The sequence below is a fragment of the Nodularia harveyana UHCC-0300 genome, assembly GCF_034931085.1.
Lineage (GTDB): Bacteria > Cyanobacteriota > Cyanobacteriia > Cyanobacteriales > Nostocaceae > Nodularia > Nodularia harveyana.
Genome location: NZ_JAYGHG010000020.1, coordinates 1 through 57,671, shown reverse-complemented (window position 1 = coordinate 57,671; position 57,671 = coordinate 1). Strand labels below are relative to the sequence as shown.

50 protein-coding genes, 1 rRNA gene, 1 pseudogene and 1 riboswitch (1 of these 53 running past the window's edge) are annotated in these 57,671 nt (G+C 40.6%); of the genes and pseudogenes, 27 read left to right on the top strand and 25 right to left on the bottom strand.

Annotation, left to right across the window (positions count from 1 at the left end; genetic code table 11):
- From VB620_RS12965 to VB620_RS12950, 4 genes are all read right to left on the bottom strand, one after another.
- Positions 1-32 carry the beginning of a ComEA family DNA-binding protein gene (locus VB620_RS12965; protein ID WP_323196571.1) on the bottom strand. Its footprint begins 499 nt before the window's first position, so 32 of the gene's 531 nt are visible here — the first part of the coding sequence; its start codon is at positions 30-32; its stop codon lies beyond the left edge, outside the window.
- A 10-nt stretch (positions 33-42) separates the two neighbouring features.
- Positions 43-417, bottom strand: coding sequence for an NINE protein (locus VB620_RS12960; RefSeq protein WP_323196570.1), 375 nt, complete (start codon positions 415-417; stop codon positions 43-45).
- Between the two features lie 133 nt (positions 418-550).
- Positions 551-2,401: a bifunctional serine/threonine-protein kinase/formylglycine-generating enzyme family protein gene (locus VB620_RS12955; RefSeq protein ID WP_323196569.1), complete on the bottom strand. Its 1,851-nt coding sequence runs from the start codon at positions 2,399-2,401 to the stop codon at positions 551-553.
- A gap of 277 nt (positions 2,402-2,678) precedes the next feature.
- Positions 2,679-3,479, bottom strand: coding sequence for an ABC transporter permease (locus VB620_RS12950; RefSeq protein ID WP_323196568.1), 801 nt, complete (start codon positions 3,477-3,479; stop codon positions 2,679-2,681).
- 455 nt (positions 3,480-3,934) lie between these two features.
- On the opposite strand from VB620_RS12950, the gene VB620_RS12945 reads away from it, so the two are divergent.
- Entirely contained in the window at positions 3,935-5,023 is a 1,089-nt protein-coding gene (locus VB620_RS12945) for a glycosyltransferase family 4 protein (RefSeq protein ID WP_323196567.1), read from the top strand.
- 82 nt (positions 5,024-5,105) lie between these two features.
- Here VB620_RS12945 and VB620_RS12940 read toward each other — a convergent pair whose 3' ends face one another.
- The 5 genes from VB620_RS12940 to dnaK form a co-directional block, all read right to left on the bottom strand.
- Positions 5,106-5,372 (bottom strand): DUF3143 domain-containing protein, encoded by a 267-nt coding sequence (locus VB620_RS12940; protein WP_323196566.1) that lies wholly within the window; start codon positions 5,370-5,372, stop codon positions 5,106-5,108.
- Between the two features lie 40 nt (positions 5,373-5,412).
- Positions 5,413-5,919 carry a J domain-containing protein gene (locus VB620_RS12935; RefSeq protein ID WP_323196565.1) on the bottom strand — a complete coding sequence of 169 codons (507 nt, stop codon included), beginning with the start codon at positions 5,917-5,919 and terminating at the stop codon, positions 5,413-5,415.
- 210 nt (positions 5,920-6,129) lie between these two features.
- Positions 6,130-7,830 (bottom strand): iron uptake porin, encoded by a 1,701-nt coding sequence (locus VB620_RS12930; protein ID WP_323196564.1) that lies wholly within the window; start codon positions 7,828-7,830, stop codon positions 6,130-6,132.
- A 624-nt stretch (positions 7,831-8,454) separates the two neighbouring features.
- Positions 8,455-9,447, bottom strand: coding sequence for a J domain-containing protein (locus VB620_RS12925; protein WP_323196563.1), 993 nt, complete (start codon positions 9,445-9,447; stop codon positions 8,455-8,457).
- A 76-nt stretch (positions 9,448-9,523) separates the two neighbouring features.
- Positions 9,524-11,599 carry a molecular chaperone DnaK gene (gene dnaK / locus VB620_RS12920; protein WP_323196562.1) on the bottom strand — a complete coding sequence of 692 codons (2,076 nt, stop codon included), beginning with the start codon at positions 11,597-11,599 and terminating at the stop codon, positions 9,524-9,526.
- Positions 11,600-11,917: 318 nt separating this feature from the next.
- Here dnaK and VB620_RS12915 point away from each other — a divergent pair, with 318 nt between their 5' ends.
- Positions 11,918-12,766, top strand: coding sequence for a M20/M25/M40 family metallo-hydrolase (locus VB620_RS12915; RefSeq protein WP_323196561.1), 849 nt, complete (start codon positions 11,918-11,920; stop codon positions 12,764-12,766).
- A gap of 209 nt (positions 12,767-12,975) precedes the next feature.
- Here the strand turns inward: VB620_RS12915 and VB620_RS12910 are convergent, their stop codons facing one another.
- The 3 genes from VB620_RS12910 to VB620_RS12900 all read right to left on the bottom strand — a co-directional run bounded on the left by VB620_RS12910 (position 12,976) and on the right by VB620_RS12900 (position 15,438).
- The gene (locus VB620_RS12910) at positions 12,976-13,755 is read right to left on the bottom strand and encodes a hypothetical protein (RefSeq protein WP_323196560.1); all 780 of its coding nucleotides are present in this window, start codon (positions 13,753-13,755) and stop codon (positions 12,976-12,978) included.
- A gap of 17 nt (positions 13,756-13,772) precedes the next feature.
- Positions 13,773-14,183, bottom strand: a complete 411-nt coding sequence (locus VB620_RS12905) for a hypothetical protein (RefSeq protein WP_323196559.1) — start codon at positions 14,181-14,183, stop codon at positions 13,773-13,775.
- Between the two features lie 223 nt (positions 14,184-14,406).
- Positions 14,407-15,438, bottom strand: coding sequence for an NAD(P)/FAD-dependent oxidoreductase (locus VB620_RS12900; RefSeq protein WP_323196558.1), 1,032 nt, complete (start codon positions 15,436-15,438; stop codon positions 14,407-14,409).
- Positions 15,439-15,552: 114 nt separating this feature from the next.
- Between VB620_RS12900 and VB620_RS12895 the strand changes: the two genes are divergently transcribed.
- The 9 genes from VB620_RS12895 (at position 15,553) to arsJ (ending at position 25,059) form a co-directional block, all read left to right on the top strand.
- Positions 15,553-16,395, top strand: a complete 843-nt coding sequence (locus tag VB620_RS12895; RefSeq protein WP_323196557.1) for a YaaW family protein — start codon at positions 15,553-15,555, stop codon at positions 16,393-16,395.
- On the top strand, positions 16,392-17,687 hold the full coding sequence (locus tag VB620_RS12890; RefSeq protein ID WP_323196556.1) for an O-antigen ligase family protein: 1,296 nt from the start codon (positions 16,392-16,394) through the stop codon (positions 17,685-17,687). Before VB620_RS12895 ends, VB620_RS12890 begins: the two co-directional genes overlap by 4 nt.
- Positions 17,688-18,043: 356 nt before the next feature.
- On the top strand, positions 18,044-18,568 hold the full coding sequence (locus VB620_RS12885; protein ID WP_323196555.1) for a Ycf51 family protein: 525 nt from the start codon (positions 18,044-18,046) through the stop codon (positions 18,566-18,568).
- Between the two features lie 356 nt (positions 18,569-18,924).
- Positions 18,925-20,115 carry an iron-containing alcohol dehydrogenase family protein gene (locus VB620_RS12880; RefSeq protein ID WP_323196554.1) on the top strand — a complete coding sequence of 397 codons (1,191 nt, stop codon included), beginning with the start codon at positions 18,925-18,927 and terminating at the stop codon, positions 20,113-20,115.
- Positions 20,112-21,323, top strand: coding sequence for an aspartate aminotransferase (locus VB620_RS12875; protein ID WP_323196553.1), 1,212 nt, complete (start codon positions 20,112-20,114; stop codon positions 21,321-21,323). Before VB620_RS12880 ends, VB620_RS12875 begins: the two co-directional genes overlap by 4 nt.
- Before the next feature lie 131 nt (positions 21,324-21,454).
- Entirely contained in the window at positions 21,455-21,784 is a 330-nt protein-coding gene (locus VB620_RS12870) for an ArsR/SmtB family transcription factor (RefSeq protein WP_323196552.1), read from the top strand.
- A gap of 355 nt (positions 21,785-22,139) precedes the next feature.
- Positions 22,140-22,478, top strand: a complete 339-nt coding sequence (locus VB620_RS12865) for a hypothetical protein (protein ID WP_323196551.1) — start codon at positions 22,140-22,142, stop codon at positions 22,476-22,478.
- 156 nt (positions 22,479-22,634) lie between these two features.
- On the top strand, positions 22,635-23,645 hold the full coding sequence (locus VB620_RS12860; RefSeq protein WP_323196550.1) for an ArsJ-associated glyceraldehyde-3-phosphate dehydrogenase: 1,011 nt from the start codon (positions 22,635-22,637) through the stop codon (positions 23,643-23,645).
- 154 nt (positions 23,646-23,799) lie between these two features.
- Positions 23,800-25,059 (top strand): organoarsenical effux MFS transporter ArsJ, encoded by a 1,260-nt coding sequence (gene arsJ, locus VB620_RS12855; protein ID WP_323196549.1) that lies wholly within the window; start codon positions 23,800-23,802, stop codon positions 25,057-25,059.
- A 194-nt stretch (positions 25,060-25,253) separates the two neighbouring features.
- Here the strand turns inward: arsJ and rppA are convergent, their stop codons facing one another.
- Positions 25,254-25,946 (bottom strand): two-component system response regulator RppA, encoded by a 693-nt coding sequence (rppA, locus tag VB620_RS12850; RefSeq protein WP_323196548.1) that lies wholly within the window; start codon positions 25,944-25,946, stop codon positions 25,254-25,256.
- A gap of 56 nt (positions 25,947-26,002) precedes the next feature.
- On the opposite strand from rppA, the gene hisG reads away from it, so the two are divergent.
- Positions 26,003-26,650 (top strand): ATP phosphoribosyltransferase, encoded by a 648-nt coding sequence (gene hisG, locus VB620_RS12845; protein WP_323196547.1) that lies wholly within the window; start codon positions 26,003-26,005, stop codon positions 26,648-26,650.
- 69 nt (positions 26,651-26,719) lie between these two features.
- Here hisG and VB620_RS12840 read toward each other — a convergent pair whose 3' ends face one another.
- Positions 26,720-27,142 carry a Fur family transcriptional regulator gene (locus tag VB620_RS12840; RefSeq protein WP_323196546.1) on the bottom strand — a complete coding sequence of 141 codons (423 nt, stop codon included), beginning with the start codon at positions 27,140-27,142 and terminating at the stop codon, positions 26,720-26,722.
- 170 nt (positions 27,143-27,312) lie between these two features.
- On the opposite strand from VB620_RS12840, the gene VB620_RS12835 reads away from it, so the two are divergent.
- The 3 genes from VB620_RS12835 (at position 27,313) to VB620_RS12825 (ending at position 31,473) form a co-directional block, all read left to right on the top strand.
- A complete protein-coding gene (locus tag VB620_RS12835) occupies positions 27,313-27,843 on the top strand; it encodes a peroxiredoxin (RefSeq protein ID WP_323196545.1) in 531 nt (176 codons plus the stop codon).
- A 110-nt stretch (positions 27,844-27,953) separates the two neighbouring features.
- A complete protein-coding gene (gor, locus tag VB620_RS12830; protein WP_323196544.1) occupies positions 27,954-29,309 on the top strand; it encodes a glutathione-disulfide reductase in 1,356 nt (451 codons plus the stop codon).
- Positions 29,310-29,694: 385 nt separating this feature from the next.
- Complete coding sequence (locus tag VB620_RS12825) at positions 29,695-31,473, top strand: sensor histidine kinase (RefSeq protein WP_323196543.1); 1,779 nt, start codon at positions 29,695-29,697, stop codon at positions 31,471-31,473.
- A gap of 40 nt (positions 31,474-31,513) precedes the next feature.
- Here the strand turns inward: VB620_RS12825 and VB620_RS12820 are convergent, their stop codons facing one another.
- The 3 genes from VB620_RS12820 to VB620_RS12810 all read right to left on the bottom strand — a co-directional run bounded on the left by VB620_RS12820 (position 31,514) and on the right by VB620_RS12810 (position 35,831).
- Entirely contained in the window at positions 31,514-32,836 is a 1,323-nt protein-coding gene (locus VB620_RS12820) for an ATP-binding protein (protein WP_323196542.1), read from the bottom strand.
- Between the two features lie 238 nt (positions 32,837-33,074).
- Positions 33,075-34,349, bottom strand: coding sequence for a tellurite resistance TerB C-terminal domain-containing protein (locus VB620_RS12815; protein WP_323196541.1), 1,275 nt, complete (start codon positions 34,347-34,349; stop codon positions 33,075-33,077).
- 141 nt (positions 34,350-34,490) lie between these two features.
- Positions 34,491-35,831, bottom strand: a complete 1,341-nt coding sequence (locus tag VB620_RS12810; protein ID WP_323196540.1) for an ATP-binding protein — start codon at positions 35,829-35,831, stop codon at positions 34,491-34,493.
- A gap of 87 nt (positions 35,832-35,918) precedes the next feature.
- On the opposite strand from VB620_RS12810, the gene VB620_RS12805 reads away from it, so the two are divergent.
- The 4 genes from VB620_RS12805 to VB620_RS12790 all read left to right on the top strand — a co-directional run bounded on the left by VB620_RS12805 (position 35,919) and on the right by VB620_RS12790 (position 39,578).
- Positions 35,919-36,239, top strand: a complete 321-nt coding sequence (locus VB620_RS12805; RefSeq protein WP_323196539.1) for a TMEM14 family protein — start codon at positions 35,919-35,921, stop codon at positions 36,237-36,239.
- A gap of 449 nt (positions 36,240-36,688) precedes the next feature.
- A complete protein-coding gene (locus VB620_RS12800) occupies positions 36,689-37,927 on the top strand; it encodes an aminoglycoside phosphotransferase family protein (RefSeq protein WP_323196538.1) in 1,239 nt (412 codons plus the stop codon).
- A gap of 38 nt (positions 37,928-37,965) precedes the next feature.
- Positions 37,966-39,054 carry a T3SS effector HopA1 family protein gene (locus tag VB620_RS12795; RefSeq protein WP_323196537.1) on the top strand — a complete coding sequence of 363 codons (1,089 nt, stop codon included), beginning with the start codon at positions 37,966-37,968 and terminating at the stop codon, positions 39,052-39,054.
- A gap of 86 nt (positions 39,055-39,140) precedes the next feature.
- A complete protein-coding gene (locus tag VB620_RS12790; protein ID WP_323196536.1) occupies positions 39,141-39,578 on the top strand; it encodes an acyl-CoA thioesterase in 438 nt (145 codons plus the stop codon).
- Here VB620_RS12790 and VB620_RS12785 read toward each other — a convergent pair.
- The 6 genes from VB620_RS12785 to VB620_RS12760 all read right to left on the bottom strand — a co-directional run bounded on the left by VB620_RS12785 (position 39,561) and on the right by VB620_RS12760 (position 49,078).
- Positions 39,561-40,931: a 2-succinylbenzoate--CoA ligase gene (locus tag VB620_RS12785; RefSeq protein WP_407674212.1), complete on the bottom strand. Its 1,371-nt coding sequence runs from the start codon at positions 40,929-40,931 to the stop codon at positions 39,561-39,563. The two genes, VB620_RS12790 and VB620_RS12785, sit on opposite strands and share 18 nt — an antisense overlap.
- A gap of 131 nt (positions 40,932-41,062) precedes the next feature.
- On the bottom strand, positions 41,063-42,001 hold the full coding sequence (locus tag VB620_RS12780; RefSeq protein ID WP_323196534.1) for an o-succinylbenzoate synthase: 939 nt from the start codon (positions 41,999-42,001) through the stop codon (positions 41,063-41,065).
- A gap of 41 nt (positions 42,002-42,042) precedes the next feature.
- Positions 42,043-42,945: a 2-carboxy-1,4-naphthoquinone phytyltransferase gene (menA, locus tag VB620_RS12775; RefSeq protein ID WP_323196533.1), complete on the bottom strand. Its 903-nt coding sequence runs from the start codon at positions 42,943-42,945 to the stop codon at positions 42,043-42,045.
- Positions 42,946-43,085: 140 nt separating this feature from the next.
- Entirely contained in the window at positions 43,086-43,232 is a 147-nt protein-coding gene (locus tag VB620_RS12770; protein ID WP_323196532.1) for a hypothetical protein, read from the bottom strand.
- Between the two features lie 459 nt (positions 43,233-43,691).
- Entirely contained in the window at positions 43,692-46,613 is a 2,922-nt protein-coding gene (gene pgmB / locus VB620_RS12765) for a beta-phosphoglucomutase (RefSeq protein WP_323196531.1), read from the bottom strand.
- 35 nt (positions 46,614-46,648) lie between these two features.
- On the bottom strand, positions 46,649-49,078 hold the full coding sequence (locus tag VB620_RS12760; RefSeq protein ID WP_323196530.1) for a sucrose synthase: 2,430 nt from the start codon (positions 49,076-49,078) through the stop codon (positions 46,649-46,651).
- Between the two features lie 197 nt (positions 49,079-49,275).
- Between VB620_RS12760 and VB620_RS12755 the strand changes: the two genes are divergently transcribed.
- The gene (locus VB620_RS12755) at positions 49,276-49,842 is read left to right on the top strand and encodes a Uma2 family endonuclease (RefSeq protein ID WP_323196529.1); all 567 of its coding nucleotides are present in this window, start codon (positions 49,276-49,278) and stop codon (positions 49,840-49,842) included.
- A gap of 57 nt (positions 49,843-49,899) precedes the next feature.
- Here the strand turns inward: VB620_RS12755 and cbiE are convergent, their stop codons facing one another.
- Entirely contained in the window at positions 49,900-51,111 is a 1,212-nt protein-coding gene (gene cbiE, locus VB620_RS12750) for a precorrin-6y C5,15-methyltransferase (decarboxylating) subunit CbiE (protein ID WP_323196528.1), read from the bottom strand.
- Positions 51,112-51,328: 217 nt separating this feature from the next.
- Between cbiE and VB620_RS12745 the strand changes: the two genes are divergently transcribed.
- The 7 genes and pseudogenes from VB620_RS12745 to VB620_RS12715 all read left to right on the top strand — a co-directional run.
- The gene (locus VB620_RS12745; RefSeq protein ID WP_323196527.1) at positions 51,329-51,538 is read left to right on the top strand and encodes a hypothetical protein; all 210 of its coding nucleotides are present in this window, start codon (positions 51,329-51,331) and stop codon (positions 51,536-51,538) included.
- Positions 51,539-51,680: 142 nt separating this feature from the next.
- Positions 51,681-51,824: riboswitch (cobalamin riboswitch) on the top strand.
- Between the two features lie 49 nt (positions 51,825-51,873).
- Positions 51,874-53,340, top strand: a complete 1,467-nt coding sequence (cobG, locus tag VB620_RS12740; protein ID WP_323196526.1) for a precorrin-3B synthase — start codon at positions 51,874-51,876, stop codon at positions 53,338-53,340.
- Positions 53,341-53,385: 45 nt separating this feature from the next.
- Positions 53,386-54,012, top strand: a complete 627-nt coding sequence (locus VB620_RS12735; protein WP_323196525.1) for a precorrin-8X methylmutase — start codon at positions 53,386-53,388, stop codon at positions 54,010-54,012.
- A gap of 2 nt (positions 54,013-54,014) precedes the next feature.
- Positions 54,015-54,719 (top strand): precorrin-2 C(20)-methyltransferase, encoded by a 705-nt coding sequence (locus tag VB620_RS12730; RefSeq protein WP_323196524.1) that lies wholly within the window; start codon positions 54,015-54,017, stop codon positions 54,717-54,719.
- Between the two features lie 146 nt (positions 54,720-54,865).
- Positions 54,866-56,629, top strand: coding sequence for a precorrin-3B C(17)-methyltransferase (cobJ, locus tag VB620_RS12725; protein ID WP_323196523.1), 1,764 nt, complete (start codon positions 54,866-54,868; stop codon positions 56,627-56,629).
- Positions 56,626-57,051 carry a hypothetical protein gene (locus VB620_RS12720; protein WP_323196522.1) on the top strand — a complete coding sequence of 142 codons (426 nt, stop codon included), beginning with the start codon at positions 56,626-56,628 and terminating at the stop codon, positions 57,049-57,051. The genes cobJ and VB620_RS12720 overlap by 4 nt, the downstream gene beginning before the upstream one ends.
- Before the next feature lie 126 nt (positions 57,052-57,177).
- A pseudogene (locus VB620_RS12715) lies at positions 57,178-57,468 on the top strand (IS4 family transposase); the annotation flags it as partial.
- Between the two features lie 85 nt (positions 57,469-57,553).
- Here VB620_RS12715 and rrf read toward each other — a convergent pair.
- Positions 57,554-57,671, bottom strand: a 5S ribosomal RNA gene (gene rrf, locus VB620_RS12710).

The following is a 57,671-nucleotide window of genomic DNA, read 5'->3' as shown; positions in this document are numbered from 1 at the left end:
TGCAACTTCAAATTTAAAGGTAGCCAATTCATATTCCTGAAATCAAGAAATATCCTCTAGCAGCTGGCGGCGCTTTTGTTCAAATTCATACTCAGAAATCAAACCATCCTGACGCAGAGTATCCAACTCCCGCAAAGCCTTAGCCATCGCCTCCACATTATTCCCCATTTCTGGTGAACTTTTCCCAACTGACCTACCAAAATTAAAATGACGATCAAAAGCCGCCTCATCCTGTGCTAAATACCAAACCCCCTCAATCGCACTTGCGACCTTCGGGATAGGTGTCCACGACAGCAAAACATACAACACACCCCACAGAGGTTGTCCCAAATAAAACTTATGTAACCCCGAAATAGTCAGCGTCCCCGATAAAGCTAAAATTGCTGCAACACTGCGACTCTTGCGTTTAGTCAACATATTCCCCATCAACCTACAACTACCACAGTTTTCTTAAAGATATGATACACAGCCAACCTCAGAAAAACTAAAATCTTTGGGTACTTTATTCGGGAAAACTATCCCAACTAGTCAGTTTAAAACCTCTTCCCTGCTATAAATCAAAATCCCCCGAAAATACCACCCGCAAACCAGATATCCTCAAACCACCATCACACTCATTCCAGCTACGACTAGCACTGCGACAAAGTTCTGCACTAAAACTCCAGGAACCCCCACGTAATAGCCGGCGATGCAAATCACCCCCAACTTCCCAAGCACTACCATCAGCAGGTGCGCCATCATAATTATTGTGCCAAGTATCAGCACACCACTCCCAAACCTGCCCATGCATATCATATAAGCCAAAAGCATTAGCTACCCCAAAACTGCCCACATCAGTTGTTTCTTTGCGGTATTTGCTTTTCACATCCATCCCATAACTATCGCTACTACAATTCACCAAATCAGTAGTAACCATTTCGCCAAAGTGGAAAGATGTCGTAGTTCCAGCGCGACAAGCATATTCCCATTCCGACTCACTAGGTAAACGATATTCACGCCCAGTTTTTTCGGAAAGTCTAGCGCAAAATTCTACAGCTTCATACCAAGATACATTTTCTACAGGGCGATTGAGTCCTTTAAATTTTGAAGGATAAGGATTTAAATCTTGTTTAACTGGAGGTAAAGCCGCTACAGCTTTCCATTGTGCTTGAGTTATGGGAAACTTACCCATAAAAAATGGTTTGAGAATAACTTCGTGTTGCGGACGTTCATCAGCATCGCCTTCAAACTCCGGTGAACCCATCCAAAAACTACCACCAGAAATTAACACCATTTCCATTGTGACTGCGGGAGTCAATTTTTCCGCAAAGAATTTAGCCGTAGGGAAATCACGGTTAACTTCTCTACCTGCTGTATCTACAGTCACCACTTTAAAATTAAAGGTTTCTAAGGGGGGTAACGATGTAAGTTTATTTGGTGGTGGTAATTTAACTAATACAGGTACTGAAATATCCGCAATTGTTGGTTCTACAGCCAATTTCTTACTAGTCAGCAAATCTTTAATCACTTCTGTAGCTGCTTGATATCTTTCACTGGGTAAATGTTTTAATAATTTATTTAAAATTTCGCCTAATTCAGCGCCGATAATCATACCTTTTTTTTGTAATTCTTCTTGCCATAACCAATTACCATTCATGGCATCATAAAGAGGATCATTAATTTCCCCATAAGTATTTTGTGATGGTAAACACTGCGTTAACAAACGGACGCAAGTCACACCCAAAGCATATAAATCACTCCCATGACAAGGAAAACCCGCCATTTGTTCCGATGGCGCATAACCAATGGTATAAATAACCGTTGCTTGTCTAGCTAAAGTCGTTTGCGTTACCTGTTTAGCACCCCCGAAATCAATTAATACAGGTTTACCATCACTATCACGACGGATAATGTTTTCTGGTTTGATATCTCGGTGAATCACATTAGCAGCATGAACAAATTCCAGGACTGGTAATAAGTCCATTAAAAGCTGGTAAATTTCTGCCTCAGTAAAGGGTTTTTCTTGAACTTCTTGTAAAAGTGTTTTCCCTTCGATAAATTCCTGGACAAGATACAAACTAGAACCTTGTTCAAAATACGCCAATAATCTGGGAATTTGAGTGTGATTTTCTCCCAGTTCATACAGTCTAAAAGCCTCTTCTTTGAAAAATGCGGCGGCTTTGTTACGTTGAATTGTTCCTTGGACTTGAGGGAAGAATTGTTTGATTACACAAGGCGCATTCAGCCTATCAGCGTCTTCCGTTGCATAGGTTCTGCTAAATCCACCTTCACCTAAAAGCCTCAATACGCGATAGCGATTTCTCAGAAATTGACCAAAGTTGCTTTGTCCACAACTCATACAAAATCTATTTTCTTTAGGGTTGAATGGATTCGAGCAATTGGGATTTTGGCAAATTTGCATAATGAGGAGGAAATAGCATATTATCCAAAGTTCGCCCCAATAATATCAAATTCAGAATATACATCTAGACAAATAAACCTGAACAAAGCTACATCTGCATATATACTTGTATGGGGAAATACAAAGGCAGAACTTTTCTAGCTTTTATTAGTTCTCGATTTTATTTAAATAGAATTATTTCTGAAAATATATATTTTGATCACAATAGAAATACTATTGTGAAACTATTGATTTTGTCAAGGGTGTTTTACCATGTTAATTATGTACATTATTCTGGTTATTTATTGTTATCAAAAGCACGAATAAATTCGGCGATAAAGGCGACGATTGCAGAGACTGTAATTAAGATTACACTGAGGGCATTCACATCAGGCTGGACTCCTGTTCTAATGCGACTAAAAATTTCTATTGGCAGGGTGTTAGAACCGCTACCTGATGTAAAACTAGCAATGAGAAAGTCATCTAAACTGAGTACAAAAGCTAGTAGGCATCCCGCGATAATTGCAGGCATTAATTGCGGTAATAATACTTTAATAAATGCTTGCATTGGTGTAGCACCTAAATCTAGTGCTGCTTCTTCTAAATAGGGATCTAAATTGGTGAGTCTGGAAGCAACTACAACTCCGATATAAGCTAGACAAAATACTATATGGGCGGCGATGATTGTCCATATACTCAGGGGGATGGCAAAGGCGGCTAGAAACACTAATGTCGCCACGGCGATCGCAATATCTGGAATAATTAACGGTAAGTAAGAAACACCACGATACAAATTCTTACCCAAAAACTGATAACGTGCCAATCCTACCGCCATTAAGGTTCCTAACACAGCCGCAACACTCACGGCACAACAGGCTACTATCAAACTACTTTTTAACGCTGATAAAATGCGATCGTCGCTAAACAGTTTCTCATACCAATTGAGGGTGAATCCTTGCCAAGTTGCGCTATAGGGTGACTCGTTGAAGCTATAAAACCCCAGCACCAGTATAGGCAAATACATAAATATAGATAAAACTACCGTGAAAACCGCCTGCCAAGAGACACGCGGTTTTTTTTGAGACGGAGAAATATTCACGTTGATTATATTTGTTTTTATAACTGATGAACGTGTTCTGTATAGCATGAAATTTTGATTTTGTCAATATTAGGGATGGGAAACTGGAGAGAAATATTTTCTATATGTCTATTTCTTTGGAGTGAGATGAATGAAAATAACTTCTTAGCAAAAAAAGCTTTAAAGGTTATCTAAAAAATAGATATTTCCAGGGAAATAGCCTAATTAATCGGATATTTTCGATAAAAATCTCAAAAGTAAATTAACTGATTTATTACTTATAAATTATTAAATTTATTTCCTATGTCAAGGTAATTATCCCTACTAAGGTAGAAACACAATTAGGGTAATTAACCATACAATTTTAGTGGGAGTTTTTATTAGATGGGCATTATTTGGGATTTCTAAGTGCTAATTAAATTAGAACAGCACTTCTGGTTTATCTGCTTTTCCGCTTATCTTGCAGGAGTTTTGTTATGCGAATTGCTCAAATTTCCCCATTACTTGAGAGAGTACCACCTCCAGCTTATGGGGGCATAGAGTTAGTTGTAGGATTACTCACTGATGAATTAGTGAGACGAGGACATGAAGTAACCCTATTTGCTTCGGGAGATTCTATTAGTTTGGCAAAGCTAGTATCAGTTCATCCCCGTGCTTTACGACTTGATCCAGATGTTAAGGAACATCAGATATACGAAATGCTACAACTAGGCCTTGTCTATGAACGGGCAGAGGATTTTGATATTATTCATTCCCATGTCTGCTGTGCGGCGTTACCTTATGCGAACCTGATTAAAACACCTACGATTCACACTCTGCACGGTATTTTTACCCCTGATAATCAAAAAATGTTTGAATATGCTAAACGTCAACCTTTTGTGAGTATTTCTCATTCTCAAAGGGAACTGAGGCTAGGGTTAAATTATGTCTCAACGGTTTACAATGGCATTGATGTTAATAGTTATAAGTTTCATCCTCAACCCGATAACCCCCCATATTTGGCGTTTTTAGGGCGGATATCTCCAGAGAAAGGTACACACTTAGCCATCAAGATTGCTAAAGAAACAGGTTGGCATTTAAAAATAGCTGGGAAGGTAGATGTAGTTGACGAAGAATACTTTGAAAAAGAAATCAAACCCCATATTGATAATCAGCAAATTGAATATCTGGGTGAAGCCAACCATGTGCAAAAAAATGCCCTCATGGGTGGTGCAGTAGCTACTCTTTTTCCTATTACTTGGCGAGAACCTTTTGGCTTGGTTATGGTAGAGTCAATGGCAGCAGGTACACCCGTTATTGCTATGAGACTAGGGTCAACTCCGGAGATTATTAAACACGGAACAACAGGTTTTCTGTGCAATAATGTGGCGGATTGTATTAGTGCTATTCAGCAAGTAACGCAGTTAGACAGGTATGTTTGTCGAGAGTATGTTCGCAATCATTTCAGTATGGAAAAGATGACTGATGGTTATGAGGCGGTTTATCGAAAAATTCTGGCTGCACAAGTTGCTAAAAATAATTTTACCCAGGATGTGGTTAGCCTAGGTGTCAGTAGTCATGTCTAAATCTGTTTAATTTAGCAAGATGGTAATTGGTGGAACTCAAAACCAATTACCTAGAAGTGGATCAGTAAAATAGTTCAGTCTTTTACGGACCAGAAAATACTGCTTGTTCGATATCTTTCCGGCTGAGAGAATAGGTAAACGAGCGTTGGATGTCTTGGTTATTCTCCCCAGACTTGATATATCTGACTGTAATTTGCTCAATATCAAGCCACAGTTCAGCTTGCCAATTTGGTCTTTCTATACGCCAAGAATGTAATTCATTTTGATCTTGTTGACAGCCTTGGTCTTTTAACCACTGTTCAATTTGTGGTAATGGATGACTGTATAAAGGTTTGTCGGGGCTAATCATAGGAAAATAAAAAAAACAACTGAAAATTTTAAATTGACGATTAAAAAGTAATCTTAATTTCTCTAGTGGTGGGAAGTTGAGAAATATGGGTAATTTGTGGTTGATTAACTTGGGCGGGAATATTACTATCACCACGAATCACAGCCACGGCGATCGCAACTAACACGCAACCCACTAGGGTTAAGCCTAACACAAATAATACAAAGATTTCCCCGGCTGATAATGGGCGATCGCTCGCATCCAGATACATTGATTTTGAGAAATCATGGGATTTAGGCGCGGGATGGTTTAAATCAGTTGGTGCTTGAATCACCCCAAACCGAGAATAGCCGATTTTGGTATCATAACTTAAACGCCGTTCTGGATTACTGAGAGTGGCGTAAGCTTCGTTAATTTGCTGAAATTTCGCAGTCGCAACTGTCGCCGGTAATTCGGTAGTATCTGGATGATACTGTTTACTCAGTTCCCAATAAGCCCGACGGATATCGATCACCGACGCTGAAGGATGCAGTCCCAGCAGGCCGTAATATGTCCTATTCTTGCTCATTTGTCCCTTTGTTCCGTTGTCAGTCACGGTTTTAATTCACTTGCTCAAATTCAGTTATTTATATTTTAAATCTTTTATTAATTTACGCGATCAAGGCCAAACTTATAGCAGGGAACAGGGAACAGGGAACAGGCTCGAAACTCTTTAATTGTGAGGGTTTCATGATCTGTTAGGTAAAATGCACCCCGGTTTTCTCAACCCAAAGCCGAATTAAAACGTGAAAGTAGTCCGAACCGTCCCAATGACCACATCAGGATTATTACTGTTTTGATTAGGAGCCACGAGCCAAATTACACCTGGTGTAACGGAGATATGATCATTTAGTTGATACTTATAGAAAACTTCCAGATGTAGGGGTGTTTTCGTACTATTGGGGATGTCAGTCAGGATCTCCCGATTTGCACGAGCCAAAAATGGTCGATAAAAAGGAACAAAACCAGAAATATCAGCATAGGGAGGAACACCTACCACAATACCTCCCAAATTACCCTCTTTACCCAAATCAGGAAAAGCTAAGGCGATCGCATAACTGAAAACATCAGCACTTTCATTATCAACCCCTGCCGATCTACCCTCTTGATTAGTATAGGTAAACCAGCTATTAACCGCAAACTTGGGAGAAATTCGCCACAAACCAGCTACACCATAAGAATTACTGCTACGGCGGAAATTATCAGAAATTAAATCTGGGGAATTAGCCGCAGTTGTTCCCACATCATTGCCAAAAGTTGGTATTCCTGCGGTATAAGCATTGACGTAAGTTAACCCAAAAGCTAAATTTTGTGTCGGTGCGATCGTTAATTGCGCCAAAGCTGAATAGGAACCATTGAATAACCCTCCAGCATTTGTATTAACATTGCTATTAGAAGTTAAATTTTCTGGATTATTAGCATTTGCAGCTAAATAACCTAAACTCAAATTAATAGCGGGATTTAACTCATAATTTAAGCCCAAACCTGTACCACGGGAACCAATGCGGTAAATAGGGCTATATTGAGCAAAAGTAGAAAGTGAACCAGAACCACCATCTTGATCACCAACAGCACTAAAAACATTCGGTAAATAGTCTGCGTGTTCACCACTATTTGCAAATATAGCAGCCCGTAATTTATTACCTATCGGAAACTTATAACTCACAGTCCCGATTTCTACATTACCAACCTCAGAAAAGCCTTGGTTAAATGTTTGTCCCCCTTCTGGTGTAGTTTCTTTAGGGCCTAAAGCAGCAATTAAAGCATCTGCGCCATAGCTAAAACCGCCTTCCTTTTGAGGAGAAGGAGTACTACCAGATTGGAGTCTAATTTTTAGCTCATCTTTTCCAGTAAAACTACTAATTAAGTTCAGACGAATTCTATTAGCGAAAATAGTGTTATTTCGAGATACACCAACTCCAAAAGGATCGCTATCTCCACTAAAAACATCAGTAATCGCAAAAATTGCTTCACCAGAAAGCTTGGTAGTTGTGGAAAACTGCTGACTTTCTAAAGCTGCTGCTTGGCTTTCTACTGCGTCTACTCGTCTCCGCAAATTTGCCAGTTCCGAACTAAATTCTGCTTGTAGTCTTTGTAGAATTGCTAAATCTTCTTTCTTAACTACATCAGATTTACCTGTAGTAATTAGTTGATTAATCTTATCTAAACAAGCATTTAAACCAGTTGCAAATTCGTAACGTGTCAAGGTGCGATTTCCCCGGAATGTACCGTTGGGATATCCTGTTATACAGGCATAGCGTTCTACTAAAGATTGTACAGCACCAAAAGCCCAATCTGTCGGTTGGACATCGGATAACTGAGAAACGGAATTTACTGGTGTAGAAGTATTAGTTTCTTCAAGTTCACCCGCTAATACTGATGAAGAAAACACAACTATTGGAGCTGATAACAATAAAGCTAAAAAAGTTTGTAACATCATATTTTCACTATTCACGCACTCTTATCATTCCTATGATTTCGATCATCGATACACAGGTGTAGATACATATACTGGTTTATTTCAACTCATCGGGAATATAGTTAGTCGATAGTTGTTTGAGTAAATTCACCAACAAAGATTAACAACTATAACCAGCTTGAAAAGCTACCAGCAAGCGGATTTATGCCTGATATAGTTACACAAGAATAGTATGTGATTTTTTAGTAAATAGTTTATAAAGCTATGATAATAAGAGCTTAAAGCTCCTTCATTTTAAGAGTTTAATTATTTCAGGACTTACGCAACAATTGCCAAAAATCTTGGACAAAAATCTTGATTTATCAAACCGCCAAGCCGCCAAGAACGCCAAGAAAACGTAGATTATGCGTAAGTCCTATATTTATTTGTGTCATTATTGGTTAATGAAATCTGTTGTATACTCATCAACATATCCCCGACTTCTGAGAGAAATTGGGGATTTTTTCATAATATTTATAATCAACAACATAATTGCTGATTTTTACCAGTTTATTGAGATTTAACTATTAGCTTAGTTGGCTGTTAGTTATCATTTGTGATCATTGGTTAATTAGCAGGAAATTACGACAGATAGATTATGGTAGTTTATCGTAATAAATCAGCGCGGGGTTTAAAGGTTTCTATTTCTCGCAACTTTTCATAAAGTTCTCGTTCTTCAGATGTGAGATTTTTGGGAGTAACAACTTGAATTTCTACTAATTGATCCCCGCGATTCCCGTTTTCACCAGGGTAGCCTTTGTTAGCTAAACGCAACTTTTGACCAGTCCTCACCCCTGGGGGAATAGTCATTTTTACGGGGCCATCTAAAGTAGGTGCTTCTACTTGTCCTCCTAAAACTGCCTCACAGGGAGTTACTGGCACTTGGCAAAGTATATTAAAACCATCGAGCTTAAATAAATTGTGGGGTTCGACGGTAATTTTCAAATAGAGGTCGCCACCGTTAATACCTTGATTACGTAGGCGGATAGTTTGACCTGTTACCATACCTGGGGGCATACTGACTTCTAGCGATCGCCCATCTTCTAGTCTAATCCGTTCTTTCCCACCTTCATAAGCCTTTTCTAAGGGCAAAGTTAATCTGGCTTCAATATCTCGGCGGGGTGTGCGTGGTGGGTTTTTGGGGACTGTATATTCAACTCGGCTTTTAGGGGAACGAAAAGGATCTGTTTTGGTGTTACCCCCATTTCTGGTGTCTTTACGATTTCCTACACCAATAACTTGATTAATAAAGCTTTCAAAATCATTAAACTGTCCTGGGTCAACATCTGGATTGCTGGTGCGACCATTGGAGGAACCCCCCCAGGTTTTAGGTTTGGGTGCTTTATTATTAACAAAGCCTTTTTGCTTCCAGTAGCGGCTAAACTGGTCATATTGCGATCGCCTAGCGACATCAGAAAGCACTTCATAAGCCTCACCAATATCTTTAAATTTTTCCTCTGCGGCTTTGTTTCCCGGATTCAGATCAGGGTGATATTGCCTTGCTAACCGCCGATAGACCTTTTTAATTTCTTCACCGGTCGCATCCTTAGTTACTCCTAAAATTTCGTAGTAATCTCGAAAATTCTGCAAATTTTGCATAGCTCAATTGTTTAGCTGTTAATTCTAGTGATAGGAAGTGGGGAATAGAGAGGAAAGATTGTTATTTGACTAATGACTACAACCAATCATCATCATCATCCCAGTTATCCTGATAGGTGGGACGAGACTGTTTACGAGATGGACGATTATCATAAGCCGGGTAACGGTTATCTCTGCCGTAATCCCGATCATAATCTCTGCCATAGTCTCTACCATAGGAATCACGGGAATCACGTTCTCGATATGTATCGCGGGAAACATCGCGGTCTCTTTCCCTATCGCCTCCGGTAAAAATGTCCCGAATTGTCCCCAACAAGTCTTCGTCCTCATCCTCAGCGTAATACTCACGCACTTCTCGGTTCAGTTCATACAAAGCATCTTGTAAGTCAGCATAGGCTTGATCAATGCCCCGATCTTCATTTTCTTGGAGACTTTCCCGCAAATCTCGGCAAATACCATCAATTCGCTGGCGGCGATTACGGGCAAACTGCATCCCAAATTCTAACGCCACTTCTCTGAGTTGCCGTTCTGCTTGTAAAATCAAAGCCTCCGAACGAGTCCGCTTTTCCACTCTTTCTTTGCGTTCTCGGTCAACATCAGCATATTTTTGAGCATCCTGAATCATCCGATTTACTTCGGATTCGCTCAAAGTAGAAGCACCTTGAATTGTAATGCTTTGTTCTCGTCCGGTGGTTCTATCTAAAGCTGTTACCTGCAAAATTCCGTTAGCATCAATATCAAAAGATACCTGGACTTGGGGAATCCCTCGCGGCGCTGGCGGAATACCATAGAGTTTAAAACGTCCCAGGGACTTGTTATTTGATGCCATTTCCCTTTCACCCTGGACTACGTGAATTTCCACAGTGTTTTGGTTATTTTCTGACGTAGAAAAAATATCAGAACGGCGCACAGGAATAGTAGTATTGCGGGGAATCAGTTTTTTCATCACACCACCAATGGTTTCCAATCCCAAAGATAATGGTGTCACGTCCAAAAGCAGTATATCTTTGAGTTCACCCGCCAAAATACCTGCCTGAATAGCAGCGCCGATGGCTACAACTTCATCAGGATTGACATTTTCATTAGGTTCTATCCCAATTAAGTCTCGCACTAACTGCTTCACAATTGGCATTCTTGTCGAACCACCAACCAAAACCACTTCTTCAATATCCACCGGCGAGAGTCCAGAGTCTTTGAGAGCGCGTTTCACAGGTTTACGTAAACGTCCGATCAAATCAATACACAAACCCTCAAATTGAGAACGAGTCAGGCGAGTTTCTAGATGTTTTGGACCATCTTCTGTGGCGGTGATAAAAGGTAAGTTGATCTCAGTGACGCTAACCGCCGAAAGTTCGATTTTGGCTTTTTCCGCCGCTTCCATGAGACGTTGTAGAGATTGTCTCTCCCGGCGTAAGTCTACCCCTTCAGCTTCTAGAAATTGGTCTGCTAACCAATCTACTATTTGTTTGTCAAACTCATTACCACCGAGTTGAGTGTCTCCACTGGTGGCTTTAACTTCAAAAATCCCTTCACCTACTTCCAAAATTGACACGTCAAAAGTACCACCCCCCAAGTCAAAGACGAGGATAGTTTCAGTCGTACCTCTATCTAATCCATAAGCCAAAGATGCGGCTGTAGGTTCATTGAGAATCCGCAACACTTCCAAGCCAGCAATTCTGCCAGCATCCCGGGTCGCCTGTCGCTGAGAATCATTAAAATAAGCCGGAACTGTAATTACTGCCCCTGTGACTGCTTCACCCAAATAGCGACTAGCATCATCGGCTAATTTTTTCATCACCATCGCCGAAATTTCTTCTGGGGCGAAATCCTTTTTGAGACGGGGACAGGGAATAGTAATATTACCTAGTTCGTTTTTGCGGATAGTGTAAGGTACACGCTTAGATTCTGGGCTGAGTTCACTATACTGTCGCCCAATAAAGCGTTTAACTGCAAAAAATGTATTTTGGGGGTTGAGAACGGTTTGTCGTCTGGCCATTTGCCCTACTACCCTCTCGCCCTCTTTACTGAAGCCGACAACAGAGGGGGTTGTTCGCATTCCTTCTGCATTGGCAATTACCACCGGCTTGCCACCCTCCATTACGGCGACTACTGAGTTGGTTGTACCCAAGTCGATGCCGACTACCTTGCCCATGCGTTACTCTTCTCCTAGCGTGTCTTGTACTTTTATTATGATTATGCAGCACTACCTCTAGCTGTTTGCTATGGTATGAAAACGCCTCAATGATATGATAATCATGATTAGGGTAAGAAGTAGAGGAGTTCAAACTTGAGGAGCTAGTTGCAAGACTAGGATAGCATTGACAATGCTAAGTATGTCCAAGTACCCTAAAATCTAATCAGGTAAATATCCGGCTTTAGCGTTGGTTAAAGTTGGGAAATCCACCCTCGTAAGTTTTTCTTTTGCCTTGATTCTGTGAATAAAAGTTGATACTGCAACTATTTTAAGGTTTTGTGTTTAAAACAGCGATTACTAAATCATCTGCGGCAGATAGCGCGAGAACGTGATCCTTATATGGCCTGTGGTGGGCATTTTTTTGTACAAGAATATATCCGTCGAGAATTTGCCCGATGGGGAAGTGTGGAAATCCACACCTTTTTAGTCCGTGGTAAAAGCTGTCATAATCTCATCCTTAATTTACCCAGCCAAACTAAAAAAATAAAAAACGATTTACCACCAATTTTAATTGCGGCTCATTATGATGCTGTACCAGGGACACCAGGGGCGGATGATAATGCTACAGGTGTAGCGGTATTGTTGGAGTTAGCGAAAAAGTTTGCGGACGAACCGGTGAAATATCCTGTGAGGTTCGTGGCTTTTGATATGGAAGAATATGGGTTGCTGGGTAGTACTGAATATGCAGCTTTGTTACATAAACAACGGCAACCTCTGCGGTTAATGATATCTCTGGAAATGTTGGGATATCGTGATTTAACTCCTGGTTCTCAACGTTATCCATCTCCTCTGCAACGTTTTTATCCCAGTCAGGGGGATTTCATCGCTTTAATTGGCAATTTACGCACAGTACCCGATTTAATTGGAATGAGTCGCCATATTCGCCAAGTTGGTATACCTAGTCAATGGCTACCTGTGCCGAATCGTGGTTTAATTGTTCCTCAAACTAGACTCAGCGATCATGCGCCGTTTTGGGATGTGGGTTATCCAGCCCTGATGGTGACAGATACGGCATTTTTAAGGAATCCTCATTATCATAAATCTAGTGATAGTATTTCTACTTTAGATTTAGATTTTCTCACAGGTGTTTGTGCAGGTTTAGAAGTGGCTATTAGACGGTTGTAATTTAATTAAGTATAGTTAATATTTTTCAGAATAAAGTTCTTTAGAATAGTAGGGGATCACACCTTTAATTTATCCATAAAATTCAGTAAGGTGTGTTATTACAAAAGCTAAATAATGACAGATAAAAGCTATGTTTTTTCACTCACTAAATATTTACTATACTGGATTTCGCTTTGCCTCAACATATTAGACTGTGATAAAAAAATATTTTATCGCTGATACTTAGGAGGAGTCTTTTTGGAGCGTCTAAATTTTTCAGATTCTGCATCCTCTGGATGCTTAAAACACCAATCTACTTGTACTCCTTTCCGCTCATCACTTAAATAATAAATACCTCTATAATTTTCATTTTTCAGATTTTCAGTAGCTCTAATAGGATATCCAGAAGGGCAAGTACATTTATCTGCTGGTGGCACTCCGAGGTTCAATTTTTTTCTTTCTCTCTCCCTCTCTACCCTTTGCCAATACTGCTCAAATTCTCTCTTTTTTTGTTCTTCTCTTTTTTCTCTTTCTTTCCTCTCTATTTCTTCACGAATTTGACGTTCTTCTACCCTATATTTATATATATATTGAGAGGTTTCTTGACCTATATTTGCTTGTCGAATAATTTTTTTTAGCTGAGGATGTTGATTAACTAAATCAGGATTTTTGTGGACATACTTATTAAGTATCTCCTTAACTTTAACAAATTCTTCTGTAGCATTCTGCAACTCAGCTTCTTCAAGCTTGTTGAGCTGCTCTACTTTATCACGCGAAATTTCAAAAAACTGAGTCAAGGAAGGTGCTAAACCTATCCATTCATTTGGAATATTATAAATAGGAGATACAAGTGGTGCTAAACCAGCTGCAACACCTCCAAGAAATAGCATTAAATATAAATAGATGAGTTGGTTCCAAGCAATATAACCGCACGCACACAATGCAGCAAGTATTAATAAAAACTCAAACCAATCTTTTATAGCCTTCCAAGACCAGGATTTAGATGTCATTGATGAGTTTATATCAGTTAGTTCTGAGAATTATCTGCATCTAAGTATAATATTCTAGTTGTGTTAGGGTCAGTGGTGAGATTTATTGTTTCTCTAGCAGTCTTAAACCCTTGACGAATTAAGGTAATCTGGGCAGTTCTTCTAGTTGGTATTTGAACTTCGGTATATCCGTTTCTATCAGTCATCTTGGAATCTGGTGGCCCATCAGAAATAATCTTGACTTCTACATTTGGTATGGGCTGAGAGTCTCTTGTCAGAACTGTAAGGCTTATATTCTGTAAATCTGAGCTTGTAGAGACTTGATTACTAGAATCCGTAGCAGTTTGAGATGTCTTCTGCAAACTCTCATAGCCCGCAATTCCAGCAACTATGGCTATGAAAACAAATAAAGCTTTAGCCCAATTTGGCAAATTATTCAATAATTGCACAAAAAACCCTGTTAGCAGTGTATTTACCGAGGATATCACATTGTTAAAGGAATCTGGATTGAATTTATACGACTCAATAGAATAAATTATATTTAACCTTGCGTGATCAGACTCTTAAAATTATGGCCAATGTATACCTGTCAATCAATCAAGTATCTACATCTGTGGTTAATTAATAAACTTAATTGGGAACATCAAGCAACCAGTCAAGTAATAAATACAATTATTCGGTAAAAAATTTGAAAACATCCATATCGGGCAAAGTCAACTGGCGCAGGGAATGATTAATTTCCTCAGATGCAGCCAGTCCAGAAATCATTGCGTCTTCGGCGAGATGTCCGCCACACCAATCACCACAACAGACTAAAGGTAAGGCGGAAGTGGCTGATAATACCGGATTTTTCCACGGACGACTAGGAAAGGCGTAACGCCAGCGATGTACTTGCATCCAGTCTGGTGTCTCTAGCCAGGGAAGGGCTAAACTTTGGGCGGCTTTTTGCAGCATCTCTTTTGCTACTGGTTCTAAATCGGGGGTTTCTAAGTGCAGTTCGGCAAATTTAGCGCTACTTTGCAATACAAATACAGGTTGCTGAGGGTGGGGACGTTTGCTGCTGTCTAAACCAATCCATCCGAGGATAGGATCATCTGTAAATTTACGGTCGTTCCAAGGTGGTAATAGTTGGGATGTGGAAGAATATCCTGCGATCGCACTAATAGAAGGATAAAATTCTACAGCACTCAAATTGTCGATAAATTCTTGACCCAATATATCTGCGCCTAATGGTGCTAACAGTGCTAAGGCTTGGGGTGCGGGAATGGCTAAAACTAAGGCTTTCGCTGTTAATTGTTCGTTACTTTCCAGGGTCAAACACCAGCTATTTTCTGCGGTGGGGTGAATGGCTGTTACCCGTTGATTGAGTTGGATTTGTAAACCTTGGGCGAGAAATTTACCGATCGCATTCATTCCCCCAGGTGCAATATAACGGGGTGCTGAATCTGGTTGGTGGGGATCTTTCCAGACTTCTAAAATCTGGCGATCGCATAACAACTTTACCAAACTTGCGAATAATTCACCTTGAGGTTTCAAATAACACGCCCCATGATCTGCCCAAGTTCCATATAATCGGCGTGTAGCAAGTCTTCCCCCCAAACCACGAGACTTTTCCACCACCAACACCGAATAACCAGCGTCAATTAATTGTTGGGCGCAGATTAAACCCGCCATTCCAGCACCAACTATTACAATATCAGTCATAATTCGTAGTTCGTAGTTCGTAATTCGTAGTTTTTGACTTTTGCTATAAGATGACCAACGACTGGTAATAGTAGAATAAACTACATAGAGGCTGCACGAAGGGAGAAAAAGAAATTGGATGAGCTGAGGGCGGCGCTGGAACTAGCAACAGAAGAGGAATTGCAGGACTTAACAGCAATTTTGTTTAGTCGTAAATTTAATCCCCTCGATTATGTTCATACACCTGAACCCCTAGAGGTTCAAAGCCAAAACCACGAGGCTTGGTTAGATACATTAGAAAATCGGTTTCGGTTTTTAGCCGCAGATGGGATGACGGTATTACGGGGGCGCACAAGTCAAATAACTTACCGCCAAGCATTAATTCAAGTCTGTAAATATCTGAAAATTCCCTATTCTGCTGAACTGACAACCGTTGATTTAGAAGCAGAGTTATTTTTACATCTATTAGGTCAGGTATGGAAAAAATTGCCGGACAATGAGAAGCAAAAATTAAATGAGCAGGTGCAACATCAACTGTCCCAGTCAGACTTAAAACAACCCTTACCATTATTATTACAGCGTGACCCCTTGGGATTACTTGTTAAAGGTGGTAGCGCTTTGGCTGTTACTTCCATTCTTCAGCCATTGGTTTTGCAACAAATAGCCCGTCAATTTGCCATCCACTTTGCTAAATATCAAGTAGCGAAACAGACGGCGATCGCAGGTTCTCAAGCAGCGACGACCCAATTTAAAGGCTATGTAACTCTACAAATGGCGCGGCGGGGTATGGCAATAAATGCGGCTCGTTATGGGGCAGTTAGGAGTGTGTTTAGCTTGATTGGCCCAGTGATGTGGACCTGGTTTTTTGCAGATTTAGGATGGCGAGCCATTTCTACTAATTATGGTCGGATTATCCCCACTATCTTTGCTTTAGCTCAAATTCGTCTCACCCGTGCAGAATATTGGGAGCCAGCTTGAAATTAGCCTTTAATCATCCCCATCCTGCCTTACAGACCCCTTGGAATGTGACTCAAATTGGACTGCTGATTTTTCCCTTGAGTCCCTTGGTGGGTGGTTTGAGTATGCTATTCGCAGCATTAATCACCTGCAAAAAAGAATCTCAGGTAGTTATCCACAGTCCCCTCAACCGGGGTTTTGCTGTTTTAAGTGTATTACTAATTATTAGTTCTAGCCTTGCCGATGACAAAGCACAGGCTTTTCTTGGCTTGTTTAATTTAATACCATTTTTTCTACTTTTTGCTGGACTCAGTACCCTAATTCAGACCACAGGCCAATTACGGCAAATCGCGGCAATTTTTGTGCTTGGTTCGCTACCAGTGGTAATTATGGGGTTTGGGCAAATGTTTTGGGGTTGGAGTTTCCAGTTACAGTTTTTGTGGATTTTATTGGATATAGGACTCGCCCCTGGAGGAAATCCACCAGGACGTATGGCTGCTATTTTCATGCACGCCAATCTGTTTGCGGCTTATTTGGCGATCGCATTTACCCTGGGAATAGCCTTATGCTTGGAACAATGGCGATCAAGATCCACAATTCCCGCAATAGTTTTAACTGTGTCAGTAATTACCAGCTTCATTGCTCTCATTTTAACTGACTCACGCAACGGATGGGCGATCGCCGTCGTTGCCTGTTTAGCTTATGCAATATACCAAGGTTGGCATATTGTCATAATTACTGTATTTGGTGTTATAACTAGCACTCTTGTTGCAGCCTTCGCCCCCTCAGTAATTGCTCAAATTTTCCGCCGCTTTGTCCCAGCTTTCTTTTGGGCGCGGTTAAATGACCAAATGTATCCAGATAGACCAGTGGCTTTAATGCGAAGCACTCAATGGGAATTTGCTTGGTCTTTAACTCAGCAAAAACCCTGGACAGGCTGGGGTTTAAGGAGTTTCAGCGACCTCTATAAAGCCCAGATGCAGATTGATTTGGGTCATCCCCACAACTTATTTTTGATGCTATCGGCTGAAACGGGTTTACCCAGCGCCCTGTTATTGTTTGGCTGTCTGGCGTGGATTTGGGTTAAGGGTGTGCAATTATTGCAAAAGCCTCACTACTTAGAAAAAAAAGATAGATTGATATTTTTCAGTTATCTTGTTGTGATTTTACAATGGGCAGTATTCAATACCGTAGATGTAACTTTATTTGACTTCCGGTTGAATACAATTTCGTGGTTATTATTCTCTGCACTTTGGGGCGTTGTATATACAAGTTCTCGCTTCAATCAGTACGGTGAAGACTTAATTGACTAGAGATAGCTGGCGCTAATACAAATTATTTGTGAGGCTCCATATTATCAACCCCATCTCTAATATTTCTACCTTGAGGAGAGGTTCAGAGTGGGGTGATTTTTATGGAGATTCATACAAAAACTATTACCAGTTTTGTACTTTATTTAAGTGGAAGATCAAAAAACAATTTCAGCAGTAATGTATGCGCGCTGTTGGCTAATTACCAAAAATAGGCATTTCTAACGCTTCTGCTAGCGTAAAATCCTAACTGCAAGGGTTTGATAGTTTTCGGAGATGTCTAATATATCTACAGTGCAACTACTCGATACAATAGATTGATGATCATCAAATAAAATACACCTAAGTAACCTATCTGTATGCTTACAACAGCTGACTTTCTTCAGTATGCCCAATGGTCGGGTATTGCCACACTAGTATTTGGTGCGATCGCAGTTCTGGCTTTTATACTCAAATGGGGTCCCCGCTTTCGGCTGGTAGGTGCAACTGGCTTTATGCTGGTGCTGACTGCGGGTTTATTTTCTCTCTCGTTGGTTCCCCTCAGTCGGACTGTCATTCCCGGTGCAGCCAAATACACTCTAGTTTATGATAATGCTTCCACACAAACGGTAATTGCGACATCACCGAATATTTCCCCTGACCAATTAGAAGCGACTTTGCGACAAGCGGCGAGTAATTTATACTCTTACGGTCGCTTAGGTTCACGGTCAAATAATCAACTGACAATTCGCGCCCGTACTGTTATCCATCCAGAACCAGGGGTATCTGTACCGCTTTTCTTGGGACAAATAAAACGCACTTTGGCTACCCGTGAAGATGCGGATATGGATATTGAAATTTATTTGGAAAAATTCGATCAATTACCTAACTCTGCTGCTTCATAGTTTTCATTAGACCGCTTTGACAAATAATGTAGAGACGTTTCGTAGAAAGTCTCTACAAGGGTTCTCTCTTGACTACAAGTAAAAAATAAATTTGTTGCCAAAATTACACATATTTTTGGTATTCCACTATACAAAAGTTATGATTTTTAGATTAAAATAGAAGATAGTCAAAAAACTACTCAAACTTTTATTTCTCGGTGTCCTCTGTAATATCCTGCGGCTAGCGTCTGTGAGTCTACCTTGTAGTGCAGAATTGGAGACGACAGGGCATTGTTAAAGTCAAGAGAAAGGAAAATTACAGAGATAAGTCTAAAATTTTATTAAGAAATATCAATGTTTTGGCAAACTAGATTTATATGCCCAATCAATTTTCTCCTAAAACTGTGTCTACTGAAACCTCTAGCTCATTATTGACCCTGACGGTTGCTCCAGGAAAAATCATTCGTGGTGCTGGCGTGTTGCAGTCAGTATCAGCAGAAATTAGCCGCTTAGGGAGTCGTCCATTAATTATTGCAGGTAATTCCACCTTGGCGATCGCCCAAAAAAGTTTACAAGCAATTTTCGCTGAGTCAAATTGGCACACAGCCCATGCTAACTATGGTGCAGATTGCTGTGAAGCTAGTTTAGAAGCTTTAAGGAACACAGCCCAGGAACATCAAGCTGATGTCATTATCGGGGTCGGTGGCGGTAAAGCTTTGGATACAGCGAAATTAGTCGCCCATCAATTACAGTTACCAGTGGTGACAATTCCCACATCAGCCGCTACCTGTGCAGCTTGGACTGCTCTTTCTAATGTCTATTCTCCGTCAGGGGCGTTTCTCTACGATGTGGCGTTGTCTCACTGTCCTGATTTATTAATACTTGACTATGATTTAATTCAAACAGCACCACAACATACATTAGTAGCAGGAATTGGGGATGCGATCGCCAAATGGTATGAAGCATCAGTTAGCAGTGGCAATTCTCAACAAACTTTAATTATCTCCGCCGTGCAGCAAGCGCGAGTTTTACGAGATATCTTATTGCAGAAATCAACTACCGCCCTCAAAGAACCAGGTAGTGCAGATTGGCGAGAAGTAGTAGATGCTACCGTCTTACTGGCTGGGGTAATTGGCGGATTGGGAGGGGCGCAGTGTCGCACCGTAGCCGCCCATGCAGTACACAACGGTTTAACTCACATTTCTGGACATAGCAGCATCCACGGCGAAAAAGTCGCCTACGGGATTTTAGTGCAACTGCGTTTAGAAGAAATGTTACAAAGCAATCAACTAGCGGCATCGGCAAGGCAACAATTATTAAAGTTTTACGCAGAGATTGGACTCCCCCGAAATTTAGATGATTTGGGTTTAGGCAACATTACACTAGGTGAGTTACAAACATCTGCGGAAATTGCTTTAGATCCTAAATCAGACATCCATCGATTACCATTTAAAGTTGCAATGGAACAATTGATGGCGGCGATGGTTTCTACAACTGCACCAACGGATAGTAGAGATGTGATAAATCGTGTGTCCACTAGGGGAATGAGTGAAGAGGTTTTAGAATGAGCTTGAATTGGATTACCCCCGCAGAACGTATACAACAACTACCGCCCTATGTATTTGCGCGTCTGGATGAACTCAAAGCCAAGGCGCGAGAACAAGGACTAGATTTAATTGATTTGGGCATGGGAAACCCTGATGGTCCCACACCGCAGCCTGTAGTAGAAGCCGCAATGGTAGCTCTACAAAACCCCGCCAATCACGGTTATCCCCCCTTTGAAGGGACTGCAAGTTTCCGCCGTGCCATTACTAATTGGTACAATCACCGTTATGGTGTCATACTTGATCCAGATAGTGAGGCTTTACCTTTACTGGGTTCTAAAGAAGGATTAACCCATTTAGCGATCGCCTATATCAATCCTGGTGATGTAGTTCTAGTTCCTTCTCCCGCCTATCCCGCCCATTTTCGCGGTCCCTTAATTGCTGGGGGCAAAATTCACAGCTTGATTCTCAAACCAGAAAACGACTGGTTAATAGATTTAGCAGCTATTCCTGATGCAGTAGCCGAACAAGCCAAAATTCTCTATTTTAATTATCCCAGTAATCCCACCGCCGCCACCGCCCCCCGTGAATTTTTTGAAGAAATCGTGGCTTTTGCCCGGAAATACGAAATTTTGCTGGTGCATGATTTATGTTACGCCGAGTTAGCCTTTGATGGTTATCAACCCACCAGTTTATTAGAAATTCCCGGTGCAAAAGAAATTGGCGTAGAGTTTCACACCCTATCCAAAACCTACAATATGGCTGGTTGGCGAGTGGGTTTTGTCGTGGGGAACCGTCATGTAATTCAAGGTTTGCGGACCCTCAAAACCAACTTGGATTATGGCATTTTTGCTGCTTTACAAACCGCCGCCGAAACCGCATTGCAACTACCAGATAAGTATCTGCATGAAGTCCAGCAACGCTACCGTACCCGGCGCGACTTTCTCATCGAAGGTTTAGGAAAATTGGGTTGGGATATTCCCAAAAGTAAAGCCACCATGTATCTGTGGGTTAAATGTCCTGTGGGTATGGGTTCTACAGATTTCGCCCTGGATGTCTTGCAGCAAACTGGCGTTGTGGTTACTCCTGGTAATGCTTTTGGAGTTGCAGGTGAAGGCTATGTAAGAATCAGTTTAATTGCAGATTGCGATCGCTTAGGTGAAGCTTTGCAGAGATTAAAACAAGCCGGAATCCGCTATCAACCCGAAAGCCTAGTCTCTGGTTCAAAATAAAGATATATTAGGGAGGGAACAGGGAATAGGAAATAAGCTTGAAACTCCCTATTCGTGAGAGTTTAATTATCTGTTTATCTCCTAACCTCCTTCGCGGTTGCCATACAATATATCCTGAACAAATTTTACTGATGCCTACCCCCTCTGCTACTAATTCTGATTTAATTGTTACTGGTTTTCATGCCCTTTCAGACCCCATCAGAATTGGCGTACTAGAACTATTAAAAAAGCGAGAACAGTGTGTGTGTGACCTGTGCGACGCTTTGGGGGTAAATCAGTCAAAACTATCCTTTCACCTCAAAACTCTCAAAGAAACCCGCTTAGTTAACGCCCGTCAAGAAGGACGCTGGATTTACTACAGTTTAAACTTACCCCAATTTAAAATTTTAGAATCATATTTAGCCGAATTTAGCCATAATCAAATAATTCCATCCGCCCGTATCTGCTGCGATGAGGAATAATTTTTTTCAGGTGATAGAGTGAGAATCATTTTGGGAAACCTAACATTTAGAGCCAAATAGATTTTTCCACCTATCTGACTTGAACTTAATTATGCGTATTAGAATTAACCCTGTCGGGAAAGAATATCAATTCCAACTCGTTCAAGAAACCCCACTAGAATTAACCTTTCAGCTAGGTGTTAAATCAAGGTCTGCTGCGTTGAACAGAGCGAGATTTTCGTGCTATCTTAATTTATTGATCACAGTTTTAGTGAGTGTGTTTATCTATGTATTGCTGACCAATATACGGAATGACGCAAACATACCAAATATACCCTCTAGAACCTCATTCATATATTCTATTCTGGGGATTTGGATGATTGCTCCAATTATCATGTTAAGCAGTATTCCCTTTTACAAATACTTTACCGTCTGGACGTTTAATCGCATAGAGCAAAAAATTATCAAAACCATAACTTACCTATTTCGCAAAGACCATACCGACATTTTTCCCGTCAGCGAAATTCAATCCATTCTAGTTGAGCAGCATCATGATGAGGGTTGTACTTCTACAGAATTATATATGGTGCTAAAATCTGGTAAACAAATTACCCTTAGTCAAAGTTCCCACAACGATAATACAAGCCAACAAGCTTCTGACCTCAAATACCATGAAGAAATTGCTCAGAAGATGCGTAATTATCTTGGCTTGTAGAATTTCTACCGGTTGCGGAAAAGACAGTTATTATCATAACTTTTCCTAATACATCAAGTTTTATTGATGAATATTTGTATACATTAACCTAGTTGTAATTGACATATCAAGTTTTTTTGAAATGATATAAAGGGAAACTTAATATCACCCCTAAAAATGAAACTGCGTGTAGGAATCAACGGATTCGGTAGAATTGGACGGCTAGCCCTCCGTGCTGCTTGGGGTTGGTCAGAATTAGAGTTTGTTCATATCAATGAAATCAATGGTGGGGCTGTAACAGCTGCACACTTATTAAAATTTGATTCCGTTCACGGACGCTGGACACCAGAAGTAGAAGCCGCAGAGGAACGAGTATTAATTGATGGTAAACCCCTCAGCTTTAGTGAATATGGTCAACCAGGTGAAGTTCCTTGGGATGAATTAGGCGTTGATTTGGTGCTGGAATGCTCCGGTAAATTCCGCACACCTGCAACTCTCGACCCCTATTTTAAAAGAGGTGTACAAAAGGTTATCGTCGCTGCACCAGTTAAAGAAGAAGCCTTAAATATAGTCATGGGGGTAAATGACCATCTGTATCAGCCAGAAAAACATAATTTACTCACTGCTGCTTCCTGTACTACTAACTGTTTAGCTCCAGTTGTCAAAGTCATTCACGAAGGTTTGGGAATTAAGCATGGAATTATTACTACCATCCATGACAATACCAATACTCAAACCATTGTCGATGCACCTCATAAAGATTTGCGTCGGGCGAGGGCTACGAGTTTATCTCTGATTCCCACAACGACAGGTTCCGCAACAGCCATTGGTTTGATTTATCCCGAACTGAACGGTAAACTCAACGGTTTAGCCGTGAGAGTCCCATTACTGAATGCTTCATTAACAGACTGTGTATTTGAAGTTCTGCGACCCACCAAAGTAGATGAAATTAATAGTTTGTTGAAAGCCGCTTCTGAACAAGAACCACTTAAAGGGATTTTGGGTTACGAAGAGCGTCCGTTAGTATCTATTGATTATAAAGATGACCCTCGTTCTGCCATTATTGATGCTCTCTCCACAATGGTGGTGAATGAAACTCAAGTCAAAATCCTAGCTTGGTATGACAACGAATGGGGTTACGCCAATCGGATGATTGAACTCGCCCGTAAAGTTGCATTGAGTCATTAGTCATTAGTCATTGGTTATTGGTGATTGGGAAGTTACCGTCTTATCCCCCCTGCACCCTGCCCCCCTGCCTCTTATCTCCCCTGCACCCTGCCCCCTGCCCCCCTGCCTCTTATCTCCCCTGCACCCTGCCCCCTGCCCCCCTGCCTCTTATCGCATGACTTCTACAGCTTCTCGCGCTAATCTCAAGAATTATATTCTTGTTACCCTTGCTTATTGGGGTTTTACTATTACTGATGGTGCTTTACGAATGCTGGTACTGCTGTACTTCAACAGTATTGGCTACACACCATTGCAAATCGCCTCTCTGTTTCTGTTCTATGAAATATTCGGGGTTGTAACCAACTTTTTAGGCGGTTGGATTGGTTCTCAATTCGGATTAAAAATCACCCTTTATGCAGGTATCGGGCTACAAGTTTTCTCAATGGTGATGCTGTCATGGCTGAATCCCGATTGGGCTGAGTGGCTTGCAGTGGCTTATGTAATGGTGGCTCAGGCATTTTCTGGGGTTGCTAAAGATTTAACTAAAATGAGTTCTAAGAGCGCGATTCGCTTGGTTGTACCCCAAGAGGCTAAATCTTCTTTATTTAAATGGGTAGCAGTGTTAACTGGCTCGAAAAATGCCCTGAAAGGAGTGGGCTTTTTTGTGGGTAGTGTGCTGTTAACTTCTGTGGGCTTTAGCAATTCCCTGTTGATGATGGCTGGGGGATTGTTCTTGATTATGTTCACTGGGTTGATGTTGCCTCAAGGGATGGGGAAAATCAAGGCAAAGGTTAAGTTTAAGCAACTATTTTCTAAGAGTAAAGAAATTAATATTCTCTCAGCTGCGCGATTTTTTCTCTTTGGTTCGCGGGATGTCTGGTTTGTGGTGGGATTACCTGTTTTTCTCCGGGGGACTTTAGGCTGGTCATTTGAGCAAGTGGGTGGATTTTTGGCTTGTTGGGTGATTGGCTACGGCGTGATTCAGTTCTTCGCACCCATGCTGATGCAGCGATTTGGTTCTGGTCAGCCACCCCAATCAAAGACTATCCAATTTTGGACATTTACCCTCACAGCTGTTCCTGGTGCGATCGCCCTAGCGTTACAATTAGGTGTACCCGGCAACATAGCAATTATTGGCGGACTCCTAGTATTTGGAGTAGTCTTTGCATTCAACTCCGCAGTGCATTCCTACCTAGTGCTAGCCTTCACCGACGACGACAAAGTAGCCCTGAATGTCGGCTTTTACTACATGGCCAACTCTGGTGGAAGATTAGCCGGTACAGTCTTATCAGGCTTAGTTTTCCAGTATTTCAACTTAGTGGGTTGTTTGTGGACATCCATGTTACTGGTACTAGTCGCCGCACTAATTACAATAAAACTACCCGACCCTCAACCAGATAAAACCATAGCCTGGAAATCCCAAGGTGGAGAATAGAGAAAAAAGGGCGTTGGTGAATCAAAGTATGAAATGCCAAAATCACCATTCTTATTCTTCTTACCTTTGCGCCTTTGCGCCTTTGCGTGAAACAAATTCATATTCTCAATCAGCAACGCCGAAAAAAGACCTTCTCTTCCCTTCCTCTCTACCTCTCCGCGTACCTTTGCGCTTCCCTCCGCGTACCTCTGCGTTTAATCCATAGAAGTTCCAAAACGGTAGCCCTTACCATAAACAGTATGAATTAGCGGAGTTTCCTTCCCTACCTCAATCTTCCGCCGCAACAAGCGAATTAACGCCGCTATCACATTACTATTCGGTTGTTCGTGTTCTGGCTGCCAAAGATTTTGTAAAATCTGAGCATGAGTCAGCAAATTTCCAGTATTTTGCATAAAATATTGCAGCAGCTGACTTTCCTTTTGAGATAACTCAATAATTCGTCCTTGACGATAGGCGACTTGATTTTCACTATCAAGCTCTAAATCAGCCACTGTCAGCCTTCCACTTGTCGTTTCATGAGTTGGGGAACTTGAACGACGCAACAAAGCACGAACTCGCGCTAATAACTCTCGCAGTTCAAAGGGTTTGACTAAATAATCATCAGCACCTGCATCTAAACCTTCCACCCGGTCATCTAAAGTATCTTTGGCTGTGAGAAAAAGTACAGGTGTGACTTTACCTTGGCGGCGCAATTCCTGACAAATCTCTAAACCTGTTTTTCCGGGTAACATCCAATCTAAAATCAATAAATCATAAGTACCCAAGGCGGCAAATTCGCTCCCTGTTGCACCATCGTAAGCCATATCCACACTGTAACCCTGGCGCTTTAACAGGCGACTTAGAGGGTCAGTTAGTTCTACTTCATCATCAACTAATAAAATTCTCATGGTGCTGATGGTAAGCAATCAAGATATTCTCAAATAAATGAACTACCAAAAAGAAAATGTTAACTGTTGCATTACCCAAAGGGGAACTACTCAAAAATAGCATCCGCTTGTTCCAATCTGTAGGATTGGATTTTAGCGCTTTTTTAGATTCGGGAATGCGCCAACTGCAAATTACTGATGCTAGCGGACAAGCCAAAGGACTGTTGGTGCGGGGACAAGATGTACCTGTATATGTGGAATATGGTCAGGCTGATTTGGGGATTATTGGTTACGATGTACTGCGGGAAAAAAAACCACAAGTTGCACATTTAGTTGATTTACAGTTTGGTTATTGTCGAATGTCGGTGGCTGTAAAAGCCTCTAGTGACTATAAATCACCCTTAGATTTACCGCCTCATGGTCGAGTTGCTTCTAAGTATGTCAATTGCGCCCGTGAATATTTCCATAGTTTAGATTTACCTATAGAAATTGTACCTTTGTATGGTTCAGTAGAATTAGGCCCCATTACGGGAATGTCGGAAGCGATTGTGGATATAGTTTCTACAGGGCGGACTTTGCGCGAAAATGGTTTAGTTGAAATTACGACTTTGTATGAAAGCACGGCACGATTGATTGCTCACCCTTTGAGTTATCGTTTGAATACAGGGAATTTGCATCAATTCGTGGAAAAAATCCGCCAGGAAGCTTCTTTAACTACGGTTTAACTCGAAAAAATCTCCAGAATGTGAGACGTTCTGGAGTTTCTCAAAAGTGCCTTTTATACCTTGCTTATTTTACGGCGTAACACAGCGATCGCACCAACCCCGAACAGTCACTTCATAGCTTTCGCCATACATACCAGGACTAAGATTTTTCATATCTATGCACTCAAACCTTTCCCAAGGAATATCTTCAATCGCACCACATCGGCGACAGCAAAAGTGGTGATGGGGTTCAACATTCGCATCATAACGACAAACCCCCTCCTGTAATAAAACTTCCTGCACAAGTCCCACTTCTCTGAGGGCTTGCAGAGAACTATAAATAGTCGCTTGGGACGACACAGGAAAATCTTTGTTCAGATCCGCCAGAATCGTCTCTACTGTAGGGTGATCAGACCGAGATAACAAATTTGCATAAACTGCGAACCTCTGAGGAGTCACCCTCAAACCCTTAGACTTTAAGGTTTGAATGATTGTGTGTGCCTCTTGCTGCATATTTGCTGCTACATTTTATATTTTAACGATTTCCCTATTATAATCTCCCTGATTAATAAATTTGTATTATATGTGAACCAATTAAATAAATAAGTATTTATAACTATTGAAAATTTATTAAATCAGAATTATTCTGAGATAATTAAAGCTCAACAAATCAAAAAATTAATATGGCTATTATCGAAAAAGTTCCCAGCGTTGTATTCAAAACCCGTGTGCGCGACGAATCCATTGGTGGTTCTAACCCCTTCCGTTGGGAAGACCGCACCACACAAGATATTTTCGGTGGCAAGCGTGTAGTAGTATTCTCACTACCAGGAGCTTTTACCCCCACTTGTTCCACCTCTCACCTTCCTCGCTACGAAGAACTCTACGATCAATTCAAAGCCTTGGGAATTGATGACGTAGTTTGTGTATCTGTAAATGATGCCTTTGTTATGTTCCAGTGGGGCAAGCAACAAGGCGCTAAAAATGTTACACTCCTACCTGATGGTAATGGTGAATTTACCCGCAAGATGGGAATGTTAGTTGATAAATCTAACCTGGGCTTTGGGCTGCGCTCTTGGCGTTACTCAATGGTCGTCAATGACGGCAAAATTGAAAAGACTTTCATTGAACCTGGTTACGAAGATAACTGTCCCACCGACCCATTTGAAGTTTCGGACGCAGACACCATGCTCAATTACCTAAAACAAGCTTAAACTCTGCTGCTGTGTAATATTTTAAGAGACTGGACATTGGGAATTGGGAGATCAAAAACTTTTCCTCATTCCCTACTCCCGGTCTTGAAAATCTAAAACTTGAGGGACACATGAGTTACGATTTCGACTTATTTGTGATTGGTGCCGGATCTGGTGGTATTGCCACCGCTAGACGGGCTGCGGAATATGGAGCCAAAGTAGGGGTAGCTGAATTTGATCGACTAGGCGGAACCTGCGTAAATCGTGGCTGTGTCCCTAAAAAGTTAATGGTTTATGCCTCCCATTTCCCGGAATTGTTCTCAGATGCCCAAGGATACGGCTGGAGTGCAGTTCAAAGTTCTCTGGATTGGGAAAAAATGATTACGGCAGTCAATAATGAAGTGACGCGCCTGAATGGTATTTATCAAGGGATGTTGGACAAGTCCAAAGTTCAACTTTTTCAGGGATATGCGACATTTGTTGATGCCCATACAATTAAAATAGGCGATCGCCAAATTACCGCAGATAAAATTTTAATTGCAGTGGGTGGGTATCCCGTCAAGCCAGAAATACCCGGAATTGAATATGCCATTACTTCCGATGATATCTTCCACCTCAAAGAACAACCCCAGCGTCTAGTTATTTTAGGCGGAGGTTACATTGGTTCAGAATTTGCCTGTATCCTCAACGGACTGGGAAGCGAAGTCACCCAAATAATTCGCCATGATAAGATTTTGCGTGGTTTCGATGAAGACTTGCAAACTGAAATTCAGCAAGCAATGGGGAACCACGGGATCAAAATTCTCACTAATAATGAAATTACAGCCATTGAGAACACCGATTCTGGGCTGAAGGTGACAGTTCGCGGTAAGGGTGATGCTGAGGAGACAGTAATTGTTGATGCCGTCAGTCTAGCCGCTACAGGGCGCAAACCCAACACCGAAAAATTAGGTTTGGAAAACACCAAAGTTCAGCTAGATGAAAATGGCGCAGTTGTCGTTGATAAATACAGTCAAACTGCTGAAGAAAATATCTATGCAGTGGGAGATTGTACAGATAATATTAATTTAACTCCCGTGGCGATTAATGAAGGTCGCGCCTTTGCAGATACGGTATTTGGTAACAAATCTCGGCATATGAGTTACGAAAATGTCCCCACAGCTATTTTTACCACACCAGAAGCTGCAACTGTCGGTTTAACTGAAGCCGAAGCCAGAGCTAAATATGGTGATGCTATTAAGGTTTATCGCAGTCGTTTTCGATCAATGTACTATGTTTTACCTGGTAAAGAAGAAAAAACCATGATGAAATTAGTGGTTGATCAAAATACCGATAAAGTGTTAGGCGCACACATGGTAGGGACAAACGCTGCTGAGATTATCCAAGGTGTGGCGATCGCAGTTAAAATGGGTGCTACTAAAGCTAACTTTGATGCCACAGTCGGGATTCATCCCAGTTCTGCTGAAGAATTTGTCACCATGCGATAAATTTAATTAGCTAATAAATTGGAAGATGCCCTGGATTCACTGAAATCTGTGGGCATTTTTCGTAACACTGATAATATTAACACCGCAGAGATTACTCATTATCTTCCTCAGTAAAAGGATTATTGCGTTAGCGAAGCTTACCGAAGGTATCGCTTCGTAGTGGTATCTCTCAAACCATACTATAGAAGTATAGACATTGTAACTTATATAGAGTATAAATAAAGGCTATAGATATTGTCTTATTAACTTACTAACTGCTAAAAATCAATCAAAAAACTTGACAATGTGCATTACAAAATATTACAAAACAGACATTTTTACATATCACGGTGAATAACCGTAATTTATCAATTTAAAAAATATATACAAGAGAGATATATATATTATGTATGACTTAAAAAAATTCACTTTACGAGATATGTCTGAATGCGGTTTAGCTCTGCGTCATTTAGGCAATGAAGCTAACAGTATGGAAGAAAGCAGTAATTATATTACCCAATATCTTTATGATAATTTAATTGATAAACAATCTGGTGAAAAATCCTGTGCGCTAATCCGGTTTTTTAAAACCCAATCCTACAAAGAACTCACACCAGAATTACAAGAACATACAAATAATCTGTTAGAAAATCAGCGACCAGAAGATAATCTCAAATGCTTAACTTTATTAGCAACTGCTGGGGAATTACCAGAATGGAACTCACGATATAAATCTGAAGGACACAAAGTCATCCCTTTACTCAGTGAAAAGATGATTGCGCGGATACCGATGATTTTTCAACTAATGCAACAACTAGGGCTAAATATTAGTACCGTAATACGACCAGACCCAAACTTATTAACTGATTTAGAACAACGGATGTATAACATCTTTTATGTTCCTGACGCTCTAGGTAGTCCTTATATTCCTTCACAAACATCATTTGTAATTCCACATAATATCAAATCTGTAATTGGCTTTGGAGGATTATTACCTTCAGGTAACATATTCACAGTTCTCATGTTCTTGAAAATTGCGGTTCCCCAGGCTACTGTCGATTTATTACGTCCATTAGCACTAAACGTCAAAATGGCAATACTACCTTTTAAAAATGACAGAATTTTCATCGGTCATGAACAACCTCATGTCAATAAAAAAATAGTTCCAAAAATAGAGAATGAAATCTTACAATATTTAAACTCACAAATAGCCACACTAAATCAGCTATTAGATGTATCAGAACAATCTACCATTAGTCAATCAGATCGTCTTGAAAAGACAAATATACATCTTCAAAAAACTTTAGAAGAGCTTCAATCAACTCAAATTCAGACAATCCATAACGAAAAAATGTCTGGATTAGGACAACTCGTTGCTGGTATCGCCCATGAAATTAATAACCCTGTTAATTTTCTTCATGGTAATCTTCAATATGCTACAGAATATACTGATTCAATTTTAAAAATTATCCAAAAATACCAAGAGTATTATCCGAATCCTCCCGAAGAAATTCAAGAATTAATTGAAGAAAACGAATTAGAATTCTTGACTCAAGACCTAGCAAAAATTTTAACTTCTATGAAGCTAGGAACAAAACGAATTACTGAAATAATTAAATCACTGCGGAACTTCTCTCGTTTAGATGAAGCAGAAATTAAAGAAGTTTATATTCATGAAGGTATTGATAGTACCTTAATGATTTTAGAACATCGCTTACATACCAAAGATAATAAATTTCCTCAAATTCAAGTTATTAAAGAATATAATGAATTACCTTTAGTAGAATGCCATCCTGGTCAGATAAATCAAGTTTTTATGAATATCCTTAGTAATGCTATTGATGCATTAGAAGATAGTATTAAATCACAGTTCATAGATAATAGTCAACTAGAAAAACCCAATAAATTAGTACCAACTATTCACATTCGTACTCAGGTAATTGATGACAAATGGGTAGAAATTAGCATTGCTGATAATGGTGGTGGAATCAATGGAAAAATCTCCGAAAAATTATTTGAACCCTTTTTTACTACTAAACCGATAGGTAAAGGTACTGGCTTAGGTCTATCAATCAGCCATCAAATTATAGTGGAAAAGCATCATGGAAAAATTAGTTATATTTCTGTTCCAGGGCAAAGGACAGAATTTGTGATCAAGATTCCGATAAAAGCTAAAAATACCTGAATTTAATATAAATAAAAAACCGGAGAATAAGTAATAAGAGTCACAAACTAAACTCTGCTGCGTCATCCTCATCTACATCTTTACTCATAGCATTAAGCTGAAATTGATCACCATGAATTAATTCACTAAAATTCATTCCTGGATTTTGATGCAAAATATTCAACAAGCTAATAAAATCTCGCACAATTTCCCCAGGTGTCAGTAAAGCTTCCGCACCTAAACGGGTAGTAATTTCTTGTACAAATTCCTTTAAATCAGAATTTTTCAAAATTGCTTGATAACCGAAATTGAGTGCATGGATTTCAGTTAACCGTTGCAAAAGTGTGATAATTTCCCCCTCACTCAACGGATTAAGGCGAATAACTGGCCCTAATTGTTCTTGAACCCCTGACTGTGTAGCAAAACGGCTTTCCTTTGTACGTCTGCGCCAAGCTTGGTCTGCAAACAGTCCTCGGTTCGGGTCTTCTAAAAATCTGGTTGTCCCGCCAATAAAAATTCCCAAATGTTCAGCTTTGCACTGCATAGTGTCATTAAACATCGTCAGCAGTCTGTTATAGTTTCGTTCACGGGTGACTGTCGTTGATATTTGATATAAATTTACAGCTTCATCAATTAAAATTAATAGTCCTTGATAACCAATCTCCGCCACAAATTTAGCAAATAGTTTGATGTAGTCATACCAACTATCATCATCAATAATGACCCGAACTCCTAACGCTGCTTTTGCTTCAGTTTTAGTATTAAATTCTCCCCGCAACCAACGCATAGCCGCATTTTTTAAATTATCATCATCTAACCGATAGCCACGCCAATAGGCAATAATTACGCTACCAAAATCAAAACCATGTACTAAATCTTCAATATACTGCACTACTTCCCTAATTTTGGCTTCCACTTCGTTATCAAAACCATCATCATTAGGACGCAAGTCAGTTTCTTTAACCACTTGTTGTTGAATTTTATTAATCCATCCTTCCAAAATGGAAACCAAAGCGCCACCATCAGGACGAGTTTTTGTAGCTAAATGGCTCATTAATTCCCGATAAGTTGCTAAACCTTCATTATGGGTTCCAGCTAATCGCCGTGAAGAAGATAAATCAGCATCAGCCACCACAAAACCTTGCTCCATAGCCCGGTTGCGAATTAATTGTAATATAAAACTTTTACCTGAGCCATAATTACCAATTATAAACCGAAATGCTGATACACCTTCGCCGATATCATCCAGATTTTGGCAAAGGCTTTGCAGTTCTTTTTCTCTTCCCACTGCGATATGTTCAACTCCTGTTCTCGGTACTACTCCAGCGCCGAGGGAATTAATTAAAGCAGTGGAAATTTTTTTAGAGATTTTGAGTTTAACCATGTAGTTTACTTCATTAAATTGTCAACGCAGAGGTATAGGATATATAGTTCAGGACTGCACTTCAGAAAGTTTATGTTTAGAGATTGGCTGGCAAAAAATCAACCCCATTACTGCATTTCGTTCCCCAAAATAAGCTAATCATGACTTACGCAAAAACTCTTTAAAATCCTCATTCCTCTGTGTCCTCCGCGTCTCTGTGGTTAGTTATTCCGTAATTTTTGCATCAGTCCTAGCTAATTTAATTTGATGAGGCTTGTCTAGTTATAATATCTTCATACATACGCAGCATTTTAACCACATTTGATCTATGCTCTTCATAAACTTGAGGAGTTTCTAAATTGGTAGCAATTATTAATTCTCCAATAGTATCATTGGCGTGTTCATTTATAGCATCAATTAAGAGATTTGGCATAGTAATATTAGTTTCTGCAACTTGTTTCAGAATTATCTGGGGATTATCTTCTTCTACTATGGCTTTGAGTACGTGAATTTCATGGCTAGGGAGGATTCCTAAAAAATCTTGCCACTCTTCAGGTAAAATCTCATTTATATCACTGGTATCGATGGTAGCAATTAATTCTGCAAAAGGAAACACATCATTGACTTCTTCATTTAAGTTCCCTGATGATAACTCTGGATTTAATGTTTCTGTTTGTTGGAGTAATTCCCAAACTTGGCTCTGTAATAAATCTCGTTCTTCCTGCAATAATGAGATTTGAGCGGATATGTGCTGCAATTCCGACTGGTTTTCTGTGATTTGATTCTGGATGTAATTAAGATTATCTGCTAAATTATTCCTTTCATTGGCTGTAGAAACTAATAATTGTTTTTGCAGGTTATGCTGTGTTTCTAGTTCTTGGGTTTCAATTCGCAGTTCATACATTTTTTCCTCTAGTTGGGGTTTGAGTCTACCTAGCAGACTGACATTACTTTCCAGTTCTTGTTTTTCTTGCTGAAGGTCAGTAATTTGATTTTCCAATTGCATTATTTCAGCACGAAATGTATTAGAGTTTAACTCTAAGCGACGTTTTTCTGTTGTGAGTTGAGAACAAGCATTTTGAAGGTCTGCTTGATTTTCTATAAATTTTTCTATGTTAGCAGTGATATTAATGCTTTCGGTTTCTAACTGCTTTTTCTGCGCAGCAAATATGCCTAAATCTCGATGTATGCTGTCTCGTTGATTACGAGAATCTAAGATTTGTTTTTCCAGTTTTTGAGACTCGGCATATAGTAGTTTACGATGTTCTTCTATTTGATTAATTTCTTTAACTAGCCGTAGTTTAAGCCCCTCCATTTCTCTAATTCGTTTACGTTGGGAAGTTAAAATTAGCATTTCGTATTGACTACGACGCTTATCGGTAAATAGGGCGGCTGCATAGGTAGCAAGTACGGTGATTATAGCTGTGATTAAGGCTTGATTCAAATCCCATTTGGGAACTAGACTAATACCAAAACTTATACTAAAGGCAACTAGTCCTAGAATATATCGATTGCTGATCATTGCTGATTGCATATTGGTTTTTTTTAGGGTCGTTGATTTGTCAGAATAGATAGTTGTTAATGCCATGACCACTTATCACTATTATTTTGAAATCTTTAATTTTAAGTATTTGTTTAGAGGATGATAGCTGTAGTTGAAAGTTTTATTACTGGCTTATTTTTTAGGGGGCTGAGATAGTGCTAAATCTGCTTTTAAAAAATCAATAAACTGTCTGGCTGTACGTCCTGAACGACCATTGTGACGTGTTGCCCATTGTAATGCTTGATATTCTAAATCTTCTGGAGTAATATTAATGTTAGCTAAGTTAGCTAGATGTTGAACGATTTTTACATAGGTTTTCTGATCTGCTGGTTCAAAAGTGAGTGTTAGACCAAAGCGATCGCTAAATGAAAGCTTTTCCTGCATTGTATCCCAAGCATGGATTTCATCGTTGTCTTTGGGTGTGGGTCTATCTCCAAAATACTCCCGAATTAAGTGGCGACGATTGGAAGTAGCATAAACAACGACATTTTGGGGACGTGCGGTTAAATTCCCTTCTAAAACTACCTTCAGGGCTTTAAAAGCATCGTCATCTTCTTCAAAGGAAAGGTCATCGACAAAGATGATAAATTTCTGTGATACTCCCCGCAACATTTCCACAATTTTGGGTAAATCCTGTAAGTCAGATTTGGCGACTTCCAGCAAGCGGAGATGGCGGTGGCTATACTCATTTAACAAAGCTTTTACCAATGAAGATTTTCCCGACCCCCGACTTCCATAAAGTAGTATATGCAGTGCTACCTGTCCTGATAATAAAAACTCTGTATTTTTGATCAAAGTTGCTTGTTGAGACTCGTAACCCACCAAACTATTCAGCTTGATGGTGTCAGGATATTTAATTCCCACAAATTTATTATCTTGCCAACGCAAAGCATGATATTCTGCAAATAAGCCTGTACCAAACTGTCGATAATAAGCTGCTAATTCTTCTACAGCATCACCCCAATTGTCTAAACTTTGTAGCAACAGTATGAATTTAGTCTCAATGCTAATATTGTTTTCTCTGTACCAAACAATAGGTGAAATGGGCAAATTGGCTACAGTTTTTACCCACTCACTCAAAGCAGCGCAGCTACATTCATAAAGGTTTTGTAATACCTGTAAATCATGTTCAACTGCGGCGACTAAAGCACGGGGTAAATCCTCAAAGTTTTGTTGTTGAGCGAGTCTACTAAAAGGATTATCAGAGATGAGAATTTGAGTAATTAGGTAATCCTCCCAATTTTGATATCTAGCAGTTAAGGCGTGAAAATAATTACCATAGGCTTTCAAACAACTCCGTGCATCGGCATCAGTGTAACGTATAGCTTGCAACAGGTCAAGAAATGCGATCGCCACTTCGCTAGACAGCACAGATTGATACAGTAAAAGTGATGCTGCTTGACATTGCAGGAATTGAACCTGGCTATGGCTATAAGATGAATTACTGGCTTTTGGCATTGCTGGATTATCCATCAATTAACTGGGTAGTGTAGCTAAAGGACTATGATCAAATGTCTACTGACAGTGGTAACAAAATCAAAATCTACATAAGTGTTAACAATGAATCTAAGTATAATTGCTACATTAGTTTATGGTATCTTAGCAATGATTGGTGGAATTATTGGCTACATTCAGGCTAATAGTCAAGTTTCCCTAGTTAGTGGGGTTATTAGTGGTTTATTACTCCTTGTTGCTGGTTACTTTCAAATCCAAGGTGAATCCTGGGCTTTGATTGTAGCAGTTTTGGTTACTGTAATTTTAGTAATTTTCTTTGCATTGAGATTCGCTAAAACACGTAAGTTTATGCCTGGGGGATTAATGGTAATTTTGGGGATGTTGGCATTAGCGTTAATGGTGCATCAATTAATTATCGGTAGGTAATTATTATCCTCAATTTGAGGTGAATATATTTTAATAATACATTTATACTATAAAAAGTCATCCTTGTGCCAATACCAAGGATAAAAGCCCCCAACTTCTCCGTATTGCCGAGTTATAAGAGTTTTTGATCACAGTAATTTCTTGGGTGATACATATATCATCAAAGTGATCATGTCAGTCAGCAGATATTATTTTTTAATCAAAAAAAAAGACCTCGACTGGAGAAAATGTCCGGTTTTTTAGCGTTGGGGATGATAAATAAAAATAAGGCTGTATATAATTTTTTCAGTGTTGAGGATCACAGTGATGTAATGCTACCCGTTGAGAATAATAATTAGTGATACTCAAAGGTAAGGAAAATCAGACCAACTATTGTATCTAAAAATAGCCATCTTCCGGTAGTTTTTTCACTATTGTTATCAGCAATTTTACGAAGTAGGACATAATATATGTTATTCTCACTGTCTTCTCACAACTTTATTCAGTATCTGCAAGAAACAGGTATATCTTTATCAGAAGATGGCGCGTCAGCCAAATATGAGTTACGGAAAAGTAGCCAGAATAATTTAAATTTAGTGGTGACTCTAGCAGAGAATCAAAAACTGCTAGTTAAACAAAAACGACATCTTAATCAGAATGGTAATCCTGATGATTTTTTTAATGAGTGGCTATTTCAAGAATTGCTACAGCAGTTTCCAGTTATAGGAAATATCGCGGAAATATCACCATTAGTATTACATTTTGATGAAGATAATTCTATCCTGATTCGTAATTACTTGAGCGAATATTCCGAACTAGGTGAATTTTATGATCAGAATGATATTTTTCCGCCTGAAATTGCGATCGCCATTGGTACGAAATTAGGGGGATTGCATCGCGTTACTTTTCAACACCGAGAATACCGTAATTTTATGGCGACTGCGCCTCAAGGACAGTTTCGCTATAGCTTGTATAATCCGGCGCAAGGGGTAGAGTCAATTACCCCAGAAATATTTGGTACAGTTCCCACTGAGTCTTTAGAGTTTTACCGACTCTATCAAAGTTATGAAAGTTTAGTATCGGCGATCGCAGATTTGGCTTATGAATGGCAACCTTGCTGCTTGACTCATAACGACTTGAACTTAAATAATATCTTAATTCATTCTCGTTGGGATCAGTTAGATAATTGCTTAATTAGATTGATTGATTGGGAAGCCTGTAGTTGGGGAGATCCGGCTTTTGATTTGGGTAGTCTCATCGCTAGCTATTTAGAAATTTGGCTTTCTAGCTTAGTGGTAGATCCCAGCATTGAGTTAGAAGAATCCCTGGATTTAGCCATGACACCCTTAGAGTTGATAAAACCTTCATTACAAGCATTAATTCGGGCTTATTTAAATGCTTTTCCCATGATTTTAGAGGATAACAGTAATTTTTTACTCCGAGTTATCAAGTTCACAGGATTGGCGCTGATTAATAAAATTCAAGCAACCATTAACCATCGTAAATATTTTGGTAATAATGAGATTTCCATGCTTGAAATTGCAAAGAATCTCCTGACTATTCCTGAAAAATCTGTATTGAATATTTTTGGGTTATCTGAGTTAGACATTATTAAACCTTGGGCAAAAATCCCGACATTTTCTCAATCTGAGAACGCAGCCGAATTAGTTCCCCTATATTACCAAAAAACTCGCCTCCGGGGTTGTTAATTAGAGTTTATATTTCATTCATTCTGAGTTAATCATTAATGCTAGATTCTGCTAAAAATACATTACTAACTTCTTTGTTGGATATTGCTAGTAATATCGAAATTAAGTCCAACTTTTGTATTTACCATCCCCATTATCAACCTTTTTCATTACCGTCGAAAGTTGCAGAAAGATTTCAACAAAATTCTGCTGATTTACGGCATAAATACCTGAATTTACTCTTGCGAAATTTCCTTTATGGCATATATTACAATGGTTCTTTACAAAGAACTTTGGCTGTGAACATTACCACGGCGAATTGCTTGCGACACCAAAATTTAGAACCTAATTCTAGTTTGGATGTTGATTGGGAATTTTATGAACAACTACAAATTAACAATCACGGTCAAGGTTATTTTGACCCCAGTTGGCAAGTATTAACTCTGGAACCGGATGGTAGTATGGCAGTGACCAAGGGTGGTTTAACATTATATATTGAGCCAGACTGTCATCTCAAACCGAGTAAAAAATCTCCCCAGTTAGGGGAATCTGTAGCGATTTGGATGCCGAAAAATCGACTGCAAAAGGGCTGTTATTTAGCAGTTAGCAATGTGGGACAGGAAAAGCAAGGTCATCCAGATGCGGATTTGGGTATAGGGAGAATCTATTTTAATTTTACTCCAGATGGTGCGATCGCCTGTATGGATCGATTGACCAACCAACTCAACGCTGCTAACATACCTTTTACTTTTCAGGTTCTCCATAATCCTCTGGGATATGGACGTTATGACTCAGGTATACTTTACTTTGAACGTCAAGATTATCCCGCATTGCACAAAATTCTTCAGGCTGTTTATACAGAATATCAAGCCCATTTCCACGCTGAAATACCTTTGTTTACTAAGTTTTTAGCCCCTGGATTGGGTTTAGCTGAAGAACCAACTCAAAAATTCGCCGCCCAGGAAAGTTTTGGGATGAACCGTTGTCAAATTGTCGCCAATGCTTTGTTGGAGGCTTGGGAAAATGGTAAAAATGCTATGGAGGAACGAATGAACGTTATTAATCAACATTTTTCCCAACATTTGATTGATTTACAGCGTCCCTACCTCAACCCTAGTTCTGAGGATATCTACCAACCTTTAAAATAATTCGTAGTTTTGATGTGTGGCGTATTATGATCAAGTTGGTTTGTCTAATTACGAATTACGAATTACGAATTACGAATTATTAAATAATGTCTTTTACTTATCATCGGACTATTCGCCTTCCAGATACAGATGCTGCTGGAGTAGTTTATTTTGCTCATGTTTTATCTATGTGTCATGAGGCTTATGAAGCATCTCTGGAATTATCGAATATTCATCTCAAAGCCTTTTTTACGAATCCATCTATAGCTTTTCCTATTGTTCATTCTAGCGCGGATTTTTTCCGTCCAATGTTATGTGGAGATAAGTTAGAAATTAGTTTAATTCCACATAAGTTAGGCATGAATAAGTTTGAAATAAATTATGAAATAATGGTGGAAAATATTCTAGTTGCTAAGGCGGTGACTAGACACGTTTGTATTAATGGAATGACTAGAATTAAGCAGGATTTATCTGCTGAGATGATTGAGTGGTTGGAAGCGAATCGCCAAGATGCAGAGATAAGAAAATCACGAGAGATTTTGTAGATGTTCTGTGGCGATTTTTTGCAGGTGTTGATGGTTGATTTTTCCTTGGGAATTTCGGGGTAAGGTGGATAGAGAAATCCAGTGTTTAGGAATTTTGAATTTGCTAAGTTTTTTCCGGAGTTCTGTTTGCAGTTGTAAGCTGGAAATATGGGGATGTTTGGGAATATAAATAGCTGTTACTGCTTGTCCCCAGTGTTTATCTGGTAAGCCGATGATACAAACATCTATGACCATTTGTGTTGATCTAATTGCTGCTTCAATTTCGCCGGGGTAAACGTTTTCTCCCCCTGTGATAATTTTATTGCTGCTACGTCCGATTATATTTAAATAACCTTGTTGATCTAAATATCCTAAATCATCAACTTGCAAATAATTCTGATTTTCCCAGTTTTGCGGATAGTATCCCAGGGCTAATGATTGCGCTTTTATAGTAATGTTTCCGGTTTGATGGGGATTTAAAATTTCACCTTGGAGATTGCGAATTGTGACTTGTGCATGGGGGAGAATTTGACCACTATTAATTTTACCATTTAAAAAGTCATCGGGTTTGAGGGTGGCAATTTGAGAAGCGGTTTCTGTCATTCCATAGGTTGGTGCTAACCGGATGCGGTGAAATCTGGCTTTTTCTAAAAGTTCTATCCATGCTGGCGCACCTCCTAAAAGTACTGTTGAGAATTGGGATAGCCACTCTGTTAATTGGGAATTTTCTAATAATGTTTGTAATTGTGTGGGGACTAAAGATATAAAAAAATCTTGGGGTTTAATCTGATATTGTGGACTGGATGCTAAAGTTTTAAATGGTGCGATCGCTAATTTACCTCCAGTGGTGAAGGAACGAATAAACTGCATTAACCCACTAACATGATATAGCGGTAATACACAAAAGGAATTGACTTGATTTACCTGAAAATATGCTGTAAATCCTTGTACAGAGGCGATGAGAGTTTCCCATGTATGAATGGCAAATTTAATCTTTCCCGATGAACCACCTGTGGGAATCATAATGTGTGGGGAATGATAAGAAAGGGAAATAGAGACGTTTATTTCTGTGTTTACTCGTCCCCAAATAATATTAGGTTGTACTAATTCTAAAACTTCTTGCCATTCTTGCTTTCCCCAGTCCGGGTTACATAGAAAAACTGGACAATTAGCTGCACAAGCGGCGATAAAACCTGCAATAAATCGTGTTGGTTCAGGTTCGGCTAAGATGATTTTAGGAGTTTTTCCAGAAGTTAATATTTGCTGGAGTTCTAAATATAATTCTGAGGCTAATTCCTGAAGTTGATTATTTTCATCACCAATGAGAAAATCTCTCTTCACTAGTTGATTTAGATAAAATATAGGTGGTTCTATAAACATAAGACTTACGCATAATCTACATTTTCTTGGCGTTCTTGGCGGTATGCGCTTCGCGCACGCTACGCGAACGATAAAGCAAGATTTTTGGCAATTGTTGTGTAAGTCCTGAAACATTTAAATAAGGTTTATAAAAAATAGTTAATTCCAAAACCAATAGCCCGATTTTGTGAAGATAATTCGGCGGCGAGTTGGAGTGCGGCTTGTCTACCAATTTCCGTTTCAAATACTGAAGAAAATACGGCATCAATTTGATTTTCTTGGCAAAATTGCCGCAAACGAGTCGGTGAACCGGCTATCCCTGGTTTAATTACAAAAATTCCTCGCCAACCTTGTTCCCAGCATTTTTCCAGTTGTGGGAGTGTGGCGACAGATTCATCTAAGGCGATCGCAGTCTGAAAACTATTACTCAATTCCAACATCGCCGAAAATTCTCCCACTGGCAAGGGTTGTTCAATAAATTCAATATTTGCCGGAATATCGTCACAAATCTGCAACCACCGTTGGGCTTCCTCATAACTAAGTCCCCCATTCGCATCTAACCGCAATTTCGCCGTAGATGGTATATTCTGCGTTAATAAATCAAAAATTTGCAATTCCTTGGCGATCGCATCCACCCCAATCTTCCATTTAAAGGTACGATATCCTTGCTTCCACAGCCTTTTCCACTGATTTAACGCCGCCTCCCCAGATGGTAGTAAAGAGGCAGAGGGGCAGGGGGCAGGGGGCAGGGGAGAAGAGGTTAGACTGGGATTAAAGTCTTCCTGATTTCGCCAACGCTTCATTTCCGTCAACGCTGACTCAAAGCCAAATTGACAAGCCGGTAAACTATCAGGGACTGAGAAAATCATTTCCTCTGTAACTTCTGCGGGTAATTGGCGACAAAAATCTAACGCCTGTTCCAGAGTTTCCGAACCAAACCAACTAATCGGGGCTATTTCTCCCCAACCACAGTTACCCAGATAAATAATTATCCCCTCGCGGGTATGCCACACCCCATGACTAGTAATCAGTGGCTGCAAAAACCGTCGCCGATAAGAACGAAAATCAAACCGATAACCTCTCACCTCTCCCTCTCCGCGCCTCTGCGCCTCCGCGTGCAAAAATCTTACCCACCCAACATAAACCCTAAACCAAACAGTAAACAACAGGAAAAATGTAAATTAACTGCAATAAACTTACAATTACTCACCTTTTCTGGTAAGTGATGATTTTGTTGTACGTGGCGACATAACTGGAAGGCGAAAGGTAAACTTAGACAACTCAATAAAGTCCACACCGGGAAAAATCCCCAGAGGACAAATAACACAATCAAGGGATAAATAATCCCAGTAAACCAATAGAGAACTTGGGCGGCTTTTTCCGTACCTAAACGGACAACAGGCGATCGCTTACCTGCGGCGATGTCATCTTTAACTTGGTGAAAATGCGAGCAAAATAAAATTAAGCTGGTAGCAATGCCCACAATTACTGAGGCGGCTAAACTAGCCATTGACCAACTTTGAGTTTGACTATAATATGCTGCGGCGATCGCCAAAGGGCCAAAGGCAAAAAAACAAATAATTTCCCCTAAACCCTGGTATCCTAAGCGAAAGGGCGGCCCTTGGTATGTGTAGCCCAAAGCGCAGCACAGAATAATTAAGCCGATCAAAGTGGGGTCTTGTTGCCAAATTGCGATCGCTATTATTCCCAACAAACCAGAAACCAAACACAGGTTTCCTAACCAAAATATTAATAACTTATTGCCAGTTAAATTTACTAAAGAATGATGCTTATTTTTATCAATACCTGTTTCCGAATCAAATACATCATTACTGATATTTTCCCAGGCTAAAATCAGAATTGCTGCTGCGATAAAAGTAAAAAATATGCCTGAATTAAAACTTTTGGTTTCCGCAAAAGCCACAGATGTTCCTACCCAAATCGGCATAATAGCAACACTGTACATTGGCGGTTTGATTGCCGCCATCCATAATTTAATCTGAGGATCAGGAAACTGCTTTATAGTCATCAGTCGTGATTTAGAAGATGATTATAATTTTACAGCTTCGAGACACAACACCTGGGAGTTTGCTAGAGTGAAGTTTTGTCAACGCAGAGTTACGCTGAGGTCAGCGCAAAGATACGCAGAGTCTTACTTGATGCTGAGTTTCAATGGTTTTTTTTCTCAGCCGGATCACCCTCAAAAGGTTGAACCCCTGTGGCTGGATATTCGTCATCTCTAGGGCTGAAAATTCTGTTCACTGCTTCTGAGATATAGTTAGTGATTTGTTGAGGAATATTGATAATTGATTGCACTATTTGCCGTGTTTTTCCGGATTTAGACGTAAAATCGTCTCCTTAAAGGGATGTGATAGTTTTCTTTGACATACTCCCCGCCCCAGAAGGGACAGGGATTCTAGGATACTGGCGGAAAATGCGGACTCAAGCCCGTCTAACTTTTCCTCTCCTACTGGAAAATGCCCTCACCAGTTGGATTATTCCAAACTACCAGAGTTGGTTTTCTGACTTTAGGCTTCGTAGAACTTAATTGAGTCCTGCATTTTACCGCTAGCAACTCGTTTCTTCCCAACTAAACTACTCAGCTACATTCTTACAGTGCGTCTAAGATTTTACCAACCCAACTTCTGGGTCGAACCCTATACCTTAAGTATGTCGAAGAACTTGCCATTTATTTTACAACGATTACAGACTATGATGCATCAAGATTCTTTGCCTAAATCACGCTCTCGAAAGCCGTCCTGAAGAGACGGGGCTTTACACCCCATTTTTCTGTAACTTGTCTTGTAACTCCGCCCAGGTCACACCTGCGAGGCTAGGTAAAACCAAATGAGCCGCACCCACCCGTTCCGGTGGCCCTAGACCTACAGCCCACATCCCAGCCGCTAAAGCCGCTTCTACACCAGCCGCCGCATCTTCAATCACTACACATTGCTGTGATGGGACTGCCAATTTCTCGGCTGCATACAGAAACAGGTCAGGGGCTGGCTTTGGTTGTTGTACGCTATAACCATCGGCGATCGCATCTACTTGATCAGCAATTCCTAAAAGCGCTACAACCATCTGGGCATTTTTACTGGCTGAACCAATGGCGATTTTTATTCCCTGTTCGCGCAACTCATTCAACAAAGCGATCGCACCCGGTAACATATCCTTTGGTGTAACATCTTCAATTAGCTCCACATAATAGCGGTTCTTACGCTCCAACATCTCCTGAATTTCAGACTCAGAATATTCCCGATTCTTAATTATCAGCATCAGAGAAGCCCGACGAGATATCCCCCGCAACGCCTCATTATCTTGGCGACTAAACTCCATCCCCTCCTCATCCGCTAGTTTTTGCCAAGCCTCATAGTGATATTCTGCTGTATCAGTTAACACACCATCGAGATCAAAAATCACCCCTTGGATATGAGAAGCATCCGAAGAACCAGGAGCGAATAACATAAGTCTCTTCTGGCATTCCTCCTCGGTAACTGCTTCAGGACGTAAATCAAACTCGTGCCATTCACCCCGACAGTGCAGTTTAAACTTCAGACCTGTCCACCCCTGGGGTAAATGAGGATTAGCCACAGGGCGACCTTTCTTCAGTTGAATCCCACCAAAACCAAACACCACCGCTTGCCAAATACCCCCAGCATTAGCCCCATGAATCCCGTCGGCGGCGTTACCTCGGATATCTTCAAGATCCACCATCACCGCTTGCATAAACCGCTCATACGCCTCAGCCGACTTACCTAAATCTGAAGCTAAAATTGCATGAATTGCCGGACCCAGAGATGAACCATAACTAATATCAGTCCGGGGCGCGTAATAGTCCCAATTTGCTTGTAATGATTTTTGATTGTAGGGAAAATCACCAGATTCCCGCATCAGATACAACAGCATCAACACATCTGGCTGCTTCAGTACCTGGAAATTATTAGTCTCTTCAATACCCAAAATGGTTTGCATCCCCTGGGTGCGTGGTTCATAATCATTTAAATTAATATCTTTTAATTGGAAAAAGCCCTCAAACTGCTCAATTAATCCCGTCTCCGCATCATAAGGAATCCAGAGTTTAGCTGCAATAACTTCCCACTCACCTTTGATTTCAGCAGTCAGCCCTAGTTCTTCATCTAATTTCTTGGCTCGTTGTGGGAAATTTTCAGCCAGCCAATTATCAACCATTAGCGCTTTTTGCAAATGCCACTGTACTATCCGGTTAGTAAAAGTATTATTGTGGACAAACTCGTGATACTCATCAGCTCCGATTACCCCACGAATTTCATAGCGGTTTTTCTGAGAATTAAACTCAACTCGACTATGCCAAAACACTGCCGTATCTAAAATAATCTCAGCACCATACTGTTCCATCCATCGATCATCACCAGTTATTTGCCAGTAATACCACACAGCATAAGAAATATCTGAACTAATGTGAATTTCATGATCACGACACCAAATTCTGATATCTTCACCATAAAAATCGCTAGGAAGTGACCAACGTGGTGTCACCTCATCCCCAGTCACCGCACTTTCCCAGGCATACATTGCCCCTTTATACCCATAATGGGAGGCCTTACGTCGCGCTCCCTTTAAAGTGTGATAACGATAACTGAGTAAATTCCGGGCTAGAGCTGGTTGGGTAAAAGTAAAAAAGGGCAGAATAAAAATTTCTGTATCCCAAAAAATATGACCACGGTAGCCAAACCCCGACAAAGTTTTAGCGGGAATACTTACTTTTTCATCATCCGTGGAGGCAGCAATCAGCAGTTGAAACAGATTGTAACGCACAGCAAAAGCCGCTTTACTATCCCCCGAAATTACAATATCACTGTATTGCCAAACCTCATGCCATGCGCGATCGTTGGCTTCTAGCAAAGTTTTATAGTCTGGTAGCTGTTCCAGTTTTTCTTGAGCTACTGAGGCTGGTTGGGAAACATCCCGTGAAGTAAAAACTGTAACAATCTTCTCTATTGTTATCGTCTGGTTTGATGTAGCCAGAAAAGTTGCACTTAACGTCGGATACCCAGGGGGAGTCTGTACCTGCAAAGCCGCTTCAGTTCCTGATATTGTCATCCTTGCAGCCATCCCAATCTCAATTCGGGAACCGCGAGTCCGGCTGTTTAACCAAATTCCTTGTTCCGTTTTACCCTGGTCTATGGCTTCCCAATGGTTAAAACCCTGATTTTCTGGGTAACCGTTAATACTAGCCTGAATTTCGATCATCCCATCAAAATCCACAGGTGTGACTCGGCAGCGTTGTCCTAATACGTGTTGGTCAGCTAAACTGGCAAAGCGTTCAAAGTGGATATCTACCGTTTTCCCACTGGGACTACGCCAACGCACAGCACGAGAGAGAACACCCTGACGTAAATCCAGCCGTCTATCATACTGTAGTATCTCCCCCTGATCCAAACGGAATTTGTCGCCATTGATACTCAAGACTAATGGTAACCAGTCGGGGCAATTAGCTAGTTCTGTATAAACAACAGGCACATGATCATAGATACCGTGGATGAAAGTAGCTGGTGATCCATCAATATAGCCTTCCTCAAAACTACCCCGTGTTCCCAGGTATCCGTTGCCAATTGTGAAAATTGTCTCTCGATAATGCAAATGCTCAGGCTCAAAATGAGTCTCTATTAATATCCAATCTGTGTATATGTAATTGTGATTAATAGTGTTTTTATTCATCGGAAATTACTTGTTGAATTATCAATGAAAGTGGGTCAATTCTTGATCATGTATGGAGATTTTAGATGTTGTTCTAAAATCTTTTCGGCTCTAGGTTTAAAAATCAAGTGAAACAAGGTTTGTAAATAGTGATATTTAGCTGTATTATTTCGGGGGACAGCAAACTTCCAGAAGCTAAATATTTTAGCCAGTGATAGGATTTGGTTAGTGTTCAAATCCCAATTATATTTATTATGAATGCGCTGGCTCATAGCTTGAGAAAGTTCTATCCACCTTTCTGGTTGATGATCGCATTGATCAATGAAAGCTAAAATCTTTTCGGCTGTTTGTTTTAGGTCTGTAGGATTAATATGAAATATATCTTCTCGCTCTTCAATAATTTCGAGAGCGCCACCAAATTTAGTCACAAAGGTGGGTAAGCCGGAAACCATCGCTTCGAGAATGCTACGACCAAAGGATTCAAAGAGGGCAAAGTGAATATAAATCCCCTGATAATCGGCAACTACTCGGTAGGCTTCTCCTACTTCACCACTAGGAAGGCGCATCCCTATACACCGTATTTTGCCGTGGAGATTATATTGATCAATTATGTGATGTAGTCTTTCAATTTCCTCAACTTCTTCGGAATTATGGGCTTCCGTTGCATATAGTTTACTGGTGATAAAAATTAGGTTACAATGTTCTTGTAAATTCGGACTTTTCCCAAAACATTCAGCTAATCCAGTCAGATTTTTAACGGAGGTGATGGGTGCAACGCTGAGAATTGGTCGCTTGTCAGGATTATCTAAATGTCCGAGAATGTGGGGATCTTCCAGGGAAAAAAGTAAATCATGGACTTTGGCGGTTAATTCAATATCTCGCCTGTGTTTTTGGCTATAGGGGAAAAATATTTTATCACTGACTCCCGGCGGAACCATGTTGAATTTAGGACTAAATAAATCAATGCCATTAATCACATGATAAAGTTGGGGCATGGTAAAACATTTATAGGACTCATATTGCCCGATTGTTTCTGGTGTCCCGAAGATTTCTTGGTAAGATGAGGTGATAATGAAATCAGCAGAATTCATGCTAATTAAGTCGGCGGTGAATTGTGCCGAAAAGTGGTAATGATCTTCTAAATCTTGCCAATAGAGATTACTAAATAAATGTTTAGGTTTTTCTAAAGAATGGGCAATATTACACTGGGTAACTTTCATGCTACGGGAAAGCAGAGAGGCTACTAAGTTACCATCGCTGTAATTCCCGACAATCAGATTGGGATGACCTTGAAATTGAGTTAATAGTTCTTTTTCTGCGTCAATGGCAAATGTTTCTAAATAAGGCCAAATTTCATATTTAGAAATCCAATTGTTAGTAATATCAGGATTAAATTCCTTAAAGGGAACACGTAATATCCAAGCATTTTTAGTATCCTGGACTTTTTCTAGCGGTAAATTACATTCTGTACCTTCACAGTTAGGAATGAGTCTGGTGAGAATAATTACATGGGGTTGAATCCCTAAAAGGTCAAGACCGGCGAGTTTAATTTCTGCTTGGAGTTTATTTTCTAAGGTGCGGGCTTGTTCTAGGACATAAATGACTTGACCGAGTGTTTCATCTCTACCCATAACATCCTCTTGACCAACCCAACCGTATATGGAGACGAGAACCACGCGGAAAATGGCGGGAATACGGGCAACAAATGCTTCTAAAATGGCTGGTTTGGGACTGTAAATGAGTTGTTTTAACAGTTCTAGGGTTTGGGAGATGCGCCCAGCTGTATTACCCCATCCTGGTTCTAAACCGAGTTCCTGGAGGTGAGGGCGAAAATTAGCATAGGGTTCTTCTGGGGGTAGCTGATGCAGAAATTCTAGGGCTTCCTGAATTTGTTTAACTAAGTGCAGACTGCTGGGAATGCGATCGCTAATCAGTAGAGGTTTCTGATCGTAAGTCAGTCGATATAATGCTTGAAATAACACTTCTAGCCAATAACTGCTGTCATTAGATAGTTGTTCGCACAGATAACGGTTGAGAAAGGCTAGACCTTGACCAATATGTCTGGGGTCACTGATTCTGGTGGATTCTTCTGCAAAGGGTTGGAAATCAATTTCCAGAATGTTTGGTTCATAGCGGTTAACGAGGCGATCGCTTTGATCTAACCACGCTTGGGGTGTCATTGGCTCAAATCCAGAGAAATCCGGTTGGAGTCGCCACACTTCTTGATTCCCAATCCTCGGTCGAACAACAAACCAAGTACCGTCCCCTTCTAAAATGATTTCATGGGTATTATGAATTAGTCTACCGATAGCAGAAGAATGATAGAAGTAACTGGGCTTTTGGTATTCATCACAGAAGTGAGCAAAATTCTGTAAAATCTCGTTTCTTAAAAAGTAACATTGATCCGTAGCACTTAATTCTAAAATAAACTGACGCAGGGTAACTTTTTCATCACTGTTTAAGTAAGTCTCAAATAATTCATGCATGATCAATTTGATAACCTTAGAAGGTTAAAAACTAATTTTTGGCTTCCCTATCTCCGAGTCGCTACAGAAACAGCAACTATAATCTCAGAGGTACATTTTCCATTTGTATATGCATATGCTAGATAGTAGAAAAGCTTTTAACTTCTGACTGGGGGATGAAACCCCAGCAATAAAGTCTATACCTTGAGGTTTTGAATATGGTTGCTTCCCCAGAAATTTACGTCACCCCTGAAGAATACTTAGAACTAGAAGAGCAGAGTGACATTAAACACGAGTATATTGATGGTTATATCTACGCAATGGCTGGGGCGCTAGATTCCCATGTGACTATTGCTGGAAATTTGTTTGCGCTCCTCCGCAATCATGTACGTGGTTCAGGTTGTCGTGTTTACATCGCCGACATGAAAGCCCGCATTGAATCCCTGAATCGTTTCTACTATCCCGATGTTATGGTGACTTGCGACCAAAGAGACCAAGAAACGCCAGCTTATAAAAGATTTCCTAATTTAATTGTGGAGGTTTTATCTGATTCCACCGAAGCTTTTGACCGGGGAGATAAATTCGCCGATTATCAGCTACTAGAAACTCTAAAAGAGTATGTTTTAATTAATCAAAAACGTCAACGAGTCGAATGTTTTCGTCGTAATGAACAAGGACTGTGGGTTTTACAATCCTACACAGCAGAACAGAAGTCATTTCAATTCAATAGCATAGATTTTCAAGCCACCATGACAGAACTGTACGAAGATGTAGTGTTTGCATAAAAAAATCAAATTCTCATAACTCTTATTCCTTTCAAAACCTCCGCGCACCTTTGCATTTCAATTTTTAACCACCACCCATTGAGTAACAGGGGACATAGCCCGCCAACCTAAAAATTTACCAATAGGTTCTGCTCTTTGAATAGCAATCCGAGTTAAACTACCACCAACTTGGTCAGACCATTGAAATAATGTTTGTTCACCTTCAATAGTCACCACATTAGCCACTAACCGCCCACCTGGAAGTAATGCATTCCAACAAATATCAAACAGACCGGCTGCTGTGACTCCACCGCCGATAAATATGGCATCGGGTGTGGGTAAATCTGGGAGAATTAATGGTGCTTTTCCATTAATAACTTTGAGGTGGGGAGTTCCTAAAGCTGCGGCGTTGTCGGCTATGTAAGCTAGTCTAGCGGGGTTCTGTTCAATAGCGATCGCCCGACATCGAGGATCAGTCCGCATCCATTCAATGGAAATGGAACCACAACCCGCGCCGACATCCCAGAGTAATTGTCCAGGAGTGGGAGCTAATTTGGCTAAAGTCACCGCCCTGACTTCGGCTTTGGTTAACTGTCCATCATGGTGATAGGCGTGATCTGGTAATCCTGGTAATCTGGGTAAAGGTGTAATCCCATGATCTGCGATACATTCAACGGCGATCGCATTTAGAGGTGCAATTTCTGTTTCATCCCAATCTGCGGCTATACCTGCGACAATTCTTTCCTGAATACCACCCAGATGTTCTAAAACTGTAATTTTACTACCACCATAACCCCGATTCGTCAATATTTCCGCCACAATTGCCGGTGTGTCTTTACCCTCACTCAAAATCAAGATTTTAGCCTGGGGATAGATATAAGACTGGAGTAGGGAAGCCGGACGACCGCACAAACTTAAGGTTTCCGTTTCCGTTAAAGACCATCCCAATTTGGCACAGGCGAGGCTAAAGGTGGAAGGTGCAGGGATAATGGTAATTTCTGCTGGGGGAATTTGTCGGGTGATAGTGACACCAATACCGTAACAGCAGGGGTCGCCACTAGCTAAGACACAGATAGATTGACCGCGACGACCGATAATTTCGGCGATGGAGGTGCTAAGGGGTGATGTCCAGGCTAGTTTCTGGCTGGGGTGATCTGGGGGTAACATGGCTAAATGGCGATCGCCTCCCATGATTACTTCAGCTTGATCAATCAGAGAACGCGCGATCGCACTTACACCCTCTAACCCATCTTCCCCAATCCCCACAATTGATAGCCATTTCTGTGTCATAAAAGCTGTGATAATTTAACTAAATGTAGTGGCTTGTTCTGCGATTAATAACAGTTAATCCGCATTTTCTGGCAAACTAGGGATGCCGATTTTTGGGGAATCAAACCTCTAATGCAAGTGTGCTATAATGAATTAGCATTGCAATTGTGAAACAGGTAAAATATAGCAATATATATTTACTTGAGTTAATGAAAATTCATAATTAGGTTGAGTTTAATTGAAAATTAAAGCGTTGGATGTCAAAGCAGGCGATCGCATTATTGCCTATTGCAAAAACAAGATGCAAGTTTGCAAAGTCAAACGCATCTTAGAACCAGGTTCTAGCAATATCACACTATCGGTATTCACCTCTGAGCATTATCGTGGATGCTTAGTTTCCTGTGTAGTCCGATTTCAGTCAGACACCTTAGTTGATTTAGTGCAATAGAATTACTGAAATTTTACCGAATTAGCCCAGCTAAATGTCACCGGGTGACTCACTGGTTTGTCAATCAACTTTCCAGAAATACCCAAGTGCTATCTTTAACTGAATATTAAAAATATCCCCCATCCAGCGAGAGGAACACCGGATCGTGTTAAATTATTAAGGCTGAGAGTTGGGAAAGTCCGGTGAGATTCCGGGACTGTGCCGCAGCTGTAATGGTAAAGCGAAAGCAGAACATTCACTTTTTCACTTGCCAAGTCAGAATGCCAACCCTAGCAATGTCTTGAAGACACACCTAGTATCTACTACCTGCGTCGCACAGGGAAGGAGTTAATGTTTTGCTGTCCGGAGTTGCCTTATGTCCTGGCTTGTTTTATGATACACCTGCCCAAGATGGGATATTGTCTCGCATCAGAATACCAGGTGGTATTTTGGATAGTAAACAGTGCCGTGCGATCGCAGATATAACAGAAAATTATGGGGGTGGTTATGTGGATGTCACCAATCGCGCCAACCTCCAAATCCGGGAACTACGTTCGGGAATAAATCTCCCAGTTCTCCAGAATTTGCAAAATATAGGGATTGGTTCCCGCAATTTCGCTGTTGACCACATTCGGAATATCATGACCAGTCCCACATCTGGTATTGATCCCCAGGAATTAATTGATACCCGTCCCTTAATTCAAGACTGGGAAAATTATATCGCTACACATCCCAGCCTCGGAGGACTATCAGCCAAATTTAGTGTAGGCTTTGATGGTGGTGGTCAAGTTTCTGTGTGCGATCGCCTTAACGATATCATGTTTGCTGCTATTTTAATTGACAGTACAGTGTACTTTCGTTTGTATCTCAGCGTCGGTGTTAAGGGAAAACCACCCGTTGATATGGGAATTGTCTTATTACCAGAGTCATGTTTACCAGTTTTAGCCGCCTTAGCTGAAGTTTATCTTGATCATACCGATATTCAGAGTCGGCGCAAGCTGCGTTTACGAGAGTTGTTAAATAATTTGGGTTGTGAAACTTACCTCCAACAAGTTGAACAACGTCTAGGTTTTGAACTCACACCTCATCCACCGTTGTACAAAACCAGTTCTCCAGAAAAAAGTTTAAATTCCCACTATTCACATATAGGGATTCATCCCCAGCGACAGCAAGGCTTATTTTATATTGGTGTAGTTTTACCGTTAGGTAGGTTAGAAAGTCAGCAAATCAGGGGTTTAGCTGATTTAGCCGAAAAATTTGGTAGCGGGACTCTGAGGCTAACCCCTTGGCAAAATTTACTTCTGACAGATATTCCCCAGCGATCGCTAACTCATGTTAAAAGTGAAATTGCTGTTTTAAAATTAGATATTTCCGTAAATAATATCAATACCGCCTTAGTCGCCTGTTCTGGTAATCAAGGTTGTGCATCTTCCGCCACAGATACTAAAGGTGATGCTAAAGCATTAGCAAAATATCTCGAAACTCATGTTAGTTTAAATCACCCAGTTCATATTCACTTTAGCGGCTGCGAAAAATCTTGCGCCCAGCATAACCATAGTGATATTACCTTACTGGGGGACAACCTAGAATCAGAAAACGGCACTTTGGGAGCCTATCACATTTATGTTGGAGAAGGTGACAGCGAACAAAAATTTGGTCGTCAACTCTATCAATATGTCACTGTAGCCGAACTACCTGTATTGTTAGGGCAGATGTTACAAGTTTATCAAAATCAATGCCGAAATCCTGATGAATCCTTTCGAGAATTTGTGAATAGATATGAAATCGCCCAATTGCAGCCGTTATTTTCCCCAGTGACTTAAGGTTATTTATAAAACCCCATCCCTATCCCCAATTACTATTTTGCCATGTCTGACTACATCCGAGATGCTAACGAAATTTACAGTAAATCCTTTGCCATCATCAGATCCGAAGCCAAATTAGATGTGTTACCGCCAGATGTAGCAAAAGTGGCTGTCCGTCTGATTCATGCCTGTGGAATGACTGATATCGTCACCGACTTAGGATATTCTTCAACGGCGGTGCAAGTTGGACGCGCCGCCCTAGCCGCAGGTGCGCCAATTTTGTGTGATTGTCGCATGGTAGCCGAAGGTATTACTAGGAAGAGACTACCTAAAAATAACCAAGTTATTTGCACCCTCTATGATATGGAAGTTCCAGCACTGGCTAAACGCTTGAGTAATACCAGATCAGCTGCAGCTGTAGAACTATGGCGATTACACTTAGAAGGGGCAGTGGTAGCAATTGGGAATGCACCGACAGCCCTATTTCGCTTGCTAGATATGCTAGAAGAAGGAGTTCTGAAACCCTCCCTGATTTTAGGTTTTCCCGTGGGATTTGTGGGTGCAGTGGAGTCCAAAGCCGCACTAGCAGCAAATAGCAAAGGCGTACCATTTTTAACTTTACATGGTCGGCGTGGTGGCAGTGCGATCGCAGCAGCAGCAGTGAATGCCCTAGCAACAGAGGAAGAGTGAATATGCAAGCCAAAGGCCGTCTTTATGGAATTGGTGTAGGGCCAGGTGATCCCGAACTACTGACATTGAAAGCACTGCGACTATTACAGGCTGCCCCTGTAGTCGCCTATCACTCAGCAGTAGATAAAGAAAGTATAGCGCGAGCGATCGCATCCCCATATCTCACCGGAAATCAAATCGAAGTGGTGTTTCACCTCCCCCGCGCCTTGGAACCAGAAACGGCCAATTTGATTTATGACAAAGAAGTTGCACCCATAGCCGAACATCTAGCCGCCGGCAGAGATGTAGTAGTGTTGTGTGAGGGCGACCCGTTTTTTTACGGTTCCTTTATGTACGTTTTCACCCGTTTATCGCCACACTACCAAACGGAAGTTGTACCAGGAATTTCCTCCCTCATGGCCTGTCCTGTAGCCTTGGGTGTACCCTTCACTTATTACAACGACATCATGACCGTTTTACCCGCCCCCATGCCAGCAGAAGAATTAATCACGCACTTACTAGCAACAGATGCGGCGGCGATTATGAAATTAGGTCGTCATTTCGCCAAAGTGCGAGATGTTTTACATCAATTGGGGTTGGCATCACGGGCATTATATATTGAGCGGGCAACAATGACACAACAAAGAATTGTACCCCTCGATGAAGTTGATCCCAATCAAGTACCCTATTTCTCAATGATTATCATCCCCACTAAAAATCGACTATAGGTTTAATAGAATATCCTAGTTATGGTGCTGATGTATTTGAAAAATAACAGGCTTAAATTACCTAAATAAAATCTTATCTGTGTTCATCTGTATCTATCTGTGGTTTCATTTGAAAGGACATCAAATTTTCCAAAATATCTCATAAAATGATCACAAAGATTGCACCTGCCATTGTGGTACTGGGTCAAAACAGTGTACCAGTAGCCCGCCAAATTATCAGCATTTTACCAGGGGCGACATTATACGGTTTGGCAGGACGTACATCTGGTGTTGATGTCAGTTTCACTAACTTCGGTGACACAGTGCGAGAGTTGTTCGTAGAGGGAACACCTTTAATTGGTATTTGTGCTGCTGGTATCCTCATCAGAACCATAGCACCAATGCTTTCCGATAAAAAACAGGAACCGCCAGTATTAGCCGTAGCTGAAGATGGAAGTGCGGTGGTTCCGCTTTTGGGTGGACTGAATGGCGTGAATGATTTGGCGCGACGCATTGCTGAGGTACTTGATGTTAAACCTGCAATCACTACCACAGGTGATATCCGTTTCCGCACGGCGTTATTATCTCCTCCTCCTGGATACCATTTAGCAAATCCAGATGATGCAAAGAAATTTATCTCAGATTTATTAGCTGGGGCGCAAGTGAAGCTAGAAGGTACAGCGCCTTGGTTGAGTAATAGTCAATTACCTATAGACCCCAAGGGTGCTTTGACTATTCAGGTTACAGAACGCTTAGTCACTCCCGCAGCTAACAGCCTTGTTTATCACCCCGCAACTATAGCGATTGCGCTCGACGCACGCTCCGCGATCGCCATCAGTGATACAGTTGATTTAGCTTTAGTACAACAATTGTTAGCCGATGCCGAACTGGCCCCCGCATCAGTAGCCGGGATATTTGCCCCTATCTCCTTAGCCACAAATTCAGCTATCCAAGCCATCGCTAACGCCTTTAAAGTACCTGTCCGCTTTTTTACCTCAAATCAGATAGAAAAGTTGACTTCAACAGGTTATAGCCCCGCCCAAGCTATAGCTCTTACCGTTACTAAGTCATCCCAGTTGGAGATTTATACCGAGGGCTTGGCGATCGCCATTTCTCCCACACCCATCGACCCCAACACCATCGGTCAAGCAAGGGGACGGTTAGCCATTATTGGCACTGGTCCGGGTGGTCAAAAGTGGATGTCTCCAGAGGTGAAAGAAATACTCAAATCGGCAACTGATTTAGTAGGTTATAAAACATACATAAATTTAATTGGTTCTCTAGCTGATGGGAAACAACGACATGAATCAGACAACCGTGAAGAAATTGCACGGGCAACAATGGCATTGGATTTAGCAGCATCAGGGCGATATGTAGCAGTAGTTTCTTCTGGTGATCCGGGGATATATGCAATGGCTGCGGCTATATTTGAGGTCTGCGATCGCTACCCAAAACCGGAATGGGATAGTATAGATATTCATGTTGCACCGGGAATCTCGGCCATGCAAGCGGCGGCTGCAAGCATTGGTGCGCCATTGGGACATGACTTCTGCACTATTTCCCTCTCAGATATTTTAAAACCTTGGTCAATTATCGAACAACGAATTGCTGGGGCTGCTGAAGCTGATTTTGCGATCGCCTTTTATAATCCTGTCTCCAAACAGCGCACTTGGCAACTAGCAGCAGCGAGAAATATTTTACTGCAATATAGAACACCAGATACCCCAGTAGTATTAGCTAGGAATCTCGGCAGACCAGGACAAATAGTCAAGGTGATCCAACTCAAGGAATTAACAACAGATTCAGCCGATATGCGGACAGTAATTCTAGTTGGTTCCAGCCAAACCCGCACAATTCAGCGTAGTGATGGCAGCATTTCAGTTTATACACCCAGACGATACACTGAAAAAAAAGATTTGCTACAAATATGATGACTAATGAAAAACAAGCTAAAAAGATTGTTAACAAATTTAGGGAATTATTTTTCCGTGAAATTCATACCACACCTCTTGGTACATATTTTGAAGATTGTATAAAAGATGGTGGTGTTTGTATGAGCAGAATCGACGATAATGGTGTTTCCCCTTTTAAAACTGGACATTCATGTTTAAGCCTTCAGGATGCTGAAAAGTTGTTAAAAATGTCTGACTCTAAACATATTGATAGGTTAAATTTAACAAACCAAGGGTGTGTTATTTATTTTTACCGTGAAGAGTTTTCTTTAATAACCATCAATAGGCTATGGTGTGAAAATAAAGAATATAATGTTGAACTGTTCGAGCTTTTTCCCAAAACTGATCGTTCTATCGGATTTGGTGTTGCCACAGCTACTAACAAGAAGAAAAAGAGATAGAGCTTGTTATATGTGAAGGCTGACGGGGCGACAAACAAGGCTGAAAACAGGACAGTGTAACGAATGTAACGATTTATGGTAAAAAAAGATAGGCCAGGAATTGTCAATAAGACCTATCTAATGAAAATAATACCTCTATTTTATCAAAAGCACTTAAAAAGTCAATTGAGTCTAGCAGAATACCTGTTTCTCCAAATTTTGCTGAACATCTTACAGTCAATTAAAAACGTGAATTTAGAAAGGTTAGCAAGTGGGATACCTTTGCCAATTAAATTTGAGAGTAGAAGAAAAAGAATACAAAGATTTCTCTCATTACCAAATTTAACAATTGAAAAAATTTGGTTACCCATTATTAAAGAATGGTTATCAATATATTTTACCAAGGGAGAAATAAATTATGTGGCAATTGATAGAACAAAGGGATAAATCTTTAAGCAAGCATAACGCAAAAGACAAAACAAAAGCCCCTTCCGTTAAAGAAGAGGCTTTGTTGTAAAGATAAACCTGGCATCGAGCTATTTTTGCGTAGGGCTACCCCTAAACTATCGTCGCCGCAGTAGCGTTTCACCTCTGAGTTCGGGAAGGGATCAGTGTGGTTCCACCACGCAATAGACACCAGG

Bases quoted from the DNA above. Each gene is read 5' to 3' on its own strand.
- VB620_RS12960 (WP_323196570.1), bottom strand. From the start codon at position 417: ATGTTGACTAAACGCAAGAGTCGCAGTGTTGCAGCAATTTTAGCTTTA.
- VB620_RS12955 (WP_323196569.1), bottom strand. From the start codon at position 2,401: ATGCAAATTTGCCAAAATCCCAATTGCTCGAATCCATTCAACCCTAAA.
- VB620_RS12945 (WP_323196567.1), top strand. From the start codon at position 3,935: ATGCGAATTGCTCAAATTTCCCCATTACTTGAGAGAGTACCACCTCCA.
- VB620_RS12940 (WP_323196566.1), bottom strand. From the start codon at position 5,372: ATGATTAGCCCCGACAAACCTTTATACAGTCATCCATTACCACAAATT.
- VB620_RS12935 (WP_323196565.1), bottom strand. From the start codon at position 5,919: ATGAGCAAGAATAGGACATATTACGGCCTGCTGGGACTGCATCCTTCA.
- VB620_RS12930 (WP_323196564.1), bottom strand. From the start codon at position 7,830: ATGATGTTACAAACTTTTTTAGCTTTATTGTTATCAGCTCCAATAGTT.
- VB620_RS12925 (WP_323196563.1), bottom strand. From the start codon at position 9,447: ATGCAAAATTTGCAGAATTTTCGAGATTACTACGAAATTTTAGGAGTA.
- dnaK (WP_323196562.1), bottom strand. From the start codon at position 11,599: ATGGGCAAGGTAGTCGGCATCGACTTGGGTACAACCAACTCAGTAGTC.
- VB620_RS12910 (WP_323196560.1), bottom strand. From the start codon at position 13,755: ATGACATCTAAATCCTGGTCTTGGAAGGCTATAAAAGATTGGTTTGAG.
- VB620_RS12900 (WP_323196558.1), bottom strand. From the start codon at position 15,438: ATGACTGATATTGTAATAGTTGGTGCTGGAATGGCGGGTTTAATCTGC.
- VB620_RS12885 (WP_323196555.1), top strand. From the start codon at position 18,044: ATGCTTACAACAGCTGACTTTCTTCAGTATGCCCAATGGTCGGGTATT.
- VB620_RS12880 (WP_323196554.1), top strand. From the start codon at position 18,925: ATGCCCAATCAATTTTCTCCTAAAACTGTGTCTACTGAAACCTCTAGC.
- VB620_RS12875 (WP_323196553.1), top strand. From the start codon at position 20,112: ATGAGCTTGAATTGGATTACCCCCGCAGAACGTATACAACAACTACCG.
- VB620_RS12870 (WP_323196552.1), top strand. From the start codon at position 21,455: ATGCCTACCCCCTCTGCTACTAATTCTGATTTAATTGTTACTGGTTTT.
- VB620_RS12865 (WP_323196551.1), top strand. From the start codon at position 22,140: ATGATTGCTCCAATTATCATGTTAAGCAGTATTCCCTTTTACAAATAC.
- VB620_RS12860 (WP_323196550.1), top strand. From the start codon at position 22,635: ATGAAACTGCGTGTAGGAATCAACGGATTCGGTAGAATTGGACGGCTA.
- arsJ (WP_323196549.1), top strand. From the start codon at position 23,800: ATGACTTCTACAGCTTCTCGCGCTAATCTCAAGAATTATATTCTTGTT.
- rppA (WP_323196548.1), bottom strand. From the start codon at position 25,946: ATGAGAATTTTATTAGTTGATGATGAAGTAGAACTAACTGACCCTCTA.
- hisG (WP_323196547.1), top strand. From the start codon at position 26,003: ATGTTAACTGTTGCATTACCCAAAGGGGAACTACTCAAAAATAGCATC.
- VB620_RS12840 (WP_323196546.1), bottom strand. From the start codon at position 27,142: ATGCAGCAAGAGGCACACACAATCATTCAAACCTTAAAGTCTAAGGGT.
- VB620_RS12835 (WP_323196545.1), top strand. From the start codon at position 27,313: ATGGCTATTATCGAAAAAGTTCCCAGCGTTGTATTCAAAACCCGTGTG.
- gor (WP_323196544.1), top strand. From the start codon at position 27,954: ATGAGTTACGATTTCGACTTATTTGTGATTGGTGCCGGATCTGGTGGT.
- VB620_RS12825 (WP_323196543.1), top strand. From the start codon at position 29,695: ATGTATGACTTAAAAAAATTCACTTTACGAGATATGTCTGAATGCGGT.
- VB620_RS12820 (WP_323196542.1), bottom strand. From the start codon at position 32,836: ATGGTTAAACTCAAAATCTCTAAAAAAATTTCCACTGCTTTAATTAAT.
- VB620_RS12815 (WP_323196541.1), bottom strand. From the start codon at position 34,349: ATGCAATCAGCAATGATCAGCAATCGATATATTCTAGGACTAGTTGCC.
- VB620_RS12810 (WP_323196540.1), bottom strand. From the start codon at position 35,831: ATGGATAATCCAGCAATGCCAAAAGCCAGTAATTCATCTTATAGCCAT.
- VB620_RS12805 (WP_323196539.1), top strand. From the start codon at position 35,919: ATGAATCTAAGTATAATTGCTACATTAGTTTATGGTATCTTAGCAATG.
- VB620_RS12800 (WP_323196538.1), top strand. From the start codon at position 36,689: ATGTTATTCTCACTGTCTTCTCACAACTTTATTCAGTATCTGCAAGAA.
- VB620_RS12795 (WP_323196537.1), top strand. From the start codon at position 37,966: ATGCTAGATTCTGCTAAAAATACATTACTAACTTCTTTGTTGGATATT.
- VB620_RS12790 (WP_323196536.1), top strand. From the start codon at position 39,141: ATGTCTTTTACTTATCATCGGACTATTCGCCTTCCAGATACAGATGCT.
- menA (WP_323196533.1), bottom strand. From the start codon at position 42,945: ATGACTATAAAGCAGTTTCCTGATCCTCAGATTAAATTATGGATGGCG.
- pgmB (WP_323196531.1), bottom strand. From the start codon at position 46,613: ATGAATAAAAACACTATTAATCACAATTACATATACACAGATTGGATA.
- VB620_RS12760 (WP_323196530.1), bottom strand. From the start codon at position 49,078: ATGCATGAATTATTTGAGACTTACTTAAACAGTGATGAAAAAGTTACC.
- VB620_RS12755 (WP_323196529.1), top strand. From the start codon at position 49,276: ATGGTTGCTTCCCCAGAAATTTACGTCACCCCTGAAGAATACTTAGAA.
- cbiE (WP_323196528.1), bottom strand. From the start codon at position 51,111: ATGACACAGAAATGGCTATCAATTGTGGGGATTGGGGAAGATGGGTTA.
- VB620_RS12735 (WP_323196525.1), top strand. From the start codon at position 53,386: ATGTCTGACTACATCCGAGATGCTAACGAAATTTACAGTAAATCCTTT.
- VB620_RS12730 (WP_323196524.1), top strand. From the start codon at position 54,015: ATGCAAGCCAAAGGCCGTCTTTATGGAATTGGTGTAGGGCCAGGTGAT.
- cobJ (WP_323196523.1), top strand. From the start codon at position 54,866: ATGATCACAAAGATTGCACCTGCCATTGTGGTACTGGGTCAAAACAGT.
- VB620_RS12720 (WP_323196522.1), top strand. From the start codon at position 56,626: ATGATGACTAATGAAAAACAAGCTAAAAAGATTGTTAACAAATTTAGG.